Origin of the sequence: Novilysobacter viscosus, assembly GCF_046600715.1 — a bacterium.
Lineage (GTDB): Bacteria > Pseudomonadota > Gammaproteobacteria > Xanthomonadales > Xanthomonadaceae > Lysobacter_C > Lysobacter_C viscosus.
Window position 1 is genome coordinate 1 of sequence record NZ_JBJMAV010000005.1, and the last position, 56072, is coordinate 56072.

Sequence of the window (56072 nt, forward strand, 5' to 3'; positions counted from 1 at the left end):
CCCCGCTCCGGCCCACCCGGGCCGCGGCGCGCGGGGCGGCGCGTGGATGGCCCACCCCCGGGCGCCGGGCGGCGGGGCCGCGCCCCCCCCCCCCGACTTCACTCGCCCAGCGTCAACAGCGACGCATTGCCGCCCGAGGCGGTGGTGTTGATGGTGATGACTTTTTCGGTCGTGAAGCGCGGCAGGTAGTGCGGGCCCCCGGCCTTGGGGCCGGTGCCGGACAGGCCCTGGCCACCGAAGGGCTGCACGCCGACCACCGCGCCGATCTGGTTGCGGTTGACGTAGCAGTTGCCCACGCGCGCGCGCGAAGCGATGTAGTCCACCGTCTCGTCGATGCGCGAATGGATGCCCAGGGTCAGGCCGTAGCCGGTGGTGTTGATCTGTGCCAGCACCCCGTCCAGGTCGTCGCCCTTCCAGCGCAGCACATGCAGGACCGGCCCGAAGATTTCCTCGTGCAACTGGTCGAGCGAGCGCAGCGCGTAGGCGCGCGGGGCGAAGAAGCTGCCATGCGCGGTGTCGCCGTCCATCGGTGCCTGTGCGATCAGCGTCGCTTCCCGGTCCATGCGCGCGACGTGCTCGTGCAGCATCGCCATCGCGTCCTCGTCGATCACCGGCCCGACATCGGTCGACAGCAGCCCCGGGTCGCCCACGCGCAGCTCGGCCATCGCACCGGCGAGCATCTGCTCGACCTTGTCGGCGATGTCCTCCTGCACGAACAGGATGCGCGCGGCCGAGCAGCGTTGGCCGGCAGAGGTGAAGGCCGAAGCCATCACGTCCTTGACCAGTTGCTCGGGCAGGCACGAGGAATCGGCGATCAAGGCGTTCTGGCCACCGGTCTCGGCGATCAGCACGGCGATGGCGGCGTCGCGCGCGGCCAGCGCGCGGTTGATGGCGCGCGCGGTGTTGGTCGACCCGGTAAAGGCCACGCCGGCCACGCGCGGGTCCTTGGTAAGCGCCGCGCCGACGATGGCACCGTCGCCGGGCACGAACTGCAGCACCGCCTCGGGAACACCGGCCTCGTGCAACAGCTGCGTGGCGACGTAGCCGACCAGGCTGGTCTGCTCGGCGGGCTTGGCGATCACGGTGTTGCCGGAGGCCAGCGCCGCGGCCACCTGTCCGGTGTAGATCGCCAGCGGGAAGTTCCACGGGCTGATGCAGACGAACACGCCGCGGCCGGACAGGTGCAGGGTGTTGGATTCGCCGGTCGGGCCGGGCAGCGGCTCGGGCGCGAACAGTTCGCGAGCCTGCGCGGCGTAGTAGCGCAGGAAGTCCACCGCCTCGCGCACCTCGGCCACGCCATCGGGGATGCTCTTGCCGGCCTCCTTGGTGCACATCGCGATGAACTGCGGCATGCGTGCTTCCATCAGGTCGGCGGCGTGCTCCAGGATCGCCGCGCGGCTGGCGGCCGGGGTGGCGTTCCAGCCGTCGTGGGCGGCCACGGCGTTGGCCAGCGCGCGCTCGACCGTGGCGCTGTCGGCCGGCGTCCAGTGGCCGGCGACCTCCCGCCGGTCGGCGGGGTTGGTCGAGGCGATCGGCTCGCAGCCGGACGTGGCGCCCGGCACCAGCGGCGTGGCGGACCAGCGCTGGTCGGCGGCGGCGTTGACCTGCGCGGCGAGCTGGCGCAGTTGATCGTCGTTGGCGAGGTTCACGCCCATGGAATTGTTCCTGTGTAGGCCAAAGCTGCGGAAGAGGTCGACCGGCAGCGGAATGCGGGGATGCGTGATCTGTTCGAACGCGGCGACCGTTTCGACCGGGTCACGCACCAGGTCCTCGATGGCGACGGCTTCATCGGTGATGCGGTTGACGAAGCTGGAGTTGGCGCCGTTCTCCAGCAGCCGGCGCACAAGGTACGGCAGCAGGTCCTCGTGGCTGCCGACCGGTGCGTACACGCGGCAGGGCACGTCCAGCCGGTCGGCCGGGATCACTTCGGCGTACAGGTCGTCGCCCATGCCGTGCAGCTTCTGGAACTCGAAGCGCGCAGCCATCGCGTGGCCCTTTGCCGGCGTGCCGGCCGCCGCGGTGGGCGATCCCGGCGGCCGCAGGTGGATCTGCGCCATCCGGTGGATGGCCGCGATGGTGTGGGCGTTGTGGGTGGCGAACATCGGGTAGATCGCATCGCCGGCGGCGAGCATCCGCCTGGCGCAGGCCAGGTACGACACGTCGGTGTTGGGCTTGCGGGTGAACACCGGATAGCCGGCCAGGCCGTCGACCTGTGCGCGCTTGACCTCGCTGTCCCAGTACGCGCCCTTCACCAGCCGCACCGGGATGCGGCGGCCCAGGCGCCGGGCGAGGTCGACGATGAAGTCGATCACTTCGGGCGCGCGCTTCTGGTAGGCCTGCACCGCCAGACCGCACCCCTCCCAGCCCTCCAGCGATGCATCGGCATAGGCCGCGGCGAACACGTCCAGTGACAGCTCCAGCCGGTCGGCCTCCTCGGCGTCCACGGTGAAGCCGATGCCGTGGCCGCGGGCCAATCTCGCCAGCTCCAGAACGCGGGGGGTGAGCTCGGCCAGCACGCGTGCGCGCTGGGCGTGTTCGTAGCGCGGATGCAGCGCCGAGAGCTTGACCGAGATGCTCGGCGCGCCGAACACCTCCTTGCCGGCGTGCGCGCCGCCGCGACCCATCGCCTCGATCGCATCGCGGTACGCCTGCAGGTAGCGCGCCGCGTCGTCGGCGGTCAGCGCGGCTTCGCCCAGCATGTCGAAGGAGTAGCGGTAGCTCGCGTTGCTGCCCTTGCCCGCACGCGCCAGGGCCTCGCCGATGGTCCGGCCCATCACGAACTGGTGGCCCATGATCTTCATCGCCTGGCGCACCGCCAGCCGGATCACCGGTTCGCCCACGCGCCCGACCAGGCGCTTGAAGGCGCCGTGCACGTCGCGCTTGGTGCCGTCGGCCAGGTCCACCAGGTGGCCGGTCAGCATCAGCCCCCAGGTGGAGGCGTTGACCAGCACCGAGTCGGACTGGCCCATGTGCCGCTTCCAGTCCGCATCGCCCAGCTTGTCGCGGATCAGCTTGTCGGCGGTGTCCTGGTCGGGGATACGCAGCAGCGCCTCCGCCACGCACATCAGCAGCACGCCTTCCTCGCTGCCCAGGTCGTACTGGCGCATGAAGGCTTCGATCGCGCCCTGGTGCCGCGCGCGGGCACGCACGCGCGCGACCAGGTCGGCCGCGGTGGCCTGCACGGCCGCGCGATCGGCCTCGGGCAGCCGGGCCTGTTCCAGCAGCACCCGGACGTGGTCGGCCTCGTCGCGGACCCAGCCATCGGTGATGGCGGCACGCGGGGCAGGGGGGGCGGCAGGCAGTTCGGGCGCGATCAACGCGCGCGCGGCGGCGACGGGAGGAGTGTGCATGGGCCAGGGCAGTCGCGCGGCGCGCGGTAAGCCGCATAGTGTAGGGCCGCACGGGTCCGCCGCCCATGCCGGAACTCCCCGACGCCAGCGTACGTTCGGCTCCCGCGCCGGCGATGCCCCGCAGGCCGCGCCAGGGCCTGCCAGCAGGGCCCGACCGGCCCCCTGCCCGCGGCCTGGACCGCATCCGGCAAGGCTCCCCGCACGTAACCCAACTTGCCGCCGCCCCGCCCGCCGGCTACCATTTCGCGGATATCCGTAGCGCCGGTAACGGCGTGATGGGCCCTGCAAGGCGCGACGGGCTCGCCAGCCACCTGTCCTCCCGGTTTTGCCGGACGGTCTCCCGCGTCGAGTGGCGCGGGCCGGGCCGGGACAGGCAGCCCGCGGAGCACTCACCACTATTTCTGATTTCCTGGGGCTCGAAGTGATGAAAGCCGGTCGTTTCAAGCAGTGGGCAGCAGGCATCGCCGCGCTGTCGGTTCCTGCCATCGCCTCGGCGCAGGCCGCCGATCCGCAGCGGTGGCAGCTGAACATGGGTCGCGGCGTCACCCACCTGTCGCAGAACGCCTACGAGGCGCACATGCTGGCGCTGTGGATCTGCGTGGCGATCGGCCTGCTGGTGTTCGGCGCGATGGGCTACGCCATGTTCAAGTTCCGCAAGTCCAAGGGCGCCGTGCCCGACCGCGACTTCACCCACAGCACCCGGCTGGAAATCCTGTGGACGGTGATCCCGGTGGCGTTGCTGGTGCTGATGGCGTTTCCGGCCACCAGCAAGCTGATCAACATGTACGACACCCGCAATGCCGAGATGACCGTCAAGGTCACCGGCTACCAGTGGATGTGGACGTACGAGTACCTGGGCCAGGGGGTGAAGTTCACCAGCCGGCTGGACCGCAAGAGCGACGAGATCCGCCAGAGTGGCATCCAGCCCACCGCTGCCGACCACCCGCACTACCTGCTGGACGTCGACAACGAACTGGTGCTGCCGACCGACACCAAGATCCGCTTCGTCATCACCGCCGACGACGTGATCCACGCCTGGTGGGTGCCGGCGCTCGGCTGGAAGCAGGATGCGATCCCGGGCATCGTCAACGAGGCCTGGACCCAGATCGACGAGCCGGGCATTTACCGCGGCCAGTGCGCCGAGCTGTGCGGCAAGGACCACGGCTTCATGCCGATCGTGGTGCGCGCGGTACCGCCGGCCGAGTACCGGCAGTGGCTGGCGCAGCAACGCGCCGGGACCGCGCCGCTGGCCGACCCGACCACCCCGCCGCCGACCGGTGCAGGGCTCGCCCCGCGCGGGCTGGACCCGGAGATGGTCGAGGACGTGCAGCAGGGTGACGAGGCCGCGCTCCCGGTCGATGCGGACGCGGACGCCGACGCAGAAGAAACGCCGGCCGATGCCGCCCCCCCGGCCGACGCTCCCGCGGCCGGCTGATCGAAATCGTATTTTCCTAGAGGTAGGCCATGGCTGCCACGCACCCCGTTGCTGATCACCACCCCGATGCCCACACCGATGAGCACGGCCACAAGCAGGGCTTCGTCGAGCGTTGGTTCTTTTCGACCAACCACAAGGACATCGGCACGCTGTACCTGATCTTCAGCTTCACCATGTTCATCGTCGGCGCGGCGATGAGCGTGGTGATCCGCACCGAGCTGGCGGTTCCGGGCCTGCAGCACGTCAGCCCCGAGTTCTTCAACCAGATGACCACCATGCATGCGCTGGTGATGATCTTCGGTGGCGTGATGCCGGCCTTCGTCGGCCTGGCCAACTGGATGATCCCGCTGCAGATCGGCGCGCCGGACATGGCGCTGCCGCGCATGAACAACTGGTCGTTCTGGATCCTGCCGTTCGCTTTCAGCCTGCTGCTGCTGACGCTGTTCCTGCCCGGCGGCGGCCCCGCCGGCGGCTGGACGCTGTACCCGCCGCTGAGCCTGCAGGGCGGCAGCAACGTCGCGTTCGTGATCTTCGCCATCCACATGATGGGCATCAGCTCGATCATGGGCGCGATCAACGTGATCGCCACGCTGCTCAACATGCGCGCCCCCGGCGTGGACCTGCTGAAGATGCCGATCTTCTGCTGGACCTGGCTGATCACGGCGTTCCTGCTGATCGCGGTGATGCCGGTGCTTGCCGGCGCGGTGACGATGCTGCTGACCGACAAGTTCTTCGCCACCAGCTTCTTCAACGCGGCCGGCGGCGGCGACCCGGTGATGTTCCAGCACATCTTCTGGTTCTTCGGGCACCCCGAGGTCTACATCATGATCCTGCCGGCGTTCGGCATCGTGTCGGAGATCATCCCGACCTTCAGCCGCAAGCCGCTGTTCGGATACCAGGCGATGGTCTACGCCACCGCGTCGATCGCGTTCCTGAGCTTCATCGTGTGGGCCCACCACATGTTCACCGTGGGCATGCCGCTGGGTGGCGAGATCTACTTCATGTTCGCGACCATGCTGATCGCGGTGCCCACCGGGGTGAAGGTGTTCAACTGGGTCACCACCATGTGGCGGGGCTCGATCAGCTTCGAGTCGCCGATGCTGTGGGCGATCGCCTTCGTCATCCTGTTCACCATCGGTGGCTTCTCCGGGTTGATGCTGGCCATCGTGCCGGCCGACTTCCAGTACCACGACACCTACTTCGTGGTGGCGCACTTCCACTACGTGCTGGTGACCGGTGCGTTGTTCGCGATCATCGCGGCGGTCTACTACTGGTGGCCGAAGTGGACCGGGCGCATGTACAACGAGACCTGGGCCAAGTTCCACTTCTGGTGGACGATGGTGTTCGTCAACCTGCTGTTCTTCCCGCAGCACTTCCTCGGCCTGGCCGGCATGCCGCGCCGCATCCCGGACTACAACGTGGTGTTCGCCGACTGGAACCTGGTCAGCTCGATCGGTGCGTTCGGCATGTTCGCCACGCCGTTCATGATGTTCGCGATCCTGTTGCACTCCAAGAAGCACGGCGCCATTGCCGCCGCCCGTTCGTGGGAAGCCGCCAGGGGCCTGGAATGGACCGTGCCAAGCCCCGCGCCGCACCATACCTTCGCCACCCCGCCGGTCATCCGTGACGGCGACCTGGCCCACGGCGACATCACCCACTGACCCGATCGCGCGCCGCCCCGTGGCGGCGCCGGTTGCATGGCGACCATGACCGACTCTTCCCGCGATCCGCAGCACGGCAATGACAGCGTCCAGGCGCGTCGCCGGGCAGCCGTGCGCACGGCATTGTGGGTCGGTGGGTTCGCGGTCGCGGTGTATGTCGCCTTCATCCTCAGCGGGGTCCTGGGTCAATGAGCACGCCCACTCCCAAGGCGCGTCCGGCAGCGGGCACGTGGAAGATGGTGGTCGTGGCCATTGCGGCGTTCGCGTTCACCTTCAGCCTGATCCCGCTGTACCGGATCGCCTGCGAGAAGGTCTTCGGCATCCGCCTGGAGCGCACCGCCGCGGAGGACGTGCAGGACGCGCGCACGCCGGCCGCCGAGCGCTGGGTCACGGTGGAGTTCGACGGCGGAGTCAACTCCAAGCTGCCGTGGGAGTTCACCCCGCACCAGTTCTCGATGCGGGTGAAGCCCGGCGAGCAGTACGAGACCACCTATTACGCCCGCAACACCAGCGACCGCACCGTGGTCGGCAGCGCCACCCCGTCGGTCGCCCCGGCACGCGCCTCGGGCTACTTCAACAAGACCGAGTGCTTCTGCTTCACCGCGCAGACCCTGGAGGCCGGCGAGCAGCGCGACATGCCGGTGCGCTTCATCATCGACCCCAACCTGCCCGCCGACGTCAACACCGTCACCCTGTCCTACACCTTCTTCAAGAACGACGTGCTGACCGCACGCGCGGCGGCGGCCAACTCGCCGCACGCCGCGCCGTGACCTGCACGCCTCGCTGACCCGACGCACCCAAACGGAACCCGCCGACATGGCCCACGCCCATTCGCCCGACGCCAACACCTATTTCGTGCCCCACAGCAGCCGCTGGCCGCTGCTGGGCTCGGTCGCGCTGTTCGTCCTCATGGTGGGCCTGGCCAGCTGGTTCAACGAGGCCAGCTGGGGCATGTGGACCTTCTTCGTCGGCGCCGCGGCCATGGTGGCGGTGCTGTTCGGCTGGTTCGGCGATGTCATCCGCGAATCGATCGCCGGCCACTACAACCGCCAGGTGGACACCTCGTTCCGGATGGGGATGGTGTGGTTCATCTTCTCGGAAGTGATGTTCTTCGCCGCGTTCTTCGGTGCGCTGTTCTACGCCCGCCAGTTCGCGCTGCCGTGGCTGGGCGGCGAAGGCGACGGCGTGATGACCAACAGCCTGCTGTGGGACACCTTCAGCACCGCTTGGCCCAGCAACGGCCCCGGTGCGGTGGGTGGCCAGTTCCAGACCATCCCGGCGTGGGGCCTGCCGCTGCTCAACACCCTGATCCTGCTGGCTTCGGGCGTGACCATCACCATCGCCCACCATGCGCTGAAGGCCGGGCACCGCAAGCCGCTGCTGTTCTGGCTGGGCGCGACCGTGGTGCTGGGCTGCGTGTTCCTGTTCTTCCAGGTCGAGGAGTACATCCACGCCTACCGCGACCTCAACCTGACGCTCGGGTCGGGGATCTACGGCTCCACCTTCTTCATGCTCACCGGCTTCCACGGCGCGCACGTCACCCTGGGCACGATCATGCTGGCGGTGATCTGGTTCCGCTGCCTGAAGGGCCACTTCGACCGCGACAACCACTTCGCCTTCGAGGCGGTGGCGTGGTACTGGCACTTCGTCGACGTGGTCTGGCTGGGCCTGTTCGTGTTCGTCTACGTGCTCTAAGGCCGTAGCGAAACGCGCGCGGGGGCCGGCAATGCCGGCCTTTCGCGTCTTTCCGGGGCCGTGCCTCAGGCCCCCACGCCGTGCGGCGTGATCCAGCCCATCCAGATCGCCAGCACGAGGATCAGGATCAACCCGACCGACAGCGCGACGCGACGGGTCAGGGCGTTCACGGTGCGCTTGCTCTCGCCCTTGTCGACCAGCATGTAGTACAGGCCGGCGCCGAGGTTCCAGAGAATCAGGATCAGGAAGGCGATGACCAGCAGGGTTTTCAGCGAGTCGTTCATGTCGGTGCCCGGGATGCGCCGGGGCGGCGCGGCGCGTGGATTATCGCAGCCGTGGTGGTTGCCCGAGTGAGCCGCCGGCGCAACCTTGTGTTCGGCTGGGTGCTGGCGGTGGTGGCCATCGGCGTGTTCGCCGGGCTGGGCGCCTGGCAGTCGCGACGCGCGCACGAGAAGCAGGCCATGCTCGATGCCGCCGACCGGGTACTGGCCGATCGCAGCGCCGTACCGCTGGCCGCAGCTGCCGAACCTGCGCGTGCCCGCGCCTACGACTGGGCCGTGGGCGGTGGCCGCTTCGATGCGCGCGGGGCGCTGTTGCTGGACAACCAGCAGCGCGAGGGCCGGGTGGGCGTTCGCGCCTACCGTCTGTTCCTGCCGCGGGAGGGCGATCCGTTGCTGGTCGACCTGGGCTGGTTGCCGCTGGCCGGGGACCGGGTGCTGCCGACGGTGGACAGGCCCGAGGGCGAGCTTCAAGTGGAGGGCCTGCTGGTGCCGCCGCCATCGACCGGCATCGCGCTGGGACCCGCCCTTGTACCGTCAGGCGACGGGTGGCTGATGACGCGGGTGGACATGGAGGCCATCGGCGCCGCCACCGGGATGTCGCTGCCGCCGGCCCCGCGGGTGCTGCGCCTGGATCCGGCGTCGCCGCTGGGGTACGCACGCGACCTCGCCCTGCTGCCCAATACCCTGCCGCCCGACAAGCACCGGGGGTACGCCGTGCAGTGGTTCGCGCTGGCGCTTGCCGTGCTGGCCACGGCCCTCATCCTCACCGTCCGGAGCACCCGTCGATGACCGTCGACACCTCGACCCGCAACCGCAACCGCGGCCTGCTCATCGCGATCTTCGTGCTGTTCTTCGGCAGCATGCTGGTGGCCGGCCTGCTGCGCTTCTCCGGCTGGCGCCCGGCGGGCAGCCACAACAACGGCGAGCTGCTGGATCCCCCGGGCGACCTGCGCGGGGTCACCCCGCGCCTGGTGGACGGCAGTGCCTACCCGTGGAAGCCGATCGAGCGCCGCTGGCGCATCGCGGTGGCGCCCCCGGGCGGCTGCGGCGCGCCCTGCGACGAGCTGGCCCAGCGCATCGACACGGTCTGGCAGCTGTTCGGCAAGGATGCCGACGACGTCGACGTGCTGTGGATCGGCGAGCCGCCCGCGGTTGTGCCGGCGGGCGGTGCGTGGCGCATGCTGGCGCCGGACCCGGCGGTGCGTGCCGGTCTGCCGCGCGTGGACGATCCGGCCGGCGTGCCGGTGTACGTGATCGACCCCAACGGTTTCGTGATCCTGCGTTACGCGCCCGGCTTCGACCCGGGCGGGCTGCGCAAGGACGTTTCCAAGCTGTTGAAGCTGCGCTGATCCGGCGCGCACGGGTGCCCACCGAATGAACATCGCCTTCAAGTCCGCCACCTGGTCCCGGCACTTCCACCGCATTGCGTGGCTGGCGGTTGCGCTGGCGACGTGCGTGATCCTGTTTGGCGCGTTCGTGCGCCTGTCCGACGCCGGGCTGAGCTGCCCGGACTGGCCCACGTGCTACGGACGTGCGGCGTGGCCGACCTCGGTGGAGGGGGTGCGCCACGCCACCGCGCTGGAGGTTCGCCCGCTGGAGGTGCACAAGGCATGGCGCGAGCAGTTCCACCGGCACATCGCCGCCACCCTGGGCGTGCTGGTGCTGGGCCTGGCGCTGCTGGCGGCACGGAAGCAGCGCTGGGGCATCGCGCGGATCCTCGTCGCGGCCGGGCTGGTCGCCGTGGCCATCCCGCTCTACATGAAGGGCCAGTACGCCGCCGCCTCGCTGCTGGCCATCGCCGGCGAAGCCATCCTGCTGGTGTCGGCGCTGCGCTGGAGCAACATCGACCTGGCCCGCGTGGGTGCGATCACCCTGGCGGTGATCGTCTTCCAGGCGCTGCTGGGCATGTGGACGGTGACCTGGCTGCTCAAGCCGGTGGTGGTGATGGGCCACCTGCTGGGAGGCCTGCTGACGTTCTCGCTGCTGACGTGGATGGCGTGGCGGGCGACCGACGTGCCGATCCGCCTGGCCGAGGCGCACACGCTTCGGCGATGGGTGGGCGCGGGGATTGCCGTGCTCGGGGTGCAGATCGCGCTGGGCGGCTGGACCAGCGCCAACTACGCCGCCCTGGCGTGTGGCGCCGGCGGATGGGTGGGCGAAACCACGCACTGGCTCGACTTCCCCAGGTGCGTCGGCCAATGGTGGCCGCGCAGCGATTTTGGCGAGGGCTTCGTGCTGTGGCGCGGCATCGGCGCCGACTACGAGGGCGGGGTGCTGAGCGGCGAGGCGCGCATCGCGATCCAGCTCGCGCACCGGTTGATGGCGGTGGCCGCCGCGGCCTACCTGCTGGTGCTGGCCACGCGGCTGGCGCGCATCCCGGGCGTGCGTGGCTGGGCCACCCTGCTGGCGCTCGCGACGCTGGTCCAGGTCGGCCTGGGCATCGCCAACGTCAAGTTCTCGCTGCCGCTGGCAGTGGCCGTGGCCCACGTCGGCGGCGCGGTACTGCTGCTGTTCGTGCTGGTCACGCTGCTTGCGCGCCTGCGCAGCCCGGTGCACTGATGGGCGGCATGCAGGCCACCATGCGGCAGTACTGGGCGCTGACCAAGCCGCGCGTCGTGGCATTGATCGTGTTCACCGCGATCGTCGGCATGTTCCTGGCCGTGCCGGGGCTGCCGCCGCTGCGCGAGTCGGTGCTCGGGTTCCTGGGCATCTGGCTGGCGGCATCGTCGGCCGCGGCCATCAACCAGCTGCTGGATTCGCGCATCGACGCCAAGATGGCGCGCACCTCCTGGCGGCCGATCGTGGTCGGCCAGATCACCCCGGCGCGCGCGCTGGCGTTCGCACTGGTGCTGGCGGCGGTGTCGATGGCGGTGCTGGTGCTGTGGGTCAACCCGCTGACCGCCCTGCTCACCTTTGCTTCGCTGATCGGTTACGCGGTGGTCTACACGGTGTTCCTCAAGCGCGCCACGCCGCAGAACATCGTCATCGGCGGCATCGCAGGCGCGGCGCCGCCATTGCTGGGCTGGGCCGCAGTCACCGGCATGCAGGGTGAGTGGGACTGGGCGCACGCGTTGCTGCTGGTGCTGATCATCTTCGTCTGGACGCCGCCGCACTTCTGGGCGCTGGCGATCTTCCGCCGCGAGGATTACGCGCGCGCACTGGTGCCGATGCTGCCGGTGACGCACGGCGTGGCCTACACGCGCTGGCAGATCCTGCTCTACACCGTGCTGCTGGTGGTGGTCACCGTGCTGCCGTGGGCGGCGGGCATGAGCGGGCTGTTCTACCTGGGCGGCGCGCTGGTGCTGGGCGTGGTGTTCCTGTGGCACGCGTGGCGGCTGATGGACCCGCCCGACGAGCTGTACGCGATGAAGGTCTTCAACTACTCCATCGTCTACCTGATGGCACTGTTCGCGTTCCTGCTGCTCGACCACTGGTTGCTGCCGTGGCTGCAGCCGGGGCCGGCGTTCGAGCTGCTGCCGGTGCGTTGATCGCTTTGCGGCAGGAAAAAGGCCCGCATATGCGGGCCTTTCCGTCGTGCGTGGCGCGGCCAATGCCCGGGGCGACTCACTCTCCCAACAAATGGGCCTGCCAGAACAGCATGGTCGCGGCGGTAAAGTGATCGCTGTTGGTCTTCTTGCGGAAGCCGTGGCCTTCGTCGTTGAACAGCAGGTACCAGACCGGCTGGCCGTTGCTGCGGGTCGCCGCGACGATCTGCTCGGCTTCGGTCCACGGCACGCGCGGGTCGTTCTTGCCCTGGGCGACGAACAGCGGCGCGGTGATGCGGTCGGCGTTGTTGAGCGGGGAGATGCGCTCGAACAGCGCGGCGATTTCCGGCTTGCGCTCGTCGCCATACTCCGCGCGGCGCAGGTCGCGGCGGTAGTCCTCGGTGTTCTGCAGGAACGTGCCGAAGTGCGAGATGCCCACGATGTCCACCCCGGCGCGGATGCGCTCGGGGTAGGTCGCCATCGCCGCCAGCACCATGTAGCCGCCGTAGCTGCCGCCGTACACGCCGACGCGGTCGGCATCCAGCTCGGGCCGGGTTTCGATCCAGTCCAGCAGCGCGCCGATGTCGCGCATCGAGTCCTCGCGCTTCTCGGCGTTGTCCAGTGACAGGTAGGTCTTTCCGTAGCCGGCCGAGCCGCGCACGTTCGGTACCAGCATCGCCACGCCGAGCTCGTTGGCCAGGAACTGCGCGGTCGGGTTGAACGTCGGCAGCGCCTGTCCCTCCGGGCCGCCGTGGATGTTGATCACCACCGGCAGCTTGGTGCCGGCCGGGACGTTCGCCGGGCGGTAGTAGAACGCGGGAATCGTTCGCGCCGTCCCGTCGACCTGGTCGAAAGTCGGGTAGCGCACCAGCGTGGGCGCCACGAACGCCGCCGGGTCCAGGCCGCCGACCTCGCTGCGCGTCCACCGCTCCAGGCCGCGCGACGCCAGGTCGATGACGTAGACGTCGCTGGGCGAGGTGGCGGTGTTGAGCGTCAGTGCCAGCCGGTTGCCGTCGGGCGCGAAGCCCAGTCCGCCCATCACGCCGACCGGCAATTCCGGCAGCGCGACCGGCTCGTGTCCGGGCAGCCGGCGCACGTGCAGGCGCGCGATGCCGTCCTCGTTGGTGACGAAGGCGAGGTGGCGCCCGTCGTCGCTGATCTCGAAGCCCTCCACGTCCCACGGGATATCGCCGCTGAGCACGGTGAGCGCGCCGGTGTCGGGGTCGTGGTGGCGCAGGGTCATGAACTCGCCACTGCGGTCATCGATCGGCTCGTCCGACACGTAGTACACGCTGCGGCCGTCGGGCGCGTAGCGGAAATCGCCGAACGCCGCCTTGCCGCCCTCGACGGGGAACAGCTCCAGTTTGCCGGTAGCCAGGTCGACCTCGCCCGGGTGCGACTCACTGGCGGACACGTAGCGGCTGACCAGCATGCGCGTGCCGTCGGGCGCGAAGTCGCGCGCACCCCACGTGCCGCCGGCGGTGACCAGCGGGCGCGCGGTGCCCGCGGGGAAGTCCGTCACCCACACGTCGGTGTCGGTGCCGTTGCGCGCGGTGCTGGAGTAGGCGAAGCGGGTCCCGTCGCGGGAGAACAGCGCGCCCTGGTTGCGCGACGTGCCGTCGGTCAGCAGGCGCGCCTCGCGCGTGTCGAGGTCGAACCAGTGCAACTGCCACGCTTCGTTGCCGCCGATGTCCTTGCCGAACACGAACCCGTCGAGCCCGGCCGCGTGCGGTGCGGGCTCGATGCCGGCAACGGGCTCGGGGTAGAAGGTGAGCTGCTCGCGCATGCCCATCGGCTCGCACACGCGGTGGGCCTGGCTGGTCTCGGCGAAGCGCGTGCTCACCAGCAGGCAGCCGTCGCCGGTCCAACCGGCGAAGCCGGCGCCGCGGGTGTTCTGGTAGCGGTTGAGGCGCTCGACCAGTTCCGGCGGGATGGCCGGGATGTTCTCGCTGACGCGGTTGCCGGTTTCCACGCGCTCCACCGGCGCGGGCGATTGGGCGAAGGCCGGCCACGCGCACGCGGCGGCCAGGGCGGTGACGGTGAAGACGTGGCGCAGCGACATGAGGCGACTCCCCGGTCTGGTTGATCACGGAGCTTAGCCGAGCGACGTGGCCGGCTTCACGTGCCGCGGTCAGGCGCCGCGCGTGGCCGCCTGCAACTGCAGCAGCTCGGCTTTTTCCCCGGCGGTGAGCGCGGCGAAGCCGCCATCGCGCACGCGCTCCTGCAGCACCTCGATGCGCTGGCGCAGCCGGAAGCGCTCGAGTTGGTCGATCGCGTCCATGAACGTGGTGCGCCACATCTCCACATCGCCCGGGACGACTTCGGCGGCGAGCTTCTGCAGCGCGGCGTGCTCCTCGCGGCCTTCGAAATGCTCGATCAGCGCGCCGGTGGTGATGTCGGGGCGCGCATCGACCAGCTGCAGCAGGTCGATCAGCAACGGCACCCCGGGTTGTTGCAGACCGGCGAAGCGGAACGGAGGCAGCAGCTCCAGCGCCAGCGGCGGGTGCTGCAGCAGCAGGGTGATCGCACCGCGCACCAGGCTGCGCTTGGGCGCGGGCGTACCCGAAGGCCGCCGCGCGCGCTGCGCCGGCACGTGGGTGTCGGCGCCGGCGCTGCGTGCCCCCACGCCGGTGAGCTCGGTCAGTCGCTGGCGCATGAGGTCACCGAACGCGCCGTCGGGGATCTGCGCCAGCAGTGGCTTCGCGCGCTCGGCCAGCCGACCCTTGCCTTCCAGCGTGGACAGGTTGACGTCGGTGGCCAGGGTGTCGAACAGGAACTGCGACAGCGGCGTGGCCGCCTGCAGCCGCGTGTCGAAGCCCTCGGCACCCTCGCTGCGCACGATGGTGTCGGGGTCCTCGCCTTCGGGCAGGAACAGGAAGAACGCCTGGCGGCCGTCCTTCATGCGCGGCAGCACCGACTCGACCGCCTTCCACGCCGCGCTGCGCCCGGCGCGGTCGCCGTCGAAGCAGAAGTAGACGTCGGGTGCGTTGCGGAACAGCAGTTCGGCATGGTCGGGCGTGGTCGCGGTGCCCAGTGTCGCCACCGCGGTGTCCACGCCGTGCTGGAACAACGCGACCACGTCCATGTAGCCCTCGACCACCACCAGCCGGGGGATCGTGTTGTGTGCCTGGCGCACCTGCCACAGGCCGTAGAGCTCGCGTCCCTTGTGGAACAGCTCGGTTTCCGGCGAGTTGAGGTACTTGGGTCCGGCATCGCGCCCTTCCGCCGGCGCGGCCAGGATCCGGCCGCCGAAGGCGATCGTCCGCCCGCGCCGGTCGTGGATCGGGAACACCACCCGGTCGCGGAACTTGTCGTAGACCCGGCCGCTGTCGTTGCGCGAGAACAGGCCGGCGCGCTCGAGCAGCTGCATCCGCCGCGGGTCGGTCCCCAGTGCGTCGCGCAGCGCATTGAAGCCGTCGGGCGCGTAGCCGATGGCGAACCGTGCCCGGATATCCTCGCTGACACCGCGGCCATCGAGGTAGGCGCGGGCGCGGTCGCTGGACTGGAGCTGCTTCTGGAAGAACTTCGACGCCGCCTCGACCGCGTCGAACAGCCCCTGGCTGTCGGGGTTGGTGTTGCGCTGGCGGGTATCGCGGGGCACTTCCATGCCGGCATGGCGCGCCAGTTCCTCGACCGCATCGAGGAATTCCATGCGGTCGTAGTTCATCAGGAAGCTGATCGCGGTGCCGTGCGCCCCGCAGCCGAAGCAGTGGTAGAACTGCTTGGTCGGCGAGACCGTGAAGCTGGGCGAGCGCTCGTCGTGGAACGGGCAGCGCGCCGAGTATTCCTTCCCCTGCCGCTTCAGGGGCACGCGCGCGCCGATCAGCTCGACGATGTCGGCGCGGGCCAACAGGTCGTCGATGAACGCGTCGGGGATGCGGCCCATCAGTGGGCTCCCTTCAACGCGATCGAGGGGCGCGGCCGCCCCGGAGAGGCCCGACCCGCCACGGCGGGCACGCGGGTGGTCGCGGCGCGCTCTTCGATGGAACTGTCTGCAATGCGGGCCATCGATCAGGTGCCTTGGGAGCCTTCGAACGGAGTCACCGTGCGCCCGCCGAGCGTCCTCCGGCAATGTGCAGGGGGCGCTGGCGCGGACGCTTAGGATGCCACGCTGTGGGCAGTCCCCCCCGCGCCTGCGCACTGCCGGCGCGCGTCCTCGATGAGCAGCCGGACCCGTGCGTGCTCGTCGAGCATGGCAGTGATCAGCGCGCCGACCAGGAACACCACCGCGCAGTAGTAGAGCCACACCAGCATCACCACCAGGCCGCCGGCCGGGCCATAGGCACTGCCCAGGCTGGCCTGGCCCAGGTACAGGGCGATGGCGGCGCGCCCGACCATGAACATGGCCGCGGTAAGGCCGCCGCCCACCAGTGCGCGCATGCCGCCCACGGCGCGGTCGGGCAACCAGTGGTACATCGCGGCGAATGCCAGCGCATAGAGCACGAACGAGAACAGCGCGATGAACACCGGCAGCAGCGCCGGCAGGTAGGCCACCAGCAGCTGCAGGCCCGCCTGCACGGCCATCGACACCACCAGCAGGAAGCCCAGCGCCACCGCCATGCCAAACGACAGCAAGCGCTTGCGCAGCCACGCCCACACACCGCCCAGGCGCTTTGCGTCGCTGCGGAACACGCGGTTCAGCGCGCCCTGCAGCTGGCCGAACACGATCGAGGCGCCCACCAGCAGCGCCACCGTGCCCATCAGCGCCGCCAGCGAGCCGGTATGCGGCTCGCGCTCCGCGTTGGCGACGATCAGCCGCGCCGTCGCCTCCACTTCCGCCCCCACCAGCAACCCGACCTGGCGGAAGAATTCCTCCTGCGCGGCCGGGTACAGCGACGTGGTCAACCACAGCAGCATCGTCACCAGTGGCGCCAGCGAGAGCAGCGTGTAGAACGCCAGGGCCGCGGCCAACGCGAGGATGTCGTCCTGGATGAACCGCTGCACGAAACGCACCACGCGGGTTGATTGCAGCCGTGCCTGCATCGCCTGCAGGCGGCCCAGCGCGCGTTCGGGCGTACCGGGCGCGGCATGGGACGCGGTGCCGTGGGCGTGTTCGCCGGTGGCGGGTTCGGCGGGGGCGGTCGTGGTCGATGGCATGGCGTTGCGGCAGGCGGCACCGGTCGTGCCCGCGGGCAGTGTGCCGGCTATGGGGTCAGGGCGCTGTCGCAGGTTCCGGTGCGACGACGCCGGTACCGGTCCGGCTGCGCGGTGGAACGCGGCGGCGGTGTCGCCCGGGATCAGCCCGCCAGGCGCTGCTTGAGCAGGGCCGAGACCTGGCCCATGTCGGCCTGGCCGGCCAGGCGCGGCTTGAGCACGCCCATCACCTTGCCCATGTCGGCCGGTCCGGCGGCGCCGGTCTCGGCGACGGCCGCGTCGATCGCGGCGCGGATCTCGGCCTCGCCCAGCTTGGCCGGGAGGTAGCGTTCGACCACCACGATCTCGGCCTTCTCGATATCGGCCAGGTCGGCGCGGCCGGCGGCTTCGTACTGGGAGACCGAGTCACGGCGCTGCTTGACCATCTTTTCCAGCACCGCCAGCACCTGGGCATCGTCCAGCTCGACCCGCTCGTCGACTTCCTTCTGCTTGATCGCCGCGTTGGCCAGGCGGATGACGCCCAGGCTGTGCTTGTCGCCGCTCTTCATCGCGGCCTTCATGTCATCGACCAGTTGCTGCTTGAGGGACATGGGGGATCCTTGGACGGGTCAGGGGAGTGGGGCGCGGGAGCCGGGTGTTCGGGGAGGCCACCTCCCGGCGGCAGGGCGAAACGCAAAAAGCCGGCGGCGCAAGGGCGCGGCCGGCTTCGCACCTCCGCCACGCCGGTTGCCCGGCGCGGGGAAGAAACCCGCTGTACTCAGTACAGGCGCTGGCGCTTGGTCACGTCGCGCGAGGTGCGACGTGACTGGCGCTTCACCGCGGCGGCGGCCTTGCGCTTGCGTTCCTGGGTCGGCTTCTCGTAGAACTCGCGCTTGCGGGTTTCGGCGAGGACGCCGGCCTTCTCGCAGGTGCGCTTGAAGCGACGCAGGGCAAACTCGAAAGGCTCGTTTTCGCGGACTTTGACGCTGGGCATACGTGATCTCGGTTCGGGTGTACGGCCCGGATCCGCCGGGCGAGCCGCGTATGATAGCGGGGTGCCTCGGGCGGATGCAAGTTGTGGCCGGGGTGGCGAATGATGGCCCCCGGGGGCAGGCGGGGTGGCCCCTCTGCCCTCCCGCAAGGAAAGTGGGGCGCCTCGCCCACCTTCCTCCCGCTCCCCGGTTCGCCCCCCATTCCCCATTCCCATCACATCCCATGAAAGTCCTTGGTATCGAAACCAGCTGCGATGAAACCGGCGTGGCCGTCTACGACACGGCCACCGGGCTGCGGGCGCATGCCCTGTACAGCCAGGTCGCGCTGCACGCCGAATACGGCGGCGTGGTGCCGGAACTGGCCAGCCGCGACCATGTCCGCAAGCTGCTGCCGCTGGTCCGCCAGACGCTGGCCGAGGCGGGCATGGGCGTGGGCGACCTGGACGGGGTGGCCTACACCGCCGGCCCCGGCCTCGTGGGTGCCCTGCTGGTCGGCGCCGGCGTCGCCCGTTCACTGGCGTGGGCACTGGAGGTGCCGGCGGTGGCGGTCCACCACATGGAGGGCCACCTGCTGGCGCCGCTGATGGAGGAGACCGACGAGGGCCCATTGGAGCCGCCGTTCGTGGCGCTGCTGGTGTCGGGGGGCCATACCCAGCTGGTGGCGGTGGAGGCGATCGGCCAGTACCGCCTGCTCGGCGAGACCCTGGACGACGCGGCCGGGGAGGCCTTCGACAAGACCGCCAAGCTGATGGGCCTGCCCTACCCGGGCGGGCCGCAGCTGGCGGCTTTGGCCGAGCACGGCCGCCCGGGCGCGTACCGCTTCTCGCGGCCGATGACCGACCGCCCCGGGCTGGATTTCAGCTTCAGTGGCCTCAAGACCCAGGTGCTGCTGGCCTGGAAGAACAGTGACCAGGGCCAGACCACCCGGGCCGACATCGCCCGTGGCTTCGAGGACGCGGTGGTCGAGACCCTGGCGATCAAGTGCGAGCGGGCGCTGGACGCGGCCGGGTGCGAGACCCTGGTGGTGGCCGGCGGCGTCGGCGCCAACCGCCGGCTGCGCGCGCGGTTGCAGCAGATCACCCGGCGCAGGGGCGGCCGGGTCGGCTTCCCGCGCCCGGCGTTCTGCACCGACAACGGCGCGATGATCGCCTTCGCCGGTGCGCTGCGCCTGCAGGCGGGGCAGTCCGAAGACGCTTCGGTGCGTGTCACCCCGCGCTGGGACATGTCCAGCCTGCCCGCACTGCAGGCACAGCCCTCGCCCTCGCCCTGATCCTCCGCGCTGCGCCCGCAGTGACGCCGGGGTAGTGTTCCCATTCCCCACTGCCCATTCGCATCGCCACCCCATGGACCACGTCTTCATCGAAGGCCTCGAGATCGAGGCGCTGATCGGCATCTACGACTGGGAGCGGCGAATCCGCCAGCCGCTGGTGTTCGACATCGAGATGGCGTTCGACAACCGCATCCCGGCGGCCAGCGATGCGATCGCCGACACGCTCAACTACAAGGCCGTCAGCAAGCGCGTCATCCAGTACGTATCGGGTTCCGACTGCGGCCTGGTCGAGACCCTGGCCGAACGGGTGGCGGCGATTATCCTCGAGGAGTTCGGGGTGCAGCGCGTGCGGCTCAAGCTTCGCAAGCCCGGCGCGGTGCGCGGTGCGCGTGCGGTCGGGGTGGTGATCGAGCGCAGCGCCGCTACCCTGTAGCGCATGGACCGGCTCTACGACCTCGCCCGCCCGCTGGCCGGGCTTCCCCACGCGTCGACCTGGCTGCCGCTGGCCGGGCTGCTGCTGGCGGCGTGGCTGGCCAACTGGATCACCCGCCGGATCCTGCTCAAGCTGGTGGCGCGGGTGGCGCTGGCGTCCCCCCTGGACTGGGATGACGCGCTGATGGCGCGCGGGGTGCTGTCGCGGCTGGCGCACGTGGTCCCGGCGCTGATCATCGGCGTGGGCATCCTGGGGATACCCGGCTTGCCGGAGGTGGCCGTCTCGGTCGTCCACAACGTCGCGCTGGCGTACATCTACCTCACCATCGCCCTGTCGATCGGCAACCTGTTCAACGCCCTCAACGACCTCTACGAAAGCCGCGGCGATCTCGCACGGAGACGGCCTGTCAAGGGCTACCTGCAGGTGGCCAAGCTGGTGGTGTTCCTGGTGGCCGGGGTGCTGGTGGTCGCCACCCTCATCGACCGCTCGCCGCTGGTGTTGCTGACCGGCCTGGGGGCGATGACCGCGGTGGTGCTGCTGGTGTTCAAGGACACGATCCTGTCGCTGGTGGCGTCGATCCAACTGTCAAGCCACGACATGCTGCGGGTCGGGGACTGGATCGAGATGCCCGGGCTGCAGGCCGACGGCGACGTGATCGACATCGCGCTGCACACGGTCAAGGTGCAGAACTGGGACAAGACGATCACCACCATCCCGACCCATCGGCTGATCAGCGACAGCTTCAAGAACTGGCGCGGCATGAGCGAGGCCGGCGGGCGGCGGATCAAGCGCGCGCTGCTGGTCGACCAGGCCTCGGTGCGCTTCCTGTCGACGGAGGAACGCGACGGCCTGCGCCGTATCGCGCTGATCGACGACTACCTGGACGGCAAGCGCCGCGAGCTGGAGGCCTACAACGCCGAGCTCGCCGCCGGCGGCAAGGACCCGGTCAACACCCGGCGCGTCACCAACCTGGGCACGTTCCGCGCGTACGTGGCCGCCTACCTGCGCGCGCACCCGCGCGTGCGGGGCGACATGACGCTGCTGGTGCGCCAGCTCGACCCGGGCGCCACCGGCATCCCGCTGGAGGTGTACTGCTTCACCGCCACCACGGCGTGGGGCGAGTACGAGGACATCCAGTCCGACATCTTCGACCACCTGCTGGCGGTGCTGCCCGAATTCGGTCTGCGGCTGTTCCAGCAGCCGGGCGGGGCGGACGTGGCCGCCGCGGTGGACGCGCTGTCACCGCGAAAGCAACCGCAACCGCAACCGCGAACGCACGAGGCCCCCGCATGAGCCCAGCCACCCCCGGTCGCGCCTACCTCAGCCTGGGCAGCAACCTCGACCCGGAGGCCAACCTGCGCAGCGCGATCGAGGCGTTGCGCGAGCACTTCGGCGACGTGCTGGTTTCACCGGTGTACCGCACGCGGGCAGTGGGGTTCGACGGCGCCGACTTCCTCAACGCCGCCGCCGTCGTCCAGTGCGCCACCGACCCTTACGCGCTCAACGCCTGGCTGCATGCGCTGGAGGATGCGCACGGTCGCGACCGCAGCGGCCCGCGCTGGAGCGACCGCACCCTGGACATCGACATCGTCCTGTTCGACGACCGCGTGATGTCCGGGCCCGGGCACCTGCAACTCCCGCGCCCGGAGTTGCGGCACGCCTTCGTGCTGCGCCCGCTGGCCGACATCGCCCCCGACGTGGAAGTGCCCGGCACCGGGCGCACGCTGGCGGCGTTGTGGGCCGAGCATCCCGAGCGCGACGTGGCGCCTGAAGTCGTGTCGCTTTGAGAACCCCCCGCCCGGAAGCCCGGGGCTTGCCGGGCCGCCCGTAGGAGCGGCCCTTCAGCCGCGAGCGCCGCGCATCTTGCGATTCCGTTGTAGGAGCGACGTAAGTCGCGACCGTCAACTCAACGGAACCACGAAGGTCGCGACTCACGTCGCTCCTACATATGGAGTCTTCGGGACAGCGATCGCGGCTGAAGCCGCTCCTGCACAAAGCGCTGTAGGCGAGGGTCGCACTTCAGACCGCCAGCCGGCGCCCGCCATCCAGGTGGATCACCTGCCCGGTGCAGTAGGTCGCGTCCTGCAGCAGCCAGCGAACCGCCTCGGCGACCTCCTCCGGCGCGCCGGTGCGCGCCAGCGGCGTGCGCTGCAGCATCGCGCGGCGGGACGCGGCATCGCTGGCGTCACCGCCTTCGACCGGATCTTCCGGCCACAGGATCGCCCCGGGCGACACCGCATTGACGCGCACGGCGGGGGCCAGTTCCAGTGCCAGCGAGCGCGTGCCCATGAGCAGCGCGGCCTTGGCCATGCAGTAGATCGAATGGCCGGCCAGGGGGCGCTCGCCGTAGAGGTCGGCCAGGTTGACGATGGCGCCGCCGGTGCGCGCCAGGTGCGGGGCAGCGGCCTGGGACAGGAACAGCGGTGCGCGCGCATTGGTCGCGAACAGCGCATCCCACTGCGCCGGCGTGGCCTGGCCGATCGGCGTGGGAAAGAACCCCGAGGCGTTGTTGACCAGCGCGTCCAGCCGCCCGAAACGGCCCACCGTGGCCGCCACCAGCTCGGGCAGGCGATCGAACTGGGCCAGGTCCGCCTGCAGTGCATGGGTGCTGCCGGCACGCTCGTTCTCGAGCTCGCAGGCGAGCGCGTCGACCTCGGCCGACGAGCTGCGGTAGTGCAGGGCGAGGTCGTAGCCGGCCGCGTGCAGGGCGCGCGCGATCGCCGCGCCGATGCGGCGGGCGGAACCGGTGACCAGGGCGACGGGGGAGTCGGGCATCGAGGGGATTTCCGGAACGGCGATGCGGTGCCCTCGGACCGGGCGTTCGCATCCGAGCGGCTATCCTGCGCGACCGCACCCCCTGTTGCCAGCCCGCCGCATGAAGCCCTTCGACCTGCCCGAGCCCGACGCCGCCGCCGCCGCCCACAGCGCGCGCCTGTCGGACCTCATCCGCGCGGAGATTGCCGCGGCCGGCGGGGCCGTGCCGTTCTCGCGCTTCATGGAGCTGGCGTTGTACGCGCCCGGCCTGGGCTACTACAGCGCCGGCGCCAGCAAGTTCGGGCCGGCCGGGGATTTCACCACCGCGCCCGAGATGGGCCCGGTGTTCGCCGCCTGCATGGCCGAGGCGCTGGCGCCGGTGCTCCGCCAGCTCGGCGCACAGGCGCGGTTCCTCGAGCTTGGCGGAGGCACGGGAGCGTTCGCCGCGGTGGCGCTCAAACGGCTGATGGAACTGGATGCGCTGCCGGACCGCTACGCCATCCTCGAACCCAGCGCCCAGTTGCGCGAACGCCAGCGCGAGACCCTCCGCGACCGCCTGTCGCCGCCATTGTTCGAGCTGGTCGAGTGGCCGGACACGCCGTTCCCGGACGAGTGGGAGGGGGTGGTGTTCGCCAACGAGGTGATCGACGCGCTGCCCACCCCGCGCTTCGCCATCGCCGGCGGCGAGGTGACGGAGGAGCACGTGGCCTGCAACGGGGAGGCATTCGCCCGCGTCGACCGCCCGGCCGACGGCTTCCTGTCCAATGCGGTGCGACACGTCGAACGCCGCCTGGAGCGCGCACTGCCGGAGGGCTACCGCTCCGAAGTGCTGCCGCAGTTGCCGTACTGGATCCAGGCGGTGTCGGGCGGGATGCGCCGCGGCGCGATGCTGTTCGTCGACTACGGCCACCCGCGCGCGGAGTTCTACCAGCCCGGACGCTGCGAAGGCACCCTGCGGGCCTTCCACCGGCACCGCATGCACGACGACCCGCTGCGCTGGCCGGGCCTGCAGGACATCACCGCGTCGGTCGATTTCACCGCGCTGGCCGAAGCCGGGGTATCGGCGGGCTTCGACTTCGCCGGCTACTGCAGCCAGGCCAGTTTCCTGCTTGGCAACGGCCTGGCCGGCGTGCTGGAACGGATCGAACGCATTGCCGAGGACACCGAGCGCCTGCGCCGTACCGAGGAGGTCAAGAAGCTGACACTGCCCAGCGGCATGGGCGAGCGTTTCGGGGTGATGGGGTTCCAGAAGGATGTGGAGTTCGGTACCGCGTTCCTGGTGGGCGACCTGAGCTTCCGGTTGTGAGCGCGTCCGCCACGTTGCGCCACCGCATGCCGGCGATGAGGCCGCTGCGGCTCGCGCGCTGGTGGGTTGTGCTGTGGCTGCTGGCGATCGCGGCAATGGTCGCCGTATCGGTGCTGCCGGCCCCGGCAGTCCCGGCGCCCGAGCTCCCGCAACTCGACAAGGCCTTGCACTTCGGCGCCTACCTGGGCGTGTCCACCTTCGCCTCCATGCTTTTCGCCAGCCCACGGGCCCGGTCGCTGGCGGCGCTGTTGCTGCTGGTGGTCGGCGTGGGCGTGGAAGCGGCGCAGCATTTCCTGACCGCCACGCGCCAGGCCGAGGTTGCCGACGTGTTCGCCAACACGCTGGGCATCGTCGGCGGCCTGCTGCTGGGTGCGACACCGGTGGCGCACGGGCTGCAGTGGCTGGAGTCGCGGCTGCCCGTGTCCGCGCCGCGTCCCCTGTAGGAGCCGCTTCAGCGGCGGCCGCAACGCATCAGTCCGAGCGTTGTAGGCGCGACGTGAGTCGCGACCGTTTTGTCCCCGCAGCGGGATCGCGACTTACGTCGCTCCTGAAAAGGCACGGGACGGTTTCCCATCGAGGCTCAAGCGGCTCCGACTGAACTCAATCGCCGCCACGCGGTTTTCCCTTAGGGCCGCTTGCCGGTCGCATGCGCGATCGCCTGGATGCGCGCGCGCCGCAGGGCTTCGCCGATGGCCGGGCCGCTGAGGCCTTCGGCCACGTCGCCCGCCTTCACCGCACATGCTGCCGCATGCGCCGCGCGCAACCCGTCGGCCTGCGGATAGTCGCGATCTTCCAGGCCGGTACGGCCTCGCGCATCGGCCTCGCACACGGTGGCCAGCGGATCGATGCGCTCGGGTCGGCGGAAGCCGTCGCAGCGCGCGACCAGGTCGTGCACCGTCGACGCGCGCAACTGGTCGAAGCGGTGCACGTTGAGGTGCTCGCGGCACGCGGCCTCGGCCAGCTGCAGGTGCGCGGTGGGCACCCTGAGCCGTTCGCACAGCGCACGCAGGGGTGCCACGCCGGCGCGCTCGTGGCCGATATGCGATGGCAGGACGCCTGCCGGGGTCAGCGCCTTGCCCAGGTCGTGCACGAGGGCGGCGAAGCCGACGACGTCATCGCCCGGCGCCAGCCGCGCGGCCACGTCGCACACCAGCTCGACGTGGGTGCCGGTATCGACTTCGGGGTGGTACTCCGCGCGCTGCGGGACGCCGTACAGCGCGTCGACTTCCGGCAGCACCACGGCCAGTGCGCCGCAGTCGCGCAGCGAGCGCAGGAACGCCGACGGCGCCGGTGCGGCAAGCGCGCGGCGCAGTTCCTGCCACACCCGTTCCGGGGTGAGTTCGGCGAGCTCGCGGGTCTCCACCATCCGCCGCATCAGCGCCATCGTTTCCGGCGCGATGCTGAAACCCAGCGGCGCGAAGCGGGCCATGAACCGCGCCGCGCGCAGCACGCGCAGCGGGTCCTCGACGAACGCGTCGCCGACATGGCGCAGCACGCGCGCCTCGATGTCACGCGCACCGCCGAACGGATCGACCAGCGTGCCGTCGTCGCGCCGCGCGATGGCGTTGATGGTGAAGTCGCGCCGGCCCAGGTCCGCCTCCAGGGTGACCGAGGGGTCGGCATCCACCACGAACCCGCGATGGCCCCGGCCGGACTTGCGCTCGGTGCGCGCCAGCGCGTGTTCCTCGCCCGTGTCCGGATGCAGGAACACCGGGAAGTCGCGCCCCACCGGCTTGAAACCGGCGGTCTCCATTGCCTGCTGGGTCTGGCCGACGACGACGAAGTCACGGTCGCCCGGGGGCAGCCCGAGCAGTGCGTCGCGCACCGCGCCGCCGACGAGGTACACCTCCATCGCGTGGGTGGGGTCGCCCATCGCTCAGCGCGAGACGTGCTGGGCGAGCACGGCGAGGATGTCCTCGGCGCCGGCACTGCGGCCGAGGCTGCGCACCAGCGGCTGGGGCTGGCCGCAGACCCACAGTTTCAGCTCGGCCTCAAGGTCGAAGTGCGCGGGTGTTTCCAGCGAATACATGACGATGCTGCGGTAGGGCAGGCTGAGGTACTCGGTGCGGCGACCGGTCACGCCCTGCCGGTCGACCAGGACCAGCCTGCGGTCGGTGAACACCATCAGGTCGCGCACCAGCCCGAACGCACGCTGGACGGTTTCGCCCGGCGCGAGCAGCGGCTGGAAATCGGCGGCCACGTCATCCAGCGGCTTGTCGCTGGCGTGGCCCAGCAATGTGTCGAGCAGTCCCATCGTCGGCGCTCCGGTTGGGCGGGGTTTGGGGTCGATGCTGGCGCGTGGCTCAGCCGGCGTCGAGGCCGAGGATCTGCGGCAGGCGCGGGGCGACCGCCGTCGGGGTGATCCCCAGCCGGGGCAGTCCGTTGTTGTCGCTGGTGGAGTCCAGCTGCAAGGACCGCCAGTTGTCGCGGCTGATCGGCTTGCCGGGCAGGTGCTCGCCCACCTCGGCCTGCAGCCTGCCCAGCGCCGGCGGCAGCGATACCACCAGACGGTGGCGCCCGCGCGCGGCAGCGGTCATGTGCACGATCTCGCCCAGGGTGTAGCGGTCGGGGCCGACCAGGTCGAAGCTCTGGCCGACGCTGGCGGGGTTGGCCAACGCGCGCGCGAAGGCTTCGGCCACGTCGCCCACCCATACCGGCTGGAAACAGGCCTCGGCGCCACCGATCGGCATCACGGGCAGGTATTTCAGCAGACCGTCGAAGCGGCAGAACAACCCGTCGCCGGGTCCGGCGATGACCGACGGCCGCAGCAGCGTCCAGTCCAGCCCCGACGTGCGCACCCGCGCCTCGGCCAGGCCGCGCGCCTGCAGGTAATGGCTGTCGCCGTCGCCGGCGTGCAGCGCGCTCATCTGCAGTAGCCGCCGCACCCCGTTGGCCTGCATCGCATCGACCAGCGTGTCGAGCAGCTCCACGAAGACGCGGTTGAACTCCAGGCCGTCGTCGCCGCGCTCGTTGAGGATGCCGACCAGGTTGACCACGGCGTCGGCATCATCCATCACCGCGCCCAGGAACGCGCGGTCGTGCACGTCCCCTTCGATAAGGCTGGCGTCGCGCGAGAAGCGCGCGCGCGCCGCGTCGCCGATGCCGCGGCTGAGGACGGTGACACGGTGGCCGTCGGCCAGCAGCCGCGGCACCAGGTGATGGCCGACGAAGCCGGTACCACCCAGGACCACCACGTGCTGGCGGATCGCCGTCATGTCAGCCGCCGGTCGCAGCCGCCACCGGCGCCGGGCAGGCGAAGCCCTTGCGCGGTCCATCCACGCGCCCGCGCATGCGGTCGCTCAACCGCAACGCGTCGCCGCCCAGGCGCCAGTCGTAGATCACGCTGAAGGCCAGCACGCGGGCGACGTACTCGCGGGTTTCCTTGTAGCTGATCGTCTCGATCCAGAAGTCCGGGTCCATCCCCGGTCGCTGGCTCTTCCAGCGGTTGAGCGGGGCCGGGCCGGCGTTGTAGCCGGCAATCGCCCAGTACGGCTGCCCGCCGTACTCGTCCATCATCTGCCGCAGGTACGCGGTGCCCAGCGCGATGTTGGTGTCGGCGTCATACAGGCTGGACGTACCGCCGTAGAGAATGCCGTAGCGGCGGGCGACCGCCGCGCCGGTCGACGGCAGCACCTGCATCAGGCCCATCGCGTCGGCGGGCGAGCGCGCGCGCGGGTTGAAGATGCTCTCGGCGCGGATCTCGGCGGCGACCCACGCCGGATCGATCCGGTACTTGGCCGATTCGCGGCGGATGGTGGCGGCGTGGTCCAGCGGGAAGCGCAGGTGGTACAGGCGCAGCTCCTCCGGTTGGCCGCGGCCCAGCGCGAACACGGCCCGGTCGTACCACCCGTTGGCCTGCGCGTACTCCACCGCGATGCGACGCTGCGCGTCATCCATCCGCGACATCGCCTCGCGCCATTCGGCCACCGCCGGGCCGTGGCGCTCGATGCGCTGCAGCGACATCGCACGCACGATCGCGGGATCACCCACCACCACCGCGCGTTCGGCCGGCGCCGCCTGCACCTGCCACGGGCACAGGGCGTAGGGCTGGTCGAGGCGGTCGGCGGCGAGGAAGCCATGGAACTCGGGCTGGCGCGCGGCCGCGCGGTACAGGCGGTCGGCGGTGGCGTTGTCACCGGTCATCGCCGCCAGCCGCGCCTCGAAATACTGCCACCGCGAGTCGCTGCGCTGGTCGGCGCCCATCCGGCGGATCGCGGCGAGCGCGGCGGGCCAGTCCGAGCGCGCCATGGCGTCGCGCGCGCGCCATTCGTGCAGGCGCGCGTCGTAGCTTGCCTCGGGCACCAGGTTGAGCCGGCGCGCGGAGTCGGGCAGGTAGGACGCCACTGTCCACAGCGCGATCTGGTACATCGCACGGCCGCGGTCGGCCTCGGTGAAGCCCAGCGCCTGTGCATGGGGCGCCAGCAGGGATTCGGCCCGGTCCGGGTCGTCCTTGCCCAGTTTGGCCAGGCCGTGCGACGCGACCAGGCGGCTGCGTTCGGTCTTCGGCCAGTCCAGCGCGCGCGGGTGCACGGCGTCCAGGAACGCGGCGTAGTCGATGGCCAGCGCGCGCTCGGTTTCCGGCAGCCCCTGCGCGATGCTGCGCATCACGCCGGGCTGCCACTCGGCCACGGCCTTGTCGAACCGCTCCCAGCGCAACGCCGGCGCCAGGCCGCCACGGCGCTCCAGCGCGGCGAACACCGGGTCGCACGCACTGGGCAGCGACGTGCCGCTGTTGCGCCAGATCGCCTGCGCCTCGGCGGACCAGTCGCCTTCGACGCGCCCAAGCACCTGCTGCGCGTTGAGTGCGTGGCAGCGCAGGGCGGTGTCCTCGATCCCCGGCTCCCACGCGGCGAGGTAGCCGCTCCAGTCCTCGGTGCGGGCACGCGACACCAGCCAGCTCTCGCGGAACGCGGCGGCAACCGCCTGGCCGCGGTAGCGCTGCAGGAACGCGAGCGCGCGCGACGGCGGCAGTGTGTCGATATCGCGGCGCAGGTCCGCCAGCTCGATCCAGCCGTACAGCGGGTGGTCGGCGAGGCCGGCGTTGGCGGCGGCATCGAAGCGGCCACGCTCGGCCGCCTCCAGGGCTACGCGCACCTGTCCCAGCCGGGGGTCCGACAACGGCGGCATCGATGACTTCAATGGGGGCGGCGACGGGCTCGACGTGGCAGGTGCACCCGCACGTTCTGGGGCGGGCGACTGGGCACAGGCGCTGGTGGCAAAGGCCGCGGCCAGCGCGACGACTAGGATGGACAGGGGGCGGGCAGGCATCGGCCGACTATAACCGGGCCACTATGAAGCGGCGGTGCGACGGGCGCACCAGCGCGGGACCCTGTCCGACAGCGCGGGAGGCGCGACGCGCGATGGATATGGACTGGACGCAGCTGGCTGCGCAATGGGGGGTGTTCCTGCTGCTGGGCGCCGTGGCCGGCGTGCTCGCGGGCCTGCTGGGCGTCGGGGGCGGGCTGGTGCTGGTGGCGGCACTGGCGTGGCTGCTGCCCTCCATGGGCGTGCCGGTTGAAGCGGCGATGCATGCCGCGCTGGCCAGCTCGCTGGCGAGCATCGTGCTGACCGCCGCCGCCTCGGCGCGTGCGCACGCACGGCGCGGCAGCGTGTCGTGGCCGACCGTGGCATGGATGGTGCCGGGGTTGTTGCTGGGCGGATGGCTGGGCAGCGCTGTCGCGGTGGGGATCGATGGCGCGGTGCTGCGCTGGATCGTCGCCGGCTACTGCCTGCTGGCCGCCGCGCAGCTGCTGGGCGGCTCGCGACGCGGCGCGGGTGGGCCGGTGGTCCCGCCGCCGCGTGGCTGGCCGATGGCCGCGGCCGGCAGCGCGATCGGTGCGGTGTCTGCCGTGGTGGGGATCGGCGGCGGCAGCATGACCGTACCGCTGCTGGTGTGGCGCGGCGTGGTGCCGGTGCGCGCGGTCGGGACGTCTTCGGCATGCGGCGTGGCGATCGGCCTGGCAAGCGCCGCGGGCTACGCCCTGCACGCACCGGCCGGCGCGCTGCCGGCGTACGCGATGGGCTACGTGTACCTGCCTGCCGCGATCGGCGTGGCGATGGCCTCGGTGCTGGCGGCGCCGTGGGGTACGCGGCTGGCGCACCGGCTGTCCGGTAGTGCCCTGCGACGGTTGTTCGCCGCCTTCCTGTTGGCCGTCGCACTGGCCCTGGCCGCCACCCGCTAGGGTGGTGGCCGGCACGTGTGCGCTGACAGCCCCGGGGCCCTCTGGCGCTTGTGGTGCGTTCACGAATTGTTTACAACCCCGTGACACCGCTCGGCAGGGGGGGGCGGTTTTTCGACATCGACTGATGTCTTTTCACTGTTTTTCTACGGAGAGAGATTCATGAAAGCGCACCGCCGCCACGCCTTGACGCGCGCCATCCACGTATCGCTGCTGCTCGCCCTCCCGGGCCTTGCGGTGGCGCAGGATGCACCGCCAACCGACGACGCCACCACGCTCGATACCGTCCAGGTCACCGGCACGCGCATCAAGCGCGCCGAGATCGAGGGCCAGGTGCCGGTGCAGACCGTCACCCGCGAGGACATCGATCGCACCGGCCTGACTTCTATCGGCGACATCCTGCAGGAGCTGACCGGGTCGGGCTCGGCGCTCAACACCAAGTTCAACTCGTCGGGCAACTTCGGCTTCTCGCCCAACGGCGACGGCGTCGGTGCAGGCTCGGCCCAGGTCGACTTGCGCAACCTCGGGCCCAAGCGCGTCCTGGTGCTGGTGGACGGGATGCGCTGGGTCAGCGAGTCGTCGGCGTCCGGCGTTGGCGCGGCGACGGACCTCAACACCATTCCGCTGGCGATCGTAGAGCGCATCGAGGTACTGGAGGACGGCGCCTCGTCTCTGTACGGCTCCGACGCCATCGCCGGCGTGGTCAACATCATCACCCGGCGCAACTTCGAGGGCGGCCAGGTCACCCTCAACTACGGCGAGTACGGCGAGGGCGACGGCGCCACCCAGGGCATCGACCTGGCGTGGGGCTTCAACACCGACCGCAGCAACTTCTTCATCGGTGCCAGCCACGTGGAGCAGGACCCGATCTTCTCGCGCACCCGCGCGCAGTCCGCGTTCCCGGTCCCCGGCACCGGCGTGGCGTTCGGCAGTTCGGCCACGCCGACCGGTCGCTTTATTTTCACCGACCCCAACACCGGCGCCACGCTCAACCTGACGCCGAACACCGGCAACACCAGCCCGATCTACGATCCCACCCAGACCGGTTGCGACCGCACCGACGGGTTCCATTGCTTCACCACCGCCGACCGCTTCAATTTCTCGCAGTTCAACCTGCTGCTGACCCCCTCCGAGCGCACCGGCGTCTTCAGCCAGTTCCGCTTCTATTTCAACGACAACATCCACGCCTACGCCAAGGCCCTGGTCAACCGTCGCCAATCGCTAAACCAGGCCGCCCCCGAGCCGCTGTTCCTGGGCGCCGGTGCCGGCACTGGCAATCCGCTGGCCGACAACATCGTCATCTCGGCCCAGAACCCCTTCAACCCGTTCGGCTTCGACCTGGACTCGGCTGACAACCTGATCCTGGTCGGCCGGCGTCCGGTGGAAGGCGGGCCGCGTCGATTCGAGCAGGAAGTCGACACCCGCTACTTCGCCACCGGCCTGGAAGGCAGCTTCGGCACCGAGCGCACCTTCTTCTGGGACGTCAACCTGGCGCTCAGCGAGAACGAGGCCGAGCAGACCAACTACGGCAGCTACGACATCCGCAAGATCGCCACCGCGCTGGGCGATCCGGCCGTCTGCGCCGCCACCCCGGGCTGCGTACCGCTGAATCTCTTCGGCGGCCCGGGCACGATCACCGCAGCGATGCTGGGCTACATCCAGCCGGTGGTCCGCGACCGCAGCGAGCAAAGCCTCGACCAGTTCAGCGCCAATCTCACGGGCGACCTGTTCCAGATGGCGACGGGCCCGCTTTCGTTCGCGACCGGCTACGAGTACCGCAAGTACGAAGGCTCCTACAACCCGGACCCGCTCACGGTGCGCGGCGACTACAACGGCGTGCCGTCGCTGCCCACGGCCGGCGAGTACGACGTGAACGAGGTCTATGTCGAGCTCAACGCGCCGCTGATCCGCGAGGGCGCATTCGGCAAGAGCCTGGACCTGAGCCTGGCCGGTCGCTACTCCGACTATTCGACCTTCGGCGGCCAGTTCACGCCCAAATACGGTCTGCGCTGGCAGGTGGCCGACGAGCTGCTGCTGCGCGCGACCTACGCCGAGGGCTTCCGCGCGCCGTCGATCGGCGAGTTGTTCGGTTCCGACAGCCGCGCCGACCTGCAGCTTTTCGACCCCTGCCTGATCGGCACCGACGGCTCCCCGCCCACCGGCAACCCGGCCAACTGTGCCGTGCTGGGCGTGCCGCCTGGCGCGCAACAGATCAACACCCAGATCTCGGTCACCACCGGCGGCAACGCCGAACTGGAGCCCGAGGAGGCCCGCAGCTTCACTGCCGGCATGGTGTTCAGCCCGGCGTTCGGCAGCGGTGTGCCGTGGTCGGAAAGCTTGGACTTGGAGGTGACGTTCTACCGCCATGAGATCAACGGCGCGGTCCAGGCGATCGATGCGCAGACCCAGCTCGACCAGTGCGTTGCCACCCTGGATCCGATCTTCTGCAACGGCATCGACCGCGGCACGACCGGCGCGATCGTCGGCTTCAGCAACCGCCTGACCAACCTGGGCTCGATCAACACCGACGGCTGGGACGTGGACGTGTTCTGGACCTTGCCGGAGACCGACTTCGGCCGCTTCAAGTTCATCTGGCAGAACACCGTGGTGACCCGCTACGAGGCCATCGGCGCCGCCGGCCAGCCACAGCCGCAGGGCGTGGGCATCGAGGTCGCCGACAGCTCGATCCCGGAGTGGACCTCCAACGCCACCATCGACTGGCGCGCGGGCAACTGGAACGCGTCGTGGACGGCGCGGCACATCTCCGACCTGACCGAGGACTGCGGCGGAGCTGCATCGTTTCCGATCTGCAGCAACCAGGCGGCGGGCACCAACGAGCTGCCGGCCATCACCTACCACGACCTGCAGGTGGGCTACCGCTTCGAGTTCCTCAAGGGCCTGCAGCTGACCGCGGGCGCCAACAACCTGTTCGACGAGGACCCGCCGATCTGCCTGTCCTGCTCGCTCAACGGCTATGACGCATCCACCTACGACATTCCGGGTGGGCGCTTCTTCTACGTGAGGGCGGATCTGCGCTTCTGATCAACCGCTGAGTAATGGAAAGACGGAACGGCCGGTGGATCCCACCGGCCGTTCCTGTTTGGAGCACCTGGAACCAGATCACCTGCACGAACACCTGGAACCAGAGCACCTGGAACCAGAGGGTGCCGCGAATCCCGGGTCCACCTGTCCCGCCCTATCGCAACGCCGCCTCGGGGATCTGCAGGTCCAGCGACAGCGCCAGGTGGTCGGAGAACGCCGCCGGCATCGCGCAGGCGTTGGCGCAGCTCAGGCCGTCGCCGATCAGGATGTGGTCGATCGCGCGCTGCGGCCGCCAGCTGGGAAAGGTGGGCACCACGCACTCCGGCGGCTGCAGGCGGGTGTTGCGGAACAGCGCCTGCATCTCGGGGCGGTCGACCGGACAGTTGAAGTCGCCCATCAGCACGGCATTGGGGTGGTCGTGCAGCAGCTCGGCCACGAATGACAGCTGCGAGGCGCGCGAGGCCGCGCCCAGCGAGAGGTGGACGATGGCGATCAGCAGCCCTTCGTCGCCCTGCCCGAAGCGCGCCATCAGCACCCCGCGGCCGCTGATCCGGCCGGGCAGGGCATGGTCGATGACCTCGCGCGGCTCGAGCCGGCTGAGCAGGCCGTTGGCGCTGGAGGCCACCCCGCCGACGCGGCGGTTGGGCTGGTGGCTCCAGTAGTCGAACCCGGCCGCCTGGGCGAGGTAGTGGGTCTGGTTGGTGAACCCGGAGCGCAGGCTCCCCGGATCGCTCTCGTTGAGGCCGACGATGTCGTGGGTGCCCGCCAGTCGCGCGATCGCGTCCAGGCTGCCGCGCTTGTTGCCGGCCGGCAGCACGTGCGACCAGCTGCGTGCCACGTAGTCGTGGTAACCGCGCGTGCTGGAGCCGGCCTGGATGTTGGCGCTGAGCAGCTTGAGCCGGCGTGGCTCCGGCGCGGTTACCGGTGCGCGTGTGTCGGCCATGCGGGGTGGCGTCAGCCGGCCGCCCCGTCGCTGTCGGGTGCCGGGGCGTCGGCGTCGGCGTCGGTCGCGTCGGCCTCGGCCGCCGGCGCCACGGGCGCGTTCTCGGCGCGGGCGCGGGCCACCAGGTGGTCGGTGATGCGCAGCACGTCTTCGTACGGAATGCCGCCGGCGATGCGGTACTTGCCATCCACGACCATCGTCGGGGTCGCGTCCACGCCGCTGCGCTGCAGGAACTGGGCGGCCCGCTTCATCCGCGCGTCAACCGCGAAGCTGGACATCGCGCCGGCGAACGCGTTCGCGTCGGCACCGTGGCCGGCGTAGAACGCGGCCACCTGCTCGTCGGTCACGCCCTGCACCGGCAGGCTGCGGTCCACGTGGATGGCCTGGAACATCGCGTCGTGGGTCTTCTCGCGCAGGCCCATCGAATCGGCCGCATAGAACGCCTTGGCGTAGGGCATCCAGTAACCGCCGAAGGGCGCGGCAACCGGGGTGAAGCGCACGTACGCCGGCTGGCGGGCCTTCCATGCCGCCACCAGCGGTTCGAACCGGGCGCAGGCGGGGCAGGTGTAGCCGAACACCTCGACCACTTCCACGGTCCCCGCCGGACCGGGGGCGAACGGCTGGCCCCCGGCGATCTCGAAGTACTCCACGCCGGCGACGGGCGCGGGGCCCTGAAGCGGCGCGGCTTCGCCGGGTGCGGGCGGGGTGGCGGGTGCGTCATCGCCCGCCTGCGCCTGGCTGTCGGTCTGGGCGGGGGTGGCGGCCGGCGCGTCGGCGCGCTCGCCCGGGGCAGGCCCGTCCTGGGAACTGCAGGCCGCCAGGGCCAGCAGGGCGGTGAGAATCAGGCCGGAGCGGGCGGGATGGGTCAGGCGCAGGTTCATGGGGTGGATCTCCGCAGGGGGCCGGGGGCTGGGCACGGGCGTCGATGTCGACGGACGTGACCGGGGCCGGCCAGTGTAGTGAATGGAGCGTAGGCGGGCGTCACGCAAGCCGGCGTCGCGGGCGGCAACAGCCCGCTTTCAGTCGGCGAGGCCCGCGCGGGCGCGGGCGGCACGCTCGCGCGCGACCAGCGCATCGGCGTTGTCCAACAGCTCCTGGAAGCTGTTGCCCAGGACCCGGTAGCGGCCTTGGACCACCAGCGCGGGGGTGCCGTCGACGCCGGCGCGGCGCAGGAAGGCATCGGCCCGCTGGAGGTCGGCCTGGACCGCATCACTGGCCATTGCCGCCTCGAAGCGTTCCGCATCGACGCCCTGGCCGGCATAGAACGCACTGATGTCCGACGCGGTGGCGCCGCCCAGCGGCAGCGCGCGTTCCTCGTGCAGGGCGCGGAACATCGCCGCGTGCGTGCGCGTGGCCACACCCATCGTGCGGGCGGCGAAATAGGCCCGCGCGTACGGCATCCAGTGTCCACCGAACGGCGCTGCCACCGGGGTCACCCGGACATCCGCCGGCAACCGGGCCTTCCAGGCCCGCAATCGCGGCTCGAAGGCAGCGCAGTGCGGGCAGGTGTAGCCGAACACCTCCACCACCTCGATCGCCCCATCGTCCTCGAACGGTTGCCCGTCCGGGATTTCGACATAGTCCACGCCGGGCACCAGTGGCGCGGCATCGCGCGCGGCGGCGGGAAGGGTCATCAACAGGGCCAGCAGCAGGGCGGCCAGTCGTGCGGTCATGGGCATGGCATCACGCAGCAAAGGAGGCGGGGAGAAGAAAGGCGGCGGCGCTGCCCGTGGCGGGCTCAGCCGGGGACGCGGCCGAGCAGCGGCCACGCAAACAAGAACGCCGACCGTGATCATAACGGTCGGCGTCGAAGTGTCGCGTCCCAGCCAGGGAGAGAGAACCAGGACTGCTGGTTCGGACTGCCACCAGGCTGGAAAGTTCCGCCCGGCCCGTTCAGCTGCCCGAGACCGGGCCGGCCTCCGCGTCGGCGTCCATGTCGATCGCCGGTTGGGCGTCCTCGACCGATTCGGCCGGCGGCGTGGGGGCCGCGGGTGCCGCGGGTGCCGGCGCCGGCGGCGCACTGGCGGCGGCGTAGTCGTTGGCGCGCGGGTGCAGGCCTTCCATGTAGCTGGACAGCGCGCCGATTTCCTCATCGGTCAGCTTGCTGGCCACGGTCACCATGATGTTGTACAGGCGCGGGTCGGTGTAGACCGTCTCACCCGCGCGGTATTCCTCCAGGCGGCGCTGGCTGTACTGCGAGGGCTGGCCGGCGACGTAGGGGTACGGCGGCCCCGGGTTGCCTGCGCCGTCAGGCCCGTGGCAGGCCATGCATGCCGGGATGCCCCGCTCGGCATCGCCGGAGCGGAACAGCTTCTGGCCGATCTGGTAGAACTTCAGCCCCGCATAGGGGCCTTCGGTGACCACGGTGTCGTCGGCCACGCCGGCATCGGCATTCTGGGTCGCGTAGTAGGCGCCTATGTCGCGGGCATCCTGCGCGCTGAGCATGTCGGCGAAGGGCTTCATCATCGCGGCCATGCCGGTGTTGCGCTCGCCGCTCTTGAACAGGGCGATCTGCTGGGCGATGTAGCGCTCGCTCTGGCCGGCCAGGCGCGGGTACTGCAGGTCGGTCGGGTTGCCATCCAGGCCGTGGCAGGCCGCGCAGGTCCCGGCCTTGGTCGCGCCCGCATCGACGTCGCCCCACGTGGCCTGCTCAGGCGCAGTGGACAACGGTGCGGACTGCACCGGCTCGTTGTCCGGGATCGGGGTGACCGTGGTCTGTGCGTAGGCGACGGCGGCCGCCGCAAGGGCGGCGACACCGATCAGGCCGAGGACGCGGGCTTGGCTCATCTCGCTGTGCTCCGAAAACTCTGGGGCGGCGGTGCCATGAGACCACGCCGGAACCGCGGAATTATCGGGCCGGGCCCCCGTCGGGTCAACGCGGACGCCGGCCCGCCCCGCGAGCGGTCCCGCCTCCGTCCGGCCCCGGCCCGGTTGCGGCGCCGCCCGTGCGATCCTATGCCCATGTCCAATCCCCTTGCCCGCGCCCGCTACATGCTGGCGGCCCATACCCCCCGCCAGCTGCCGCCCGACGGCGGATTCGAAGTGGCGTTCGCCGGGCGTTCCAACGCCGGCAAGTCCACTGCGCTCAACGCGATCTGCCAGCAGAACGCACTGGCGCGGGTGTCCAAGACCCCGGGCCGCACCCAGCAGCTGGTGTTCTTCGACTTCGAGCCCTCCAGCAACGGGCCGCCGGCCGATCGATTCCTGGTCGACCTGCCGGGCTACGGTTACGCCAAGGTGCCCAAGGACCTGCAGGCCCATTGGCAGGCATTCCTGGATGGCTACTTCCGCACCCGCCAGGCACTCAAGGGCCTGGTGGTGGTGATGGACATCCGCCACCCGCTGAAGGACTACGACCGGCAGATGCTGGGGTACGCGGTCGAGCGCGGGCTGCCGGCGCACGCCATCCTGACCAAGGCCGACAAGCTGGGCCGCGGCGCGCAGGGCAACGCCCTGCTCGCGGTGCGCAAGGAGATGCAGGCCGCGTTCGGCGACGTGGTCAGCCTGCAGGTGTTCTCGGGCGAGTCGAAGATCGGCGTGGACGAGGCGCGCGCGGTGATCGGCCGCTGGCTGGAGCTGTGAGCCAACACCTGTAGGAGCGGCCTCAGCGGAGAGCAAGGGTCCGCTTCTTCGCTGTAGGAGCGACGTAAGTCGCGATCGCGGGATCCGAAGCGGGCGAGGTCGCGACTCACGTCGCTCCTACAAGAGATGCCGAGTGCCGCTCGCGGCTGACGCGTTCCTACGGGATCGGCGAGACGCACCGGCGCACTGCACCGTTGCAGCGGCGGCGTTGTCGCCCCGCCAGCCGCCGCTACACTTCCCGGCTATTGCGAATGCAGGGTCCACCCGCATATCGCCCGCTCCAGTCGACAGCGAGGTGCGCGTGTCCGGTCCCAGCCTGGCCAACGATGTCCCGATCGAGGCCGGCGCGGCCGGTCGCCGCCAGCTGGTCGAATACCTCGCCTCCGGCGTGCGCCCGCGCGATGACTGGAAGATCGGCACCGAACACGAGAAGTTCGGCTTCCGCACCGACGACCTGCGTCCGCCGGCCTTCGATGGCGAGCGCGGTATCGAAGCCCTGCTGAAGGGCCTGGTGCAGTTCGGCTGGTCGCCGGTGCAGGAGCACGGGCGCGTGATCGCGCTGAGCCGCGACGGTGCGTCGGTCTCGCTGGAGCCGGCCGGGCAGCTGGAACTGTCCGGCGCGCCGCTGGAGAACCTGCACGAAACCTGCAGCGAGGCCTTCGCCCACCTGCGCGATGTGCGCACGGTGGCCGGGCCGATGGGGCTGGGGTTCCTGGGCATGGGCTTCCAGCCCAAGTGGCGGCGCGAGGACATGCCGTGGATGCCCAAGGGCCGCTACGGGATCATGCGGCGCTACATGCCGACCGTCGGCAGCCTGGGACTGGACATGATGACCCGCACCTCCACCGTGCAGGTCAACCTGGACGTGGCCAGCGAGGCCGACATGGTCAAGAAGTTCCGGGTGTCGCTGGCGCTGCAGCCGGTCGCGACCGCGCTGTTCGCCGACTCGCCCTTCACCGGAGGCCGGCCCAACGGCTACCTGAGCTACCGCAGCCAGATCTGGACCGACACCGATCCCAATCGCACCGGCATGCTGGATTTCGTGTTCGAGGACGGCTTCGGCTACGAGCGCTACGTCGACTACCTGCTCGACGTGCCGATGTATTTCGTCTATCGCGACAACGCCTACATCGACGCCGCCGGGCAGTCGTTCCGCGATTTCCTGGACGGCCGCCTGCCGGCCTACCCGGGCCACAGGCCGACGCTGACCGACTGGGCCGACCACAGCACCACGGCGTTCCCCGAGGTGCGGCTGAAGAAGTACCTGGAGATGCGCGGCGCCGACTCCGGCCCGTGGAACCGGATCTGCGCGCTGTCGGCGTTCTGGGTGGGCCTGCTGTACGACGACACCGCCCTGGACGCGGCCTGGGACCTGGTGCGCGACTACTCGATGGCCGAACGCCACGCCCTGCGCGACGGCGTGCCCCGGCACGCGTTCAAGCTGCCGGTGCGCACCGGCGCGACGCAGGGCACGGTGCTGGACCTGGCCCGCCGCGCGCTGGAGATTTCCGCGCACGGACTGGCCCGCCGCGCCAACCTCAACCGCAACGGCGCCGACGAGACGATCTACCTGGAGCCGCTGATGGAGTTCGTCGAAGCCGGCCAGACCGCAGCCGAGCGCAAGCTGGAACTTTTCCACGGTGCCTGGGGTGGCACCGTCGACCCGGTGTTCCGCGAATTCGCCTACTGAGCGACGCGGCCCCCGCCGGTCACCGTCGCCGACGGCGCAGGGAGGCCCCTTCGGTCGAACCGGCCACCATGTGGAAGCGCATCGTCTTGGATCGGTCGCCCTCGAAGGTTTCGAACCGGCGTTCCAGCAGGCAGGCCTTGAGCTCTTCGGTCACCTCGGGATTGGGGACGAAGTTCTCCAGCACCACGCGACCCATACCGCCCGAGGGCAGGACTTCGACGATCCATGCCGCCGAGGCGGCGCCGACCTTCTCGAGCTTCACGTAACAGGGTTCCGGCACGTTGGCCAGGCCGATGAGAGCGGCGTCCTGGGCCGAGGCGCGCGCGTGCGTGCCCCGCTCGCGCTCGAGCATGCGCTTGGCCACGGGTGCACCGTGCACGGCCAGGTAGTCCTTCAGGTCCTCGCGCTTCACCTTGCTCGGCAGCGGCGGGCGCGCCCATTTCGAAATGATCTCCACGCGCGCCAGCAGGTTCCCGTTGTAGGCCGAGCGCTGGTACTGGAGGTCATCGGCGTCATCGATGAATGCCTGCCGCACCTCGCGGGTGAAATACAGGTAGGCCTGTGTCCACTTCATGGCCTCGCGGGCGTTCGCGTGGCGCATTTCCATTTCCGCCAGGTCGGCATAGGCCGGCAGGTAACCGTCCTCCGCCATCGCCCGGATCAGCCGCCGTGCCTTGGGCAGGTCCTGTGGCAGGAGGTTGCCGGGAAGGTAGGGTCCATGGCGGTACAGCTGGCCAAGGGTGTAGCCGAATTCCGGGCAGCCCTCCATGCCGGCGAGCCGCTCGTAAGCCCCCAGCGCCTGCGCGCGCCGCTCGGCGGGCGCGTCGGGGTCGAGAAGATCAAGCAGCGTGCCGTGCGGCAGGGCCTCGTAAGCGGCGTCGCAGCCGGCATCCGCCGGGGTCGCGTCCTGTGCCGTTGCCACCATGGGCACCGCCAGCGCGATGCACAGACCAAACCAACGCCATCCCATGGCGTCCCTCCCCGGGTGGATGTTCCGCGACAGTTCGCGGTGGCCGGATGGCCGGGCGCGCACCCCATGACGCGCCCCGAAACGCGCGCACTATCGCACGCTCGAGGCGGCCGGGTCACGGCGCACGGGGCGGCCCCGAGCGCGCGAGGTTGTAGCCTAGTGGGATGAAATCCATCCCCGAACGCGCGCCTGCCACCCCATCCGCCGACCCGACCGAAGACCTGTTGCGCACCTTCGACTTCGCGCCCACCGACGGGCTCCTGCGCGAAGACGTGAAGCAACTGGGCGCACTGGTGGGGGAAATCCTCGCCGAGCAACGTGGACCGGCATTCCTGGAGGCGGTCGAGCGCCTGCGTCGCGCGGCCATCGAGCGCCGCGAGGGCGAGGCGCCCGTGGATGGTCTTGCGCACGCACTGGCCGGCGTCGACCTGGCACATGCCGGTGACCTGGTGCGCGCCTTCGCGACCTACTTCCAGGCGGTGAACCTGGCCGAGCGAGTGCACCGCATCCGCCGGCGCCGCGACCACGAGCGGGCCGAGCACGGCGCGCAGCCCGAGGGGCTGCTGGACACCGTCACCCGGTTGGCCGCCGAAGGCGTGGACGCCGAGGCCATGGCCGGCCTGCTGGAACGGCTGCGGATCGAACCGGTGTTCACTGCGCACCCCACCGAAGCGGTGCGCCGCGTCCTGCTGGAGAAGGAGCGGCAGATCGTGTCGAGCCTGGTGGACGACATCGACCGCGGCCGCACGCCGGCCGAGCGCCGCGCCGATCGCGAGCGCATGCGCGTGGCGCTGACCGCCAGCTGGCAGACCGCCGAGGCGCCGGCCGCACGGCCCAGCGTCAATGACGAGTTCGAGCATGTCGGCTTCTACCTGGCCGAGGTGCTGTACCGGGTGTTGCCGGTGTTCCACGAGGCGCTGTCGGACGCGCTGGAGACCGCCTATGGCCGCACGTTCGAGTTGCCGCCGCTGCTGGGCTTCGGCACCTGGGTCGGCGGCGACATGGACGGCAACCCCAACGTCGGTGCGGACACCATCGCCGCGGCCCTGGCCGGCCAGCGCGGACTGGTCCTGGCCGCCTACCGCCGCGACGTGCGCGCGCTGGCCGAACTGCTCAGCCAGTCGACCCTGCGGGTCGGGGTCGACGACACGATCGTGGAGACGCTGGAGCGCTACCGCGCGGACATGCCGTCCGCAGCCACCGCACTCAAGCCGCGCCACGCCGACATGCCTTACCGGAACCTGCTCACGCTGATGCAGGCCCGGCTGGCGGCAACCGCGCGCGAGGAGCCGGCCGGCTACGCGGACGCGTCCGCGTTCCTGGCCGACGTGGAGGCGATCGAGTCCAGCCTGCTCGCGCATGGCGGCGAACACGGGGGGGCATTCGCGGTGCGCCGGTTGCGACGGCGCGTGCAGTGTTTCGGCTTCCACCTCGCAAGCCTGGACCTGCGCCAGGATTCCTCCGTCCACGACGCGGCGCTGGCGGGGCTATTGCAGGATCCCGGCTGGGCGCAGCGACCGGTGCCCGAACGGGTCCGGGTGCTGCAGCAGCTGATCGACGGCACCGTGCCTACGCCCACGGTCGAGCCGGAAGCCGCGGCTTCGACGCTGGCAGTGTTCCGCACCGTCGCCCAGCTGCGCCCGCGGTTGGGCGCGCGCGCATTCGGTCCGTACATCATCAGCATGAGCCGCACCGCCGCCGACGCGCTGGCGGTGCTGGCGCTGGCGCGCATCGCGCACTGCGTCGACGCGGACGGGCAGGTGCCGCTGGACGTGGCGCCGCTGTTCGAGACCGTCGCCGACCTGGACGCGGCCGCCGACACCCTGCGCCAGCTGTTCGCCGACCCCGTCTACCGCGCCCACCTGGCGGGGCGGGGTGATCGCCAGGTGGTGATGCTGGGGTATTCGGACAGCGCCAAGGACGGCGGCATCGTCGCATCGCGCTGGGCGCTGCAGCAGACCCAGCTGGCGCTGGCCCGGCTTGCCGACGAGAGCGGCGTGCGCATCGCCTTCTTCCACGGCCGGGGCGGCTCCGTCAGCCGCGGTGGCGGCAAGACCAGCCGTGCCGTGGTGGCCGCGCCGCGCGGGTCCGTGGATGGTTACCTGCGCCTCACCGAGCAGGGCGAGGTCATCCACCGCAAGTACGGCATCCGCGCGATCGCCCTGCGCAACCTGGAGCAGGCCACCGGTGCGGTGCTGCGCGCGACGCTGCGGCCGCGACCGGCCGACGACCGCGAGGCGCGCTGGCGCGACATCGCCGGTGAACTCGCCCGCGACGCACGTGCCTACTACCGCGCGCTGGTGCACGAACACCCCGACTTTCCGGCGTACTTCCGCGCCGCCACCCCGATCGACGTGATCGAGCGCCTGCGCATCGGTTCGCGCCCGAGCAAGCGCGCCGGACCCGAGGCCGGCGTGGAGTCGCTGCGCGCGATCCCGTGGGTGTTCTCGTGGTCGCAGAACCGATGTGGGCTGACCGCGTGGTACGGCGTCGGCACGGCCCTGGCGGCAGCGCGCGAACGCCACGGCGACGCCGTGCTGGCCGAGATGTCGCGCGATTGGCCGTTCTTCGCCACCCTTGTGGACGACGTCGAGATGGTCCTGGCCAAGTCCGACCCGGCGATCTTCGAGCGCTACTCGCGACTGGCCGCCGCCCTGCCGCAGGGCGACCTGCACGCGCGCCTGCACCCGGGGATCGCCGGGGAGTTCGAGCGCACGCGCGATGCGGTCCTGGCGATCAAGGGCCGGGACGGCCTGCTGGACAACGACGCGCGGCTGCGCCAGTCGATCCGCCTGCGCAACCCGTACGTCGATCCGATCAGCCTGCTGCAGGTGGACCTGCTGGCACGTTGGCGTGCCGGTGGCCGCGAGGACGAGGCGCTCTTCCACGCGCTGGTGGCGACGGTCAACGGCATCGCGGCGGGCGTGCAGAACACCGGTTGAGGCGCCTAACCGGCGAGGGCCGCGCATCCGCAGCGCCCGCGCCCTTGTAGGAGCGGCTTCAGCCGCGATGCCGATCCCGGTCGCCGCGGATCTCCCCTAGTAGGAGCGACGTAAGTCGCGACCGCAACTCGGTGGCCCGCGTGGAAGCGACCTACGTCCCTGCTACATAAGTCTGCCAATACACGACAGGTTGCAGGTTCACGATCGCGGCAGAAGCCGCTCCTACAGCGCATCTATTTATACTCACCCCCAGTATCCCGCTGGCCGGCCTCGATGCCCCACACCCCCGAAGAGAAGCAGCGCGTCCTCGCCCGCGTCCGCCGTGTCCGCGGGCAGGCGCAGGCGCTGGAACGCGCGCTGGAAGCCGGCACCGGGTGCGGCGCGGTGCTGCAGCAGATCGCCGCGATCCGTGGCGCGGTCAACGGCCTGATGTCGCAGGTGCTGGAGTCGCACCTGCGCGAGGAACTCGGCCAGCCCGCGCTGTCGGACCGCAAGCGAAAGGCGCGCGTCGACGAGGTGGTCGGGCTGGTCCGCTCCTACCTGAAGTAACCCGCGTGCCGCTGCTTCCCATTCCCCGCTCCGGAGATATCGATGAAATCACGCGCCGCCGTCGCCTTCGCCCCCGGTCAACCGCTGCAGGTGGTCGAGCTCGACGTGGCACCGCCGCGCAGGGGTGAAGTGCTGGTCAGGATCACCCACACCGCGCTGTGCCACACCGACGCGTTCACCCTGTCGGGCGAGGACCCGGAAGGCGTATTCCCCGCGGTGCTGGGTCACGAAGGTGCGGGCATCGTGGTCGAGGCCGGTGAAGGCGTCACCAGCGTGCAGCCGGGCGACCACGTGATCCCGCTGTATACCGCCGAGTGCGGCGAGTGCCTGTTCTGCAAGAGCGGCAAGACCAACCTGTGCGTGGCGGTGCGAGCGACCCAGGGCAAGGGGGTCATGCCCGATGGCACCACGCGCTTCTCCTGCAACGGCGAGCCGATCCATCACTACATGGGCTGCTCGACCTTCAGCGAGTACACGGTGGTCGCCGAAGTGTCGCTGGCCAAGGTCAACCCGGATGCCAACCCGGAGCACGTCTGCCTGCTCGGGTGTGGGGTGACCACCGGCATCGGCGCGGTCCACAACACCGCCAAGGTGCAGGAGGGGGACTCGGTCGCGGTATTCGGGCTGGGCGCCATCGGCCTGGCCGTCATCCAGGGCGCGGTGCAGGCCAGGGCGGGGCGGATCATCGCCATCGACACCAATCCGGACAAGTTCGCGCTGGCCCGCGAAATGGGCGCGACCGATTGCGTCAACCCGGAGGACTCCGACGCGCCGGTCCAGCAGGTCATCGTGGAGATGACGGGCTGGGGCGTGGACCACAGCTTCGAGTGCATCGGCAACGTCGACGTCATGCGCGCCGCGCTGGAGTGCGCGCACCGCGGCTGGGGCCAGAGCGTGGTCATCGGCGTCGCCGGCGCGGGGCAGGAAATCAGCACCCGCCCGTTCCAGCTGGTGACGGGGCGCAAGTGGATGGGTACCGCGTTCGGCGGGGTCAAGGGCCGCAGCCAGCTGCCGGGCATGGTGGAGGATGCGATACGCGGTGACATCCTGCTGGCGCCGTTCGTGACCCATACCCTGCCGCTGGAGCGCATCAACGAGGCCTTCGAGCTGATGCACGAGGGCAAGTCGATCCGTACCGTGATCCGCTACTGATCCGAGTGCCATCCCTTGCAGGAGCCGCTCGGGCCGCGATCGCAAAGCGCCACGTGGCGGACGTTGTAGGAGCGACGTGAGTCGCGATCCAATCCATCCGGATGAGCCGAATCGCGACTCACGTCGCTCCTGCACAAGGCACGCTCGCGGCTGAAGCCGCTCCCACAGAACGCAGGCAGGCCCAGTCCATGCAGAAGATCGAATCGCACGTCAGCTTCGGCGGCACCCAGGAGGTCTGGCGGCACGCGTCCAGCACCCTGGGTTGCGAGATGAAGTTCGCCGTGTACCTGCCGCCGCAGGCGGCCGACGGCCCGTGCCCGGTGCTGTACTGGCTGAGCGGCCTGACCTGCACCGAGCAGAACTTCATCGCCAAGGCCGGTGCGCAACGGCATGCGGCCGAACACGGCCTGATCGTGGTTGCGCCGGACACCAGCCCACGCGGGCAGGACGTGCCCGACGGCGACGGCTACGACCTGGGTCTTGGGGCGGGCTTCTACCTCAATGCAACGCGCGCGCCGTGGGACACGCATTACCGCATGCACGACTACGTGGCCGATGAATTGCCGGCGCTGGTGGACGCGATGTTCCCGACCACCACCGCGCGCGGCATCAGCGGGCATTCGATGGGTGGCCACGGCGCGCTGGTGCTGGCGCTGCGAAACCCGGGGCGGTACCGCAGCGTGTCAGCGTTCTCGCCCATCGTCGCGCCCTCACGCGTGCCGTGGGGCGAGAAGGCCTTCACCGCCTACCTGGGCGAGGACCGCGAGGCCTGGGCGCAGTGGGACGCGTGCGAGCTGGTGCGAAGCGCGAGCCAGCGCGTCGAACTGCTGGTCGACCAGGGCGACGCTGACGAATTCCTGCAGGAGCAGCTGCGTCCCGGGTTGCTGGCCGAGGCCTGCAGCGCAGCCGGGCACCCGCTGACACTGCGGCTGCAGCCGGGCTACGACCACAGCTACTACTTCATCGCCAGCTTCATCGGCGATCACTTGGCGCATCACGCCCGTGCGCTGAAGGGCTGAGCGCACGACCTGTAGGAGCGGCTTCAGCCGCCAGTGCCTTCGCAGCGACGCGTCACTTGTAGGAGCGACGGGAGTCGCGACCCGCGCAAGCCATTGATCGCCCGCGGTCGCGACTCACGTCGCTCCTGCAAGGGCCAGTTCGTTTACGTCGCGGGCGCCCCAAGCACGAAATCGGTGTAGGCAAAGCGCCCATCGCGCAGCACGGTCCCGCCACGGGTGACCGGCAACGGTCCGTCGAACATCGGGCCTGCATGGACCAGGGTGTGGAACTCACCGTTCTCGCCGCACGGGTCGCACGTGCCGGGCAGGTCATCGAGCAGGGCGGTGTCGAAATCCCGGCCACTGAACGCCGCGTCCAGTTGCTGCGTATCCACGCAGCACAGCGCCGTACGCAGCCCGCCCTCGATCATCGTGTGCGCCAGCGCGCGGGTGTCGCTGCCGAACAGCGGGAACACGGGGGTCCAGCCCAGCCGCGCGCACAGCGCCTCGCGCCAGGTGCGGATGTCGGCGAGGAACAGGTCGCCGAAGGCGATCGTCGACACCCCCGGGCTCCGGGATGCGGCACGGACGAGGGCGTCGGCGAACGATGCTTCGTAGCTTGCGTTGTCGGCGCGCTGCGGGATCCATGCCTCCACTACCGGCAGGCCGGCGGCCCTGGCCTGGGCGTGCAGCACGTCGCGGCGGATGCCCTGCATCGAGATGCGGTCGAAGCCTTCGGTCAGCGTGGTCAGCAGGCCCACCACGCGCACGTCGTCGCGCTGGCGCAGGGTGTGCAGGGTCCAGGCGGCGTCTTTGCCGCCGCTCCAGGAAAGCAGGATGTCGGTCATGCGGGGATTATCGCCGCTGTGATCGTGACGCACGCCGCGTCGGCGATCGCACCCTGTAGGACGCACCTGTAGGAGCGGCTTCAGCCGCGAGCGCTTTCCCGAAAGGCGATCACCTGTAGGAGCGACGTGAGTCGCGACCGCGGCAGGACGGGGGGAATCACGGTCGCGACTTACGTCGCTCCTACAGGGTGCGGTGTTGCGCGGGTCAGGGCATTGCGGCCGAAGCCGCTCCCGCAGGTGCCCGCGACACCGACGCCACGCCTCAGGCCGCGGTGACGTCCCGCAGCTCCCACGCGCTGCCGGCCAGCAGGCGCAGGCGCTGCTTGAGCACATGCCCGGAAATGGAACTGGTCACCTGCAGGTCGATGTGCAGGTCGTGCTGCTCGCCGTGGACGACCGCGTGCGGGTCGACTTCACCCAGCGACGGGTCCACCTCGTCAGGCTCGTCCTGCATCTGGCGCCAGCGTTCGAACAGCGTCGGCTCGCGCAGCGCGTCCTGCAGCTGCTCGGCGAAGACATCGGCGCCCTGCGCCGTGAACGACAGCGAGGGCGTGGTTCCGCGGGCAAGGCTGCCGTCGGGGAGGCGGATGTAGTAGCGGGTGGCCATGGTGGGTGTCTCGTTCGGGATGGGTCGAGCGTAGGCCGGCGCGCTTCCAGCGTCCGTGAAAGCGGTGGGTCATGCAGACCGCGCCCGCCGCGGAGTGATGAACTGAGCGCGCGCGCGGAGGCCCGGTTTCCCACCCGCCCGCGCCCGCTCTGAATGCCACTCCTCAGTGCACGTGCCCCGCGCCGCCCTTCGGACAGTGGCAGACCGCCGTCGGGCCGAACTGGGTACCGAAGGTCTGGCCGTCGCGGTGGCGCTGCCAGTAGAAGACCGGCGCCGGGGTGGCGTCGTTGCCGATTTCGGCCATGTCCGCCGCCACGTCGAACAGCCGGCCGTCGACCATCACGTAGCGGGTCCGGACGGTGGCGCGGATGTCGTCCAGCGGATTGCCGTCCAGCACCACCAGGTCGGCCTGCTTGCCGACCTCCAGCGAACCGATGTGGCGCGACAGGCCCAGGTAGTCGGCGCCGTCGATGGTGAATGCACGCAGCGCCTCGAAGTTGGTGAAGCCGCCCTGGGTGAGCATCCACGCCTCCCAGTTCGGACTCAGCCCCTGCAGCTGGCCGTGCCCGCCGACCTGGATCCTGACCCCCGCATCGCGCAGGGTCTTCTTCGCCTTGGCGACCTCAATGTGCCAGTAGTCCCAGTCCGGTGCCGTCTCGCGGCGGATGCTGCGCGCGTCCAGCGTCTCGCGCGGGAAGAAGCGGTTGAGCTTGGGGTCTTCCCAGACGTTGTCGCGCGCGTACCACCAGTACTCGCCCGACAGGCCGCCGTAGCTGACCACCAGGGTCGGCGTATTGCGCACGTCGGTCTCCGACCACAGCTGCACCACGTCCCTGTAGAGCGGTGCGACCGGGATGTTGTGCTCGATGCCGGTGGCACCGTCGAGCACCATGGTCATGTTGTGGTGGAAGGTGGACCCGCCTTCCTCCACCACCAGCATGCCCAGCTCGCGCGCGGCGGCGTTGATCTGCTGGCGCTGGTCGCGGCGTGGCTGGTTGTAGCTCTTCACCGAGAACGCGCCGTTGGCCTTCATCCGGCGCAGGTGGCTGCGCGCGTCGTCCAGCGAGTTGACCACCGCCTTGAAGTCGCCATCGGCGCCGTAGAGGATGGTGCCGGTGGAAAACACGCGCGGGCCGACCATGCGGCCCGCCTTCTGCAGCTCGGCCTCGGAGAACACGAACTCGGTCGTGGCCGACGGGTCGTGCATGGTGGTGACGCCGAACGCCAGGTTGCTGTAGTAGGCCCAGTTCTGCTGCGGGATGACGCCCTGGCCGAAGTGCGCGGCGTGCGCGTGCGCGTCAACGTACCCGGGCACGATGGTCTTGCCGCTGGCATCGATGACGTTGGCGCCCGCGGGGATGGGGACCGAGGCGCCCACCGCTTCGATCACGTCGCCCCGCAGCACGATGGTGCCGTTCTCGATGACGTCCTGGGTGTTTTCCGCATCGCGCATGGTGACGATGCGCGCGTTGGTGAAGGCGACCAGTTCGTCGGGCGCGTCCACCGCCACCGTCAGCCCGATCGGGATGCCCGCCTCCTCGTGGCTGGGCTTGGCCGGCTCGGCGGGCGAACCGGGCAGGTAGCCCACCGCCTGGTCCAGCGGGCGCGAGTGGTAGCGGTTGCCGACCATCCAGTGCAGCGAGGTGGAGTCCGCGCTCCAGTGCAGGTAGCTGCCCACGTCGGCGCTGACCTGGGTGACCGGCACCGCCTTGCTGTCCTTGCCCAGTTCGATCGCCTTGCCGGTGGTGACCAGCGGCGCGACATAGGCGTTGAACAGCTCGGTGAAGGCGACCCACTTGCCGTCGGGGCTGAGATGCACGGCGTCGACATACTTGAGGTCGAACACCTCGCGCGGGTCCTCGCCGTTGAGCCCGACCGACATCAGCTTCTTCTCCAGGCCGCCGCCGGTGAGGTAGTACACGCGCTCGCCGTCGGCACTGAACTGCGGCGACTCGCCCCCGTCGGCCACACGCACCGCCCCGCCGCCGCCCGCCGGCATCACGTAGATGCCGCGCTCCTGCGACCACAGGCTGCCGGTCAGGCCACCGCCGCCGGTCTTGCTGTAGACGATGCGGCGGCCATCGGGCGAGAACCTGGGCGCGTAGTAGAAGCCCTTCTCGTCGGTCAGGCGCTTGCCCATGCCAGCGCCGCCGGCGTCGCGCACGTAGATCGCGCCCAGCGCTTCGTCCGACCAGGTCGTGTAGAGCAGCTTGCGACCGTCGGCGCTGAAGCTGGGCTGGTACTCGTAGAGGCCGTCGTTGCCGGTCAGGCGCTGCGGCGTGCCGCCCGGCAGCTGCTTGCGCCACAGGTGGCCGACCGCATGGAACACCACGCTGCGACCGTCGGCGCTGGTGGCGACGTCGCGGATCATCTTCGGCGCGAAACTGCCTTCGTCGATGGTCTGCTCGAAGCGCAACGCGTCGGTCACGGTCTGCTCGACGCCGGCGGTGAACGGGATGGTGGTCGCCTGCCCGCTGGCGATGTCCACGCGCCACAACTTGCCCCGTGCCCACAGCACCACGGCGCGGTTGTCCGGGGTCCAGTCGAAGCCCGTGTACGGGCCGAAGATCGCCCACGCCTCCTGCTGGTCGTGGCTGAGTGCGTCCCATACCGGGCGAACCTGTCCGCTGGCCAGGTCCATCACGTGCAGCACCGACTTGTCGCGGATGCGCTTGACGAACGCCAGCGACTTGCCGTCGGGGGAGGGCTGCGGCCGGACCGCACCGCCGGCGGTGCCGATCAGGGTGTCGACCTTGCCGGTCTCGCGGTCCAGCCGCTTGATCGCGTAGATCACCCCGTGCGGGTCCTTGTTGTACTGGAACGTCGGACCCTGGCTGACGTCCTCGGAGAAGTAGACATAGCGGCCATCGGGCGACACCGCGGGCTCGCCCAGGTCCTGCTGGTCGTTCTTCTGCTTGGTCAGCTGCACGCCGGCACCGGCGCCCTGGGCGCCGCTGCGGTGGTACATCCACAGCTCGCCCGCGCCCAGCGAGCGCTCGCCGGTGAAGTGCTTGCGGCCCACGATGAACTGGCCGTCCGGCGTCCACGCCGGGTTGTTGAGCAGGCGGAAGTCCTCCTTGCTCACCTGCACGGGATTGCGGCCGTCGACGCCGATGCGCCACAGGTTGTTGCCGCCGCCGCGGTCGGAGGTGAAGGCCAGCTCGCTGCCGTCGGGCGAGAAGCGCGGCTGCACGTCCCAGGCCGGGCCGGAGGTGACCCGGCGCGCGGTGCCGCCGTCGATCGACAGCAGGTAGAGGTCGCCCAGCAGCGAGAACGCCAGCTGGCGCCCGTCGGGGGCGACATCCACGTCCATCCAGGTACCTTCGTCGGTGTCGAAGCGCACCGTTCTGGTGGGGCCGTGCGCGGCCGACACGTCCCACTTGGCTTCCTCGGCTTCTGCGTCCTTGCGTGCGCCCCGTGCGGTCTGCAGGGGCGCCTGTGCGGGGTCGTTGCCGACCGGGTCGAGCGCATCCTGCTCCAGCTGCACCGGCGGTGCTTCGGGGTCCGCGTCGGCCTGCTCGGGTGGCGCCGGTTGCGGTTGCGGCTGCGGCTGCTGGGCGAAGGCGGGAGCGACAAGTGCGCTGGCGAGCGCGAGGACGAGCAGGCGACGGGTCGGGGTCATTGCGGAGCCGGTTGGCGGACGAATCCCGCAGCCTAGCCGCGATCGCGCCGTGCCACGTAGGCCGGAAGTCCTGCCGGGTCGTGCCGCAGGTGGCGGTTCGCGGCATGCCTCCGCCCGTGGGTCCCACAGAGGTGCCGCAAGACCGCTCGCGGCAGTAGCCGCTCCTGCAAAGGACCGGCTACTCGAACGGCGCCGTCTCCGCGGCGAAGCCCACGATCAGCGCGCCCTTGCCGACGTTGACCATGCCGGTGAGGCTCATGACGCTTTCGAACAGCTCGATGTTGTGCTCCCTGCAGGCGTCCTTCAGGCGGCTGTAGCCCGGCAGCGCGCGCATTTCCTCCAGCTCGCCGCCGTAGCTCAGCGCGACGGTGGGCGTCATCAGGCCGGCGCGGACCCGCTTGATGGTGAAGTCGAACAGCCGTTCGACCGCCTGCTCGAACCCCTTGATCTTGGCCACCGGTGCGGTCTCGCCGCGGTTGCAGTGCAGCACCGGCTTGATGTCCAGGGCGCTGCCCAGCGCCGCGCTCAGCAGGCTGACGCTGCGGTCGTTCTTCTTGCGTGCGCGGGCGCGCAGGTAGTACAGGTCGCGCGGCACCATGTAGCCCTGGGTGTGCAGGGCCAGGTTCTCCAGGCGGGCACGGATCTTGGGCGCGCCTTCGCCGGCGTCGCGCAGGCGCACGGCTTCCACCGCGGTGATGGCCTGGGCCGAGAACAGGTTCTGGGTGTCGACCACGCGAAGGGCGAAGGGCGTGGTGTTGCCCGCCGCCGCGCGCACCGGCTTGTACTCGTTGAGGATGGCGAAGCTGGCCTGCTGCGCGTTGTCGAAGATCGGGCTGCGCGAGCGGGTGATGGTCATGCAGAACACGTAGTCGTAATCGATCACCAGGCGCTTGAGGAACAGCTCCTGGATCTGCTGCACCGTGAACGGCATGGTCTCGGCCTCGGCGCCGCGCTCGGCGACGTGGGCATGCAGGAACTCCAGCGTGGCCTGCTCGTCACGGTGGTCGGCCAGCACCGCCTCGCCGATGCGCACGGTGATCGGCAGCACCGTCACGTCGTGCTGCTGCAGGTACTCCAACGGCAGGTCGCAGGCCGAGTCGACGACAAGTCCAATGCGCATGATTCCCCCAGGGGTGGTAACGGCCACCAAAATGTGACGCGGAGCATACATTGGCCGCGCGGCCGGCTCACGCTGCATCGCGGTGCCGGCATTCCCGGCCCGCGCGGGATCGGGCTACCCGCCATGGAGGCGCCGGACCGCTTGATCCGGTATCGGCCGGCCCCGCCGCTACTTGAGGAAGTCGGTGGCTGCAGGCGACGGTCGCACCTGCGCGGCCGGGCCCGGACACGGAACACGCAATCGCCGCGAGGCCAGCGGCGACGCGGCGCGTGCGTCAGCAGCGGTGCGGCGGGGGACCCGTCAGCGACGCGTGTCCCCGGACGGATACGCGCGCGGCAGGCCGCCGTTGTCGGCCGGCACCCGGGGCCGCAGGTAGCGGTCGCGCAGTTCGGTCTGGCGGCTGCGCATCGGGACCGCCCGGCCGTCCATCCAGACCTGCAGGGCGACCGCGTTGACCTCCAGCGGGTCGCCGCTCCACAGCACCATGTCCGCGCGCTGGCCCGGGGCGATGCGCCCGACCGTGTCGCCGACGCCAAGCGCCTGCGCCGGCACGGTGGTCAGGCCCGCCAGGCCCTGCTCCCACGGCAGGCCCGCGGCCACCGCGTTGCCTGCCAACTGGCGCATCTTGCGCGCGTTGTGGCTGCCATCGCCGCTCTGGGCGAAGCTGACCGGGACGCCGGCGGCGTGCAGCCGGGCGGCGTTCTGCATGGTCGCGCCCACCTGGTCGAAGTTGGCCGGCAGGTTGCCCAGCGGATCCACGAACACCGGCACCTTGGCCGCGGCCAGTTCGGGCGCCAGCTTCCACGCTTCGGCGCCGCCGACGATTGCGATCCGTACGCCGTGGCGGTCCGACCAGCGCAGCAACTGGCGGATGTCGGCGGCGCGGTGGACGTCGACCATGACCCGCCCGCCACCGTCGAGGTAACGCGCCAGCGTGCGCCGGCCGGCATGCGTCAGCAGCGCGGCGTTGGCATCGGGGCCGATGCGGCCGCGCACTTCGTCGATCAGCTGGTCCAGGATCATCCATTGCGCCGCGCGCGAGTTGCCGCTGAGCCCGGCCGCGCCGCTGCCCAGGTCGACGAACAGCACCCTGCCGCCGATCGGGTCGGGGTCGCCGTCCAGCCGCACCACCGCGCCCTGGCCGCCGATGATCGAACCGCCGCTGGTGGTGTTGGCGCCCAGCAGGGTCCAGCCGATGCCTTCCACCCGCGCCACCGGCACCAGCACCGAGGCCGGGTTGTAGGCCAGGGTGACGTCGAACTCAGGGCGTACCGTCATCTGCTTGGTGTCGGCGCCCAGGCCCAGGGCGGCATCGACCGTGCCGCGCTCGCCGGAGACTTCCTCCAGGCCGATGCCGGTGATGCCGCCGAACAGTGTCGGCGTGAGCGGCCGCCCCTGTGCGTCCACGGTCTGCGCGCCAGCCGGTGCGGCCAGCCCGGCGCCGACCTGGCGCACGACGCCGCCGGTCACCAGCACGTCGGCGTTTTCCAGCGTGCCCTGGCTGCCCGCGGTGTGGACCCGGGCATTGCGGATCAGCAGGTCCTGGGCACTGGCGCCCAAGGCCAGCAACGACAGCATGGCGGCGGTCAGTGCCCTGGTCGCAAAGCGGTTCATCGCACGCCTCCGGTCATTCCCGCGGCGTCGGTGGCGCCTTGTCCCAGCATGAAGTCCGATGCCGGCTGGCGGCTGCGGTCGTTGCGGTCGTACAGGCGTGCGCCATCGACGTAGACCTGTTCGGCGTGCGCATAGACGCTGAAGGGGTTGCCGTTCCACAGCACCACGTCGGCCATCTTTCCGGCCTCCAGGGTGCCGGTGTCTTCGAGGATGCCCATCGAGCGTGCCGGGTTGGCGGTGACCCAGCGGATCGCGCGTTCCGGCGCGATCTGGATGCCGGCGCGCCCGGCGCTGGCCATCACCTTGGCCGCTTCCTGGTTGAGGCGCTGGATGCCCTCGTCGGAATCGGAATGCACGATCGCGCAGCTGCCGTCCGGGCGGTCGACCAGCGCGATGTTCTCCTGGATGCCGTCGAAGGCTTCCATCTTGAAGCCCCACCAGTCGGCCCACAGCGCGCCGCACACGCCTTCCTCGGCCAGCCGGTCGGACAGCTTGTAGGCCTCCACGCCGTGGTGGAAGGCGGCCACCTTGAAGCCGAACTCGTCGGCCAGGTCGAGCATGGTGGCCATCTCGTCGGCGCGGTAGCAGTGGATGTGCACCAGGATGTCGCCGTTCATCGCGCCGGCCAGCGTGTCCAGCTTGAGGTCGCGTTTGCCGCCGCTGTCGGAGTCGCTGTCCACCGCGTCCGCGCCCTGCCACCAGCGACGCTTGCGCGGCGTGGTCCTGGGGGTGTTCTTGTTGAGGTACTCGGACGCGTCGATGAAGGCGGCGCGGTAGCCGGCGACGTTGCCCATCCGCGTGGACGGCCCGCCCTTCTGCCCGTACACCCGCTTGGGGTTCTCCCCGCAGGCCATCTTCAGGCCCCACGGCGCCCCGGGGAACTTCATCGCCTGGTAGGTGCTGGCCGGCACGTTCTTGAGCGTGACGCCGCGCCCCCCGACCAGGTTGGCGCTGCCGGGCAGGACCTGCAGCGAGGTCACGCCGCCGGCCAGCGCCGCGGCAAAGCCCGGGTCCTGCGGCCACACCGAGTGTTCGGCCCATACCGCGGCGGTTACCGGCGCGGTGGCCTCGTTGCCGTCGCTGTGCGCGTGCATGCCCGGGCTGGCGTACACGCCCAGGTGGGAGTGGACGTCGATCAGCCCCGGCGTCACCCACTTGCCGGTGGCGTCCACGCGCGTGGCGTTGGCCGGCACCTGCAACCCGCGTCCGATCGCGGTAATCCGCCCGCCCTGCATGAGCACGTCGGCCCCCTCCAGGCGTTCGCCGGTGCCGGTCAGCACGGTGGCGTTGGCCAGCAGCACCGGGCCGGTGGCGATCGCCTGGTAGGTGCTGGGGTAGGGGTCGGCGACAAAGCGCGACGGCGCTTCGCTGGCCGCGGCGGCGGCGCACGCGAGCGCGGCGGCAAGCGCCGTCGCCAGCGCGGCGGTGTGAGGTCGAAGCATGGTGGGGATCCCCGGAAGGTGCGGCGCCCGCGGGCGCGATGGACAGCTCCCGCACCGTAGCGGTGGCCCGGCGGGCTGCCAACCCTGACGATGGTCATGGCCGGCCGTGACCGGGTTGGCAGTCCGGCCGCCGGCACCACGGGGCCGGGGCTTAAGCTCTGCCCGTTCCCCTCTCGCATCCCCCTCACCATTCCCATCCCAATTCCAATTCCCAATTCCCGATGAAAGACAAAGACCAGATCGTCAGCAACTGGCTGCCCCGTTACACCGGCGTGCCCCTGGACGGGTTCGGCGAGCACATCCTGCTGACCAACTTCGGTGGCTACCTGCACACCTTCGCGCGCCTCACCGGCGCGCAGGTCGTCGGGTTGGACCGGCCGATGCCCAGCGCGACCGCCGACGGCATCACCCTGATCAATTTCGGCATGGGCAGCCCCAACGCGGCCACCCTGATGGACCTGCTGTCGGCGATCTGCCCCAAGGCGGTCCTGTTCCTGGGCAAGTGCGGCGGACTGAAGCGCAAGAACCAGCTCGGCGACCTGGTGCTGCCGATCGCGGCGATCCGCGGCGAGGGCACGTCCGACGACTACCTCCCGCCGCAGGTGCCGGCACTGCCGGCGTTCGCATTGCAACGCGCGGTGTCGACGATGGTCCGCGACCTGGGTCACGACTACTGGACCGGCACGGTCTACACCACCAACCGCCGCGTCTGGGAGCACGACGAGGCGTTCAAGGAGCGGTTGCGGGTGATGCGCTGCATGGCCATCGACATGGAGACCGCCACCATCTTCGCCGCGGGCTTCGCCAACCGCATCCCGTGCGGCGCGCTGCTGCTGGTATCGGACCAGCCGATGATCCCGGAAGGGGTCAAGACCGAGCTGTCGGACGCGCGCGTGACCAGCGAGTACGTCGACAACCACGTCCAGGCCGGGATCGAGGCGCTGCGGCTGATCCGCCGCCACGGCAAGTCGGTGCGGCACCTGCGTTTCGACGAGTGACCCGGCGATGCTGAAGACCACCGGGCTGTTCGTGCTCAC

Annotated in this window: 48 protein-coding genes (1 of these 48 running past the window's edge); 25 read left to right on the forward strand and 23 right to left on the reverse strand. The window is 70.4% G+C overall.

Annotated elements, in window-relative coordinates:
- Positions 1-98: 98 nt before the first annotated feature.
- Positions 99-3350, reverse strand: coding sequence for a bifunctional proline dehydrogenase/L-glutamate gamma-semialdehyde dehydrogenase PutA (gene putA / locus ACJQWL_RS08875; RefSeq protein WP_330969226.1), 3252 nt, complete (start codon positions 3348-3350; stop codon positions 99-101).
- Between the two features lie 424 nt (positions 3351-3774).
- On the opposite strand from putA, the gene coxB reads away from it, so the two are divergent.
- From coxB to ACJQWL_RS08900, 5 genes are read left to right on the forward strand one after another with little or no spacing between them, the layout of a single operon-like run.
- The gene (coxB, locus tag ACJQWL_RS08880; protein ID WP_330969227.1) at positions 3775-4785 is read left to right on the forward strand and encodes a cytochrome c oxidase subunit II; all 1011 of its coding nucleotides are present in this window, start codon (positions 3775-3777) and stop codon (positions 4783-4785) included.
- Positions 4786-4814: 29 nt separating this feature from the next.
- The gene (gene ctaD / locus ACJQWL_RS08885) at positions 4815-6446 is read left to right on the forward strand and encodes a cytochrome c oxidase subunit I (RefSeq protein ID WP_330969228.1); all 1632 of its coding nucleotides are present in this window, start codon (positions 4815-4817) and stop codon (positions 6444-6446) included.
- Between the two features lie 45 nt (positions 6447-6491).
- Positions 6492-6638 (forward strand): hypothetical protein, encoded by a 147-nt coding sequence (locus ACJQWL_RS08890; protein ID WP_411300851.1) that lies wholly within the window; start codon positions 6492-6494, stop codon positions 6636-6638.
- The gene (locus ACJQWL_RS08895) at positions 6635-7216 is read left to right on the forward strand and encodes a cytochrome c oxidase assembly protein (protein WP_330969229.1); all 582 of its coding nucleotides are present in this window, start codon (positions 6635-6637) and stop codon (positions 7214-7216) included. Before ACJQWL_RS08890 ends, ACJQWL_RS08895 begins: the two co-directional genes overlap by 4 nt.
- A 46-nt stretch (positions 7217-7262) precedes the next feature.
- Entirely contained in the window at positions 7263-8141 is an 879-nt protein-coding gene (locus ACJQWL_RS08900) for a cytochrome c oxidase subunit 3 (RefSeq protein WP_330969230.1), read from the forward strand.
- Positions 8142-8206: 65 nt separating this feature from the next.
- On the opposite strand, the gene ACJQWL_RS08905 is transcribed toward ACJQWL_RS08900, so the two are convergent.
- Positions 8207-8425, reverse strand: a complete 219-nt coding sequence (locus ACJQWL_RS08905; RefSeq protein ID WP_330969231.1) for a twin transmembrane helix small protein — start codon at positions 8423-8425, stop codon at positions 8207-8209.
- A gap of 66 nt (positions 8426-8491) precedes the next feature.
- Between ACJQWL_RS08905 and ACJQWL_RS08910 the strand changes: the two genes are divergently transcribed.
- The 4 genes from ACJQWL_RS08910 to ACJQWL_RS08925 are packed head-to-tail and all read left to right on the forward strand — an operon-like array spanning position 8492 to position 11910.
- On the forward strand, positions 8492-9211 hold the full coding sequence (locus tag ACJQWL_RS08910; protein WP_330969232.1) for an SURF1 family protein: 720 nt from the start codon (positions 8492-8494) through the stop codon (positions 9209-9211).
- Positions 9208-9771 carry a redox-active disulfide-containing membrane protein gene (locus tag ACJQWL_RS08915; RefSeq protein ID WP_330969233.1) on the forward strand — a complete coding sequence of 188 codons (564 nt, stop codon included), beginning with the start codon at positions 9208-9210 and terminating at the stop codon, positions 9769-9771. The genes ACJQWL_RS08910 and ACJQWL_RS08915 overlap by 4 nt, the downstream gene beginning before the upstream one ends.
- A 25-nt stretch (positions 9772-9796) precedes the next feature.
- The gene (locus ACJQWL_RS08920) at positions 9797-10981 is read left to right on the forward strand and encodes a COX15/CtaA family protein (RefSeq protein ID WP_330969234.1); all 1185 of its coding nucleotides are present in this window, start codon (positions 9797-9799) and stop codon (positions 10979-10981) included.
- 8 nt (positions 10982-10989) lie between these two features.
- On the forward strand, positions 10990-11910 hold the full coding sequence (locus ACJQWL_RS08925) for a heme o synthase (RefSeq protein ID WP_330969235.1): 921 nt from the start codon (positions 10990-10992) through the stop codon (positions 11908-11910).
- A gap of 76 nt (positions 11911-11986) precedes the next feature.
- Here the strand turns inward: ACJQWL_RS08925 and ACJQWL_RS08930 are convergent, their stop codons facing one another.
- From ACJQWL_RS08930 to rpsU, 5 genes are all read right to left on the reverse strand, one after another.
- Positions 11987-13969, reverse strand: coding sequence for a S9 family peptidase (locus ACJQWL_RS08930; protein ID WP_330969236.1), 1983 nt, complete (start codon positions 13967-13969; stop codon positions 11987-11989).
- 69 nt (positions 13970-14038) lie between these two features.
- Complete coding sequence (gene dnaG / locus ACJQWL_RS08935; RefSeq protein ID WP_330969237.1) at positions 14039-15793, reverse strand: DNA primase; 1755 nt, start codon at positions 15791-15793, stop codon at positions 14039-14041.
- A gap of 212 nt (positions 15794-16005) precedes the next feature.
- Positions 16006-17004, reverse strand: a complete 999-nt coding sequence (locus ACJQWL_RS08940) for a YihY/virulence factor BrkB family protein (RefSeq protein ID WP_330969238.1) — start codon at positions 17002-17004, stop codon at positions 16006-16008.
- 140 nt (positions 17005-17144) lie between these two features.
- Positions 17145-17591: a GatB/YqeY domain-containing protein gene (locus ACJQWL_RS08945; RefSeq protein WP_330969239.1), complete on the reverse strand. Its 447-nt coding sequence runs from the start codon at positions 17589-17591 to the stop codon at positions 17145-17147.
- Positions 17592-17758: 167 nt separating this feature from the next.
- Complete coding sequence (gene rpsU, locus ACJQWL_RS08950) at positions 17759-17974, reverse strand: 30S ribosomal protein S21 (protein ID WP_182823286.1); 216 nt, start codon at positions 17972-17974, stop codon at positions 17759-17761.
- Between the two features lie 221 nt (positions 17975-18195).
- On the opposite strand from rpsU, the gene tsaD reads away from it, so the two are divergent.
- The 4 genes from tsaD to folK all read left to right on the forward strand — a co-directional run bounded on the left by tsaD (position 18196) and on the right by folK (position 21462).
- A complete protein-coding gene (gene tsaD / locus ACJQWL_RS08955; protein ID WP_330969240.1) occupies positions 18196-19242 on the forward strand; it encodes a tRNA (adenosine(37)-N6)-threonylcarbamoyltransferase complex transferase subunit TsaD in 1047 nt (348 codons plus the stop codon).
- 73 nt (positions 19243-19315) lie between these two features.
- Positions 19316-19675, forward strand: coding sequence for a dihydroneopterin aldolase (gene folB, locus ACJQWL_RS08960; protein WP_330969241.1), 360 nt, complete (start codon positions 19316-19318; stop codon positions 19673-19675).
- Between the two features lie 3 nt (positions 19676-19678).
- Complete coding sequence (locus ACJQWL_RS08965; protein WP_330969242.1) at positions 19679-20968, forward strand: mechanosensitive ion channel family protein; 1290 nt, start codon at positions 19679-19681, stop codon at positions 20966-20968.
- On the forward strand, positions 20965-21462 hold the full coding sequence (gene folK / locus ACJQWL_RS08970) for a 2-amino-4-hydroxy-6-hydroxymethyldihydropteridine diphosphokinase (RefSeq protein WP_330969243.1): 498 nt from the start codon (positions 20965-20967) through the stop codon (positions 21460-21462). The genes ACJQWL_RS08965 and folK overlap by 4 nt, the downstream gene beginning before the upstream one ends.
- 232 nt (positions 21463-21694) lie before the next feature.
- Here folK and ACJQWL_RS08975 read toward each other — a convergent pair whose 3' ends face one another.
- Positions 21695-22450, reverse strand: a complete 756-nt coding sequence (locus ACJQWL_RS08975; protein ID WP_330969244.1) for a pteridine reductase — start codon at positions 22448-22450, stop codon at positions 21695-21697.
- Positions 22451-22550: 100 nt separating this feature from the next.
- Between ACJQWL_RS08975 and ACJQWL_RS08980 the strand changes: the two genes are divergently transcribed.
- Together ACJQWL_RS08980 and ACJQWL_RS08985 are read left to right on the forward strand one after the other, a co-directional pair.
- A complete protein-coding gene (locus ACJQWL_RS08980) occupies positions 22551-23735 on the forward strand; it encodes a class I SAM-dependent methyltransferase (protein ID WP_330969245.1) in 1185 nt (394 codons plus the stop codon).
- A complete protein-coding gene (locus ACJQWL_RS08985) occupies positions 23732-24178 on the forward strand; it encodes a VanZ family protein (RefSeq protein ID WP_330969246.1) in 447 nt (148 codons plus the stop codon). Before ACJQWL_RS08980 ends, ACJQWL_RS08985 begins: the two co-directional genes overlap by 4 nt.
- Positions 24179-24360: 182 nt before the next feature.
- Here ACJQWL_RS08985 and ACJQWL_RS08990 read toward each other — a convergent pair whose 3' ends face one another.
- The 4 genes from ACJQWL_RS08990 to ACJQWL_RS09005 are packed head-to-tail and all read right to left on the reverse strand — an operon-like array spanning position 24361 to position 28862.
- Positions 24361-25587, reverse strand: coding sequence for a multifunctional CCA addition/repair protein (locus tag ACJQWL_RS08990; protein ID WP_330969251.1), 1227 nt, complete (start codon positions 25585-25587; stop codon positions 24361-24363).
- Between the two features lie 24 nt (positions 25588-25611).
- A complete protein-coding gene (locus ACJQWL_RS08995; RefSeq protein ID WP_330969247.1) occupies positions 25612-25989 on the reverse strand; it encodes a PH domain-containing protein in 378 nt (125 codons plus the stop codon).
- Positions 25990-26038: 49 nt separating this feature from the next.
- Positions 26039-26950, reverse strand: coding sequence for a complex I NDUFA9 subunit family protein (locus ACJQWL_RS09000; protein WP_330969248.1), 912 nt, complete (start codon positions 26948-26950; stop codon positions 26039-26041).
- A gap of 1 nt (position 26951) precedes the next feature.
- Complete coding sequence (locus ACJQWL_RS09005; protein ID WP_330969249.1) at positions 26952-28862, reverse strand: lytic transglycosylase domain-containing protein; 1911 nt, start codon at positions 28860-28862, stop codon at positions 26952-26954.
- Between the two features lie 233 nt (positions 28863-29095).
- Between ACJQWL_RS09005 and ACJQWL_RS09010 the strand changes: the two genes are divergently transcribed.
- Both ACJQWL_RS09010 and ACJQWL_RS09015 read left to right on the forward strand, forming a co-directional pair.
- Positions 29096-29917, forward strand: a complete 822-nt coding sequence (locus ACJQWL_RS09010; protein ID WP_411300852.1) for a sulfite exporter TauE/SafE family protein — start codon at positions 29096-29098, stop codon at positions 29915-29917.
- 159 nt (positions 29918-30076) lie between these two features.
- Complete coding sequence (locus ACJQWL_RS09015) at positions 30077-32956, forward strand: TonB-dependent receptor (RefSeq protein WP_330969974.1); 2880 nt, start codon at positions 30077-30079, stop codon at positions 32954-32956.
- 154 nt (positions 32957-33110) lie between these two features.
- On the opposite strand, the gene ACJQWL_RS09020 is transcribed toward ACJQWL_RS09015, so the two are convergent.
- The 4 genes from ACJQWL_RS09020 to ACJQWL_RS09035 all read right to left on the reverse strand — a co-directional run bounded on the left by ACJQWL_RS09020 (position 33111) and on the right by ACJQWL_RS09035 (position 36686).
- Positions 33111-33899 carry an endonuclease/exonuclease/phosphatase family protein gene (locus ACJQWL_RS09020; protein ID WP_330969975.1) on the reverse strand — a complete coding sequence of 263 codons (789 nt, stop codon included), beginning with the start codon at positions 33897-33899 and terminating at the stop codon, positions 33111-33113.
- Between the two features lie 11 nt (positions 33900-33910).
- Complete coding sequence (locus ACJQWL_RS09025) at positions 33911-34780, reverse strand: thiol:disulfide interchange protein DsbA/DsbL (protein ID WP_411300853.1); 870 nt, start codon at positions 34778-34780, stop codon at positions 33911-33913.
- Between the two features lie 138 nt (positions 34781-34918).
- Positions 34919-35578 (reverse strand): thiol:disulfide interchange protein DsbA/DsbL, encoded by a 660-nt coding sequence (locus ACJQWL_RS09030; protein WP_330969183.1) that lies wholly within the window; start codon positions 35576-35578, stop codon positions 34919-34921.
- Positions 35579-35792: 214 nt separating this feature from the next.
- Positions 35793-36686 (reverse strand): c-type cytochrome, encoded by an 894-nt coding sequence (locus tag ACJQWL_RS09035; protein WP_330969184.1) that lies wholly within the window; start codon positions 36684-36686, stop codon positions 35793-35795.
- Between the two features lie 174 nt (positions 36687-36860).
- Here ACJQWL_RS09035 and yihA point away from each other — a divergent pair, with 174 nt between their 5' ends.
- Together yihA and ACJQWL_RS09045 are read left to right on the forward strand one after the other, a co-directional pair.
- A complete protein-coding gene (yihA, locus tag ACJQWL_RS09040) occupies positions 36861-37481 on the forward strand; it encodes a ribosome biogenesis GTP-binding protein YihA/YsxC (RefSeq protein ID WP_330969185.1) in 621 nt (206 codons plus the stop codon).
- Positions 37482-37782: 301 nt separating this feature from the next.
- Positions 37783-39171, forward strand: a complete 1389-nt coding sequence (locus tag ACJQWL_RS09045; protein ID WP_411300854.1) for a glutamate--cysteine ligase — start codon at positions 37783-37785, stop codon at positions 39169-39171.
- A 19-nt stretch (positions 39172-39190) separates the two neighbouring features.
- On the opposite strand, the gene ACJQWL_RS09050 is transcribed toward ACJQWL_RS09045, so the two are convergent.
- Complete coding sequence (locus tag ACJQWL_RS09050) at positions 39191-40141, reverse strand: SEL1-like repeat protein (RefSeq protein ID WP_330969186.1); 951 nt, start codon at positions 40139-40141, stop codon at positions 39191-39193.
- A gap of 164 nt (positions 40142-40305) precedes the next feature.
- Between ACJQWL_RS09050 and ppc the strand changes: the two genes are divergently transcribed.
- From ppc to fghA, 4 genes are all read left to right on the forward strand, one after another.
- A complete protein-coding gene (gene ppc / locus ACJQWL_RS09055) occupies positions 40306-43083 on the forward strand; it encodes a phosphoenolpyruvate carboxylase (protein ID WP_330969187.1) in 2778 nt (925 codons plus the stop codon).
- A 273-nt stretch (positions 43084-43356) separates the two neighbouring features.
- Positions 43357-43632, forward strand: a complete 276-nt coding sequence (gene frmR, locus ACJQWL_RS09060; protein WP_330969188.1) for a formaldehyde-responsive transcriptional repressor FrmR — start codon at positions 43357-43359, stop codon at positions 43630-43632.
- A gap of 42 nt (positions 43633-43674) precedes the next feature.
- On the forward strand, positions 43675-44784 hold the full coding sequence (locus tag ACJQWL_RS09065) for an S-(hydroxymethyl)glutathione dehydrogenase/class III alcohol dehydrogenase (RefSeq protein WP_330969189.1): 1110 nt from the start codon (positions 43675-43677) through the stop codon (positions 44782-44784).
- A 188-nt stretch (positions 44785-44972) separates the two neighbouring features.
- Positions 44973-45803, forward strand: a complete 831-nt coding sequence (gene fghA / locus ACJQWL_RS09070) for an S-formylglutathione hydrolase (protein ID WP_330969190.1) — start codon at positions 44973-44975, stop codon at positions 45801-45803.
- A gap of 143 nt (positions 45804-45946) precedes the next feature.
- On the opposite strand, the gene ACJQWL_RS09075 is transcribed toward fghA, so the two are convergent.
- The 6 genes from ACJQWL_RS09075 to ACJQWL_RS09100 form a co-directional block, all read right to left on the reverse strand.
- On the reverse strand, positions 45947-46630 hold the full coding sequence (locus ACJQWL_RS09075) for a Dph6-related ATP pyrophosphatase (RefSeq protein WP_330969191.1): 684 nt from the start codon (positions 46628-46630) through the stop codon (positions 45947-45949).
- 262 nt (positions 46631-46892) lie between these two features.
- Positions 46893-47237 carry a hypothetical protein gene (locus ACJQWL_RS09080; protein WP_330969192.1) on the reverse strand — a complete coding sequence of 115 codons (345 nt, stop codon included), beginning with the start codon at positions 47235-47237 and terminating at the stop codon, positions 46893-46895.
- A 163-nt stretch (positions 47238-47400) separates the two neighbouring features.
- Positions 47401-50859, reverse strand: a complete 3459-nt coding sequence (locus ACJQWL_RS09085; RefSeq protein ID WP_330969193.1) for an amidohydrolase family protein — start codon at positions 50857-50859, stop codon at positions 47401-47403.
- Positions 50860-51037: 178 nt separating this feature from the next.
- Positions 51038-51979, reverse strand: coding sequence for a DegV family protein (locus tag ACJQWL_RS09090; RefSeq protein WP_330969194.1), 942 nt, complete (start codon positions 51977-51979; stop codon positions 51038-51040).
- Positions 51980-52279: 300 nt separating this feature from the next.
- A complete protein-coding gene (locus ACJQWL_RS09095) occupies positions 52280-53593 on the reverse strand; it encodes an amidohydrolase family protein (RefSeq protein WP_330969195.1) in 1314 nt (437 codons plus the stop codon).
- Positions 53590-55035, reverse strand: coding sequence for an amidohydrolase (locus ACJQWL_RS09100; RefSeq protein WP_330969196.1), 1446 nt, complete (start codon positions 55033-55035; stop codon positions 53590-53592). The genes ACJQWL_RS09095 and ACJQWL_RS09100 overlap by 4 nt, the downstream gene beginning before the upstream one ends.
- Before the next feature lie 221 nt (positions 55036-55256).
- Between ACJQWL_RS09100 and ACJQWL_RS09105 the strand changes: the two genes are divergently transcribed.
- The gene (locus ACJQWL_RS09105) at positions 55257-56033 is read left to right on the forward strand and encodes an AMP nucleosidase (RefSeq protein ID WP_330969197.1); all 777 of its coding nucleotides are present in this window, start codon (positions 55257-55259) and stop codon (positions 56031-56033) included.
- Positions 56034-56043: 10 nt separating this feature from the next.
- Positions 56044-56072 carry the beginning of a YnfA family protein gene (locus tag ACJQWL_RS09110; RefSeq protein WP_441005013.1) on the forward strand. 292 nt of this gene lie beyond the right edge of the window, so 29 of the gene's 321 nt are visible here — the first part of the coding sequence; it begins with the start codon at positions 56044-56046; the stop codon falls past the right edge of the window.

Excerpts from the sequence above, each read along its gene's own strand:
- ACJQWL_RS08965 (WP_330969242.1), top strand. The coding sequence starts at position 19,679 with ATGGACCGGCTCTACGACCTCGCCCGCCCGCTGGCCGGGCTTCCCCAC.
- tsaD (WP_330969240.1), top strand. The coding sequence starts at position 18,196 with ATGAAAGTCCTTGGTATCGAAACCAGCTGCGATGAAACCGGCGTGGCC.
- ACJQWL_RS08895 (WP_330969229.1), top strand. The coding sequence starts at position 6,635 with ATGAGCACGCCCACTCCCAAGGCGCGTCCGGCAGCGGGCACGTGGAAG.
- ACJQWL_RS09000 (WP_330969248.1), bottom strand. The coding sequence starts at position 26,950 with ATGACGGCGATCCGCCAGCACGTGGTGGTCCTGGGTGGTACCGGCTTC.
- ACJQWL_RS08920 (WP_330969234.1), top strand. The coding sequence starts at position 9,797 with ATGAACATCGCCTTCAAGTCCGCCACCTGGTCCCGGCACTTCCACCGC.
- ACJQWL_RS09030 (WP_330969183.1), bottom strand. The coding sequence starts at position 35,578 with ATGCCCATGACCGCACGACTGGCCGCCCTGCTGCTGGCCCTGTTGATG.
- dnaG (WP_330969237.1), bottom strand. The coding sequence starts at position 15,793 with ATGGGCCGCATCCCCGACGCGTTCATCGACGACCTGTTGGCCCGCGCC.
- ACJQWL_RS08945 (WP_330969239.1), bottom strand. The coding sequence starts at position 17,591 with ATGTCCCTCAAGCAGCAACTGGTCGATGACATGAAGGCCGCGATGAAG.
- yihA (WP_330969185.1), top strand. The coding sequence starts at position 36,861 with ATGTCCAATCCCCTTGCCCGCGCCCGCTACATGCTGGCGGCCCATACC.
- ctaD (WP_330969228.1), top strand. The coding sequence starts at position 4,815 with ATGGCTGCCACGCACCCCGTTGCTGATCACCACCCCGATGCCCACACC.
- ACJQWL_RS08930 (WP_330969236.1), bottom strand. The coding sequence starts at position 13,969 with ATGTCGCTGCGCCACGTCTTCACCGTCACCGCCCTGGCCGCCGCGTGC.
- ACJQWL_RS09105 (WP_330969197.1), top strand. The coding sequence starts at position 55,257 with ATGAAAGACAAAGACCAGATCGTCAGCAACTGGCTGCCCCGTTACACC.
- ACJQWL_RS09075 (WP_330969191.1), bottom strand. The coding sequence starts at position 46,630 with ATGACCGACATCCTGCTTTCCTGGAGCGGCGGCAAAGACGCCGCCTGG.
- folB (WP_330969241.1), top strand. The coding sequence starts at position 19,316 with ATGGACCACGTCTTCATCGAAGGCCTCGAGATCGAGGCGCTGATCGGC.
- rpsU (WP_182823286.1), bottom strand. The coding sequence starts at position 17,974 with ATGCCCAGCGTCAAAGTCCGCGAAAACGAGCCTTTCGAGTTTGCCCTG.
- putA (WP_330969226.1), bottom strand. The coding sequence starts at position 3,350 with ATGCACACTCCTCCCGTCGCCGCCGCGCGCGCGTTGATCGCGCCCGAA.
- ACJQWL_RS08905 (WP_330969231.1), bottom strand. The coding sequence starts at position 8,425 with ATGAACGACTCGCTGAAAACCCTGCTGGTCATCGCCTTCCTGATCCTG.
- frmR (WP_330969188.1), top strand. The coding sequence starts at position 43,357 with ATGCCCCACACCCCCGAAGAGAAGCAGCGCGTCCTCGCCCGCGTCCGC.
- ACJQWL_RS09085 (WP_330969193.1), bottom strand. The coding sequence starts at position 50,859 with ATGACCCCGACCCGTCGCCTGCTCGTCCTCGCGCTCGCCAGCGCACTT.
- ACJQWL_RS09010 (WP_411300852.1), top strand. The coding sequence starts at position 29,096 with ATGGATATGGACTGGACGCAGCTGGCTGCGCAATGGGGGGTGTTCCTG.
- ACJQWL_RS09005 (WP_330969249.1), bottom strand. The coding sequence starts at position 28,862 with ATGCCGCCGTTGTCGGACCCCCGGCTGGGACAGGTGCGCGTAGCCCTG.
- ACJQWL_RS09020 (WP_330969975.1), bottom strand. The coding sequence starts at position 33,899 with ATGGCCGACACACGCGCACCGGTAACCGCGCCGGAGCCACGCCGGCTC.
- ACJQWL_RS08890 (WP_411300851.1), top strand. The coding sequence starts at position 6,492 with ATGACCGACTCTTCCCGCGATCCGCAGCACGGCAATGACAGCGTCCAG.
- fghA (WP_330969190.1), top strand. The coding sequence starts at position 44,973 with ATGCAGAAGATCGAATCGCACGTCAGCTTCGGCGGCACCCAGGAGGTC.
- folK (WP_330969243.1), top strand. The coding sequence starts at position 20,965 with ATGAGCCCAGCCACCCCCGGTCGCGCCTACCTCAGCCTGGGCAGCAAC.
- ACJQWL_RS09050 (WP_330969186.1), bottom strand. The coding sequence starts at position 40,141 with ATGGGATGGCGTTGGTTTGGTCTGTGCATCGCGCTGGCGGTGCCCATG.
- ppc (WP_330969187.1), top strand. The coding sequence starts at position 40,306 with ATGAAATCCATCCCCGAACGCGCGCCTGCCACCCCATCCGCCGACCCG.
- coxB (WP_330969227.1), top strand. The coding sequence starts at position 3,775 with ATGAAAGCCGGTCGTTTCAAGCAGTGGGCAGCAGGCATCGCCGCGCTG.
- ACJQWL_RS09065 (WP_330969189.1), top strand. The coding sequence starts at position 43,675 with ATGAAATCACGCGCCGCCGTCGCCTTCGCCCCCGGTCAACCGCTGCAG.
- ACJQWL_RS09025 (WP_411300853.1), bottom strand. The coding sequence starts at position 34,780 with ATGAACCTGCGCCTGACCCATCCCGCCCGCTCCGGCCTGATTCTCACC.
- ACJQWL_RS08900 (WP_330969230.1), top strand. The coding sequence starts at position 7,263 with ATGGCCCACGCCCATTCGCCCGACGCCAACACCTATTTCGTGCCCCAC.
- ACJQWL_RS08940 (WP_330969238.1), bottom strand. The coding sequence starts at position 17,004 with ATGCCATCGACCACGACCGCCCCCGCCGAACCCGCCACCGGCGAACAC.
- ACJQWL_RS09090 (WP_330969194.1), bottom strand. The coding sequence starts at position 51,979 with ATGCGCATTGGACTTGTCGTCGACTCGGCCTGCGACCTGCCGTTGGAG.
- ACJQWL_RS08925 (WP_330969235.1), top strand. The coding sequence starts at position 10,990 with ATGCAGGCCACCATGCGGCAGTACTGGGCGCTGACCAAGCCGCGCGTC.
- ACJQWL_RS08975 (WP_330969244.1), bottom strand. The coding sequence starts at position 22,450 with ATGCCCGACTCCCCCGTCGCCCTGGTCACCGGTTCCGCCCGCCGCATC.
- ACJQWL_RS09100 (WP_330969196.1), bottom strand. The coding sequence starts at position 55,035 with ATGCTTCGACCTCACACCGCCGCGCTGGCGACGGCGCTTGCCGCCGCG.
- ACJQWL_RS09015 (WP_330969974.1), top strand. The coding sequence starts at position 30,077 with ATGAAAGCGCACCGCCGCCACGCCTTGACGCGCGCCATCCACGTATCG.
- ACJQWL_RS08980 (WP_330969245.1), top strand. The coding sequence starts at position 22,551 with ATGAAGCCCTTCGACCTGCCCGAGCCCGACGCCGCCGCCGCCGCCCAC.
- ACJQWL_RS09035 (WP_330969184.1), bottom strand. The coding sequence starts at position 36,686 with ATGAGCCAAGCCCGCGTCCTCGGCCTGATCGGTGTCGCCGCCCTTGCG.
- ACJQWL_RS09095 (WP_330969195.1), bottom strand. The coding sequence starts at position 53,593 with ATGAACCGCTTTGCGACCAGGGCACTGACCGCCGCCATGCTGTCGTTG.
- ACJQWL_RS08990 (WP_330969251.1), bottom strand. The coding sequence starts at position 25,587 with ATGGAGGTGTACCTCGTCGGCGGCGCGGTGCGCGACGCACTGCTCGGG.
- ACJQWL_RS08995 (WP_330969247.1), bottom strand. The coding sequence starts at position 25,989 with ATGGGACTGCTCGACACATTGCTGGGCCACGCCAGCGACAAGCCGCTG.
- ACJQWL_RS08915 (WP_330969233.1), top strand. The coding sequence starts at position 9,208 with ATGACCGTCGACACCTCGACCCGCAACCGCAACCGCGGCCTGCTCATC.
- ACJQWL_RS09080 (WP_330969192.1), bottom strand. The coding sequence starts at position 47,237 with ATGGCCACCCGCTACTACATCCGCCTCCCCGACGGCAGCCTTGCCCGC.